The organism is Candidatus Accumulibacter phosphatis, from assembly GCF_012939955.1.
Lineage (GTDB): Bacteria > Pseudomonadota > Gammaproteobacteria > Burkholderiales > Rhodocyclaceae > Accumulibacter > Accumulibacter delftensis.
The window spans coordinates 1-57,671 of the sequence record NZ_SPMY01000053.1 but is presented as its reverse complement, the minus strand read 5'-3'; the positions used below and the strand labels follow the sequence as shown (position 1 = coordinate 57,671).

The 57,671-nt window shown below is 64.8% G+C and carries 41 protein-coding genes and 1 pseudogene (1 of these 42 running past the window's edge); 19 read left to right on the top strand and 23 right to left on the bottom strand.

What is annotated here, in order from left to right; all coding sequences use genetic code 11:
* Positions 1–33, top strand: partial view of a DJ-1/PfpI family protein gene (locus E4Q23_RS17485; protein WP_169067826.1) — the 3' end only. 549 nt of this gene lie to the left of the window's left edge; only the last 33 of its 582 coding nucleotides appear in the window; its start codon lies beyond the left edge, outside the window; the stop codon is at positions 31–33.
* A gap of 153 nt (positions 34–186) precedes the next feature.
* On the opposite strand, the gene E4Q23_RS17480 is transcribed toward E4Q23_RS17485, so the two are convergent.
* The 4 genes from E4Q23_RS17480 to E4Q23_RS17465 all read right to left on the bottom strand — a co-directional run bounded on the left by E4Q23_RS17480 (position 187) and on the right by E4Q23_RS17465 (position 9,470).
* Positions 187–2,157 (bottom strand): tetratricopeptide repeat protein, encoded by a 1,971-nt coding sequence (locus E4Q23_RS17480; protein WP_169067825.1) that lies wholly within the window; start codon positions 2,155–2,157, stop codon positions 187–189.
* A gap of 194 nt (positions 2,158–2,351) precedes the next feature.
* The gene (locus tag E4Q23_RS17475) at positions 2,352–3,011 is read right to left on the bottom strand and encodes a hypothetical protein (protein WP_169067824.1); all 660 of its coding nucleotides are present in this window, start codon (positions 3,009–3,011) and stop codon (positions 2,352–2,354) included.
* A gap of 16 nt (positions 3,012–3,027) precedes the next feature.
* A complete protein-coding gene (locus tag E4Q23_RS17470; protein WP_169067823.1) occupies positions 3,028–8,523 on the bottom strand; it encodes a CHAT domain-containing protein in 5,496 nt (1,831 codons plus the stop codon).
* 104 nt (positions 8,524–8,627) lie between these two features.
* The gene (locus E4Q23_RS17465; RefSeq protein WP_169067822.1) at positions 8,628–9,470 is read right to left on the bottom strand and encodes a caspase family protein; all 843 of its coding nucleotides are present in this window, start codon (positions 9,468–9,470) and stop codon (positions 8,628–8,630) included.
* 334 nt (positions 9,471–9,804) lie between these two features.
* On the opposite strand from E4Q23_RS17465, the gene E4Q23_RS17460 reads away from it, so the two are divergent.
* From E4Q23_RS17460 to E4Q23_RS17430, 8 genes are all read left to right on the top strand, one after another.
* Positions 9,805–10,920, top strand: a complete 1,116-nt coding sequence (locus E4Q23_RS17460; RefSeq protein ID WP_169067821.1) for a patatin-like phospholipase family protein — start codon at positions 9,805–9,807, stop codon at positions 10,918–10,920.
* Between the two features lie 10 nt (positions 10,921–10,930).
* Entirely contained in the window at positions 10,931–13,741 is a 2,811-nt protein-coding gene (locus tag E4Q23_RS17455) for a hypothetical protein (RefSeq protein ID WP_248595545.1), read from the top strand.
* The gene (locus tag E4Q23_RS24125; protein WP_248595544.1) at positions 13,738–13,986 is read left to right on the top strand and encodes a hypothetical protein; all 249 of its coding nucleotides are present in this window, start codon (positions 13,738–13,740) and stop codon (positions 13,984–13,986) included. The genes E4Q23_RS17455 and E4Q23_RS24125 overlap by 4 nt, the downstream gene beginning before the upstream one ends.
* Before the next feature lie 181 nt (positions 13,987–14,167).
* Entirely contained in the window at positions 14,168–15,298 is a 1,131-nt protein-coding gene (locus E4Q23_RS17450) for a ComEC/Rec2 family competence protein (protein WP_169067820.1), read from the top strand.
* Between the two features lie 236 nt (positions 15,299–15,534).
* Entirely contained in the window at positions 15,535–16,854 is a 1,320-nt protein-coding gene (locus tag E4Q23_RS17445) for an HD domain-containing phosphohydrolase (protein WP_169067819.1), read from the top strand.
* Between the two features lie 20 nt (positions 16,855–16,874).
* Positions 16,875–17,441: a response regulator gene (locus E4Q23_RS17440; protein ID WP_169067818.1), complete on the top strand. Its 567-nt coding sequence runs from the start codon at positions 16,875–16,877 to the stop codon at positions 17,439–17,441.
* Between the two features lie 209 nt (positions 17,442–17,650).
* Positions 17,651–18,862 (top strand): sensor histidine kinase, encoded by a 1,212-nt coding sequence (locus E4Q23_RS17435; protein ID WP_169067817.1) that lies wholly within the window; start codon positions 17,651–17,653, stop codon positions 18,860–18,862.
* Positions 18,863–18,900: 38 nt separating this feature from the next.
* A complete protein-coding gene (locus E4Q23_RS17430; RefSeq protein WP_169067816.1) occupies positions 18,901–21,858 on the top strand; it encodes a chemotaxis protein CheB in 2,958 nt (985 codons plus the stop codon).
* Between the two features lie 32 nt (positions 21,859–21,890).
* On the opposite strand, the gene E4Q23_RS17425 is transcribed toward E4Q23_RS17430, so the two are convergent.
* The 4 genes from E4Q23_RS17425 to E4Q23_RS17410 form a co-directional block, all read right to left on the bottom strand.
* Entirely contained in the window at positions 21,891–24,347 is a 2,457-nt protein-coding gene (locus tag E4Q23_RS17425; RefSeq protein ID WP_336511724.1) for an EAL domain-containing protein, read from the bottom strand.
* Between the two features lie 24 nt (positions 24,348–24,371).
* Positions 24,372–25,244: an ATP-binding protein gene (locus E4Q23_RS17420; protein WP_248595543.1), complete on the bottom strand. Its 873-nt coding sequence runs from the start codon at positions 25,242–25,244 to the stop codon at positions 24,372–24,374.
* Between the two features lie 4 nt (positions 25,245–25,248).
* Positions 25,249–25,896: a bacteriohemerythrin gene (locus tag E4Q23_RS17415; RefSeq protein ID WP_169067814.1), complete on the bottom strand. Its 648-nt coding sequence runs from the start codon at positions 25,894–25,896 to the stop codon at positions 25,249–25,251.
* Positions 25,897–25,966: 70 nt separating this feature from the next.
* Positions 25,967–29,887 (bottom strand): PAS domain S-box protein, encoded by a 3,921-nt coding sequence (locus E4Q23_RS17410; protein WP_169067813.1) that lies wholly within the window; start codon positions 29,885–29,887, stop codon positions 25,967–25,969.
* 414 nt (positions 29,888–30,301) lie between these two features.
* Between E4Q23_RS17410 and E4Q23_RS17405 the strand changes: the two genes are divergently transcribed.
* The gene (locus tag E4Q23_RS17405; RefSeq protein WP_169067812.1) at positions 30,302–33,214 is read left to right on the top strand and encodes a PAS domain S-box protein; all 2,913 of its coding nucleotides are present in this window, start codon (positions 30,302–30,304) and stop codon (positions 33,212–33,214) included.
* A gap of 75 nt (positions 33,215–33,289) precedes the next feature.
* On the opposite strand, the gene E4Q23_RS17400 is transcribed toward E4Q23_RS17405, so the two are convergent.
* Positions 33,290–35,083 (bottom strand): GspE/PulE family protein, encoded by a 1,794-nt coding sequence (locus tag E4Q23_RS17400; RefSeq protein WP_169067811.1) that lies wholly within the window; start codon positions 35,081–35,083, stop codon positions 33,290–33,292.
* Between the two features lie 194 nt (positions 35,084–35,277).
* Between E4Q23_RS17400 and E4Q23_RS17395 the strand changes: the two genes are divergently transcribed.
* Positions 35,278–35,838, top strand: coding sequence for a hypothetical protein (locus tag E4Q23_RS17395; protein WP_169067810.1), 561 nt, complete (start codon positions 35,278–35,280; stop codon positions 35,836–35,838).
* Between the two features lie 238 nt (positions 35,839–36,076).
* On the opposite strand, the gene E4Q23_RS17390 is transcribed toward E4Q23_RS17395, so the two are convergent.
* The 4 genes from E4Q23_RS17390 to E4Q23_RS17375 form a co-directional block, all read right to left on the bottom strand.
* On the bottom strand, positions 36,077–36,547 hold the full coding sequence (locus E4Q23_RS17390; protein WP_169067855.1) for a DNA-deoxyinosine glycosylase: 471 nt from the start codon (positions 36,545–36,547) through the stop codon (positions 36,077–36,079).
* 23 nt (positions 36,548–36,570) lie between these two features.
* A complete protein-coding gene (gene htpG, locus E4Q23_RS17385) occupies positions 36,571–38,493 on the bottom strand; it encodes a molecular chaperone HtpG (protein ID WP_169067809.1) in 1,923 nt (640 codons plus the stop codon).
* A gap of 147 nt (positions 38,494–38,640) precedes the next feature.
* Positions 38,641–39,210, bottom strand: coding sequence for a transcription elongation factor GreB (greB, locus tag E4Q23_RS17380; RefSeq protein WP_169067808.1), 570 nt, complete (start codon positions 39,208–39,210; stop codon positions 38,641–38,643).
* Between the two features lie 145 nt (positions 39,211–39,355).
* Positions 39,356–39,676 carry a hypothetical protein gene (locus E4Q23_RS17375; protein WP_169067807.1) on the bottom strand — a complete coding sequence of 107 codons (321 nt, stop codon included), beginning with the start codon at positions 39,674–39,676 and terminating at the stop codon, positions 39,356–39,358.
* Between the two features lie 67 nt (positions 39,677–39,743).
* Between E4Q23_RS17375 and E4Q23_RS17370 the strand changes: the two genes are divergently transcribed.
* From E4Q23_RS17370 to E4Q23_RS17355, 4 genes and pseudogenes are all read left to right on the top strand, one after another.
* Complete coding sequence (locus E4Q23_RS17370) at positions 39,744–40,445, top strand: AzlC family ABC transporter permease (protein WP_169067806.1); 702 nt, start codon at positions 39,744–39,746, stop codon at positions 40,443–40,445.
* A complete protein-coding gene (locus tag E4Q23_RS17365) occupies positions 40,442–40,792 on the top strand; it encodes an AzlD domain-containing protein (RefSeq protein WP_248595542.1) in 351 nt (116 codons plus the stop codon). Before E4Q23_RS17370 ends, E4Q23_RS17365 begins: the two co-directional genes overlap by 4 nt.
* A gap of 56 nt (positions 40,793–40,848) precedes the next feature.
* Positions 40,849–41,059 (top strand): annotated as a pseudogene (locus E4Q23_RS17360) (DUF465 domain-containing protein).
* Positions 41,060–41,152: 93 nt separating this feature from the next.
* Positions 41,153–41,998: an alpha/beta fold hydrolase gene (locus tag E4Q23_RS17355; RefSeq protein ID WP_169067805.1), complete on the top strand. Its 846-nt coding sequence runs from the start codon at positions 41,153–41,155 to the stop codon at positions 41,996–41,998.
* On the opposite strand, the gene E4Q23_RS17350 is transcribed toward E4Q23_RS17355, so the two are convergent.
* Both E4Q23_RS17350 and E4Q23_RS17345 read right to left on the bottom strand, forming a co-directional pair.
* Positions 41,976–42,491, bottom strand: coding sequence for a PEP-CTERM sorting domain-containing protein (locus E4Q23_RS17350; RefSeq protein ID WP_169067804.1), 516 nt, complete (start codon positions 42,489–42,491; stop codon positions 41,976–41,978). The two genes, E4Q23_RS17355 and E4Q23_RS17350, sit on opposite strands and share 23 nt — an antisense overlap.
* A gap of 129 nt (positions 42,492–42,620) precedes the next feature.
* Complete coding sequence (locus E4Q23_RS17345) at positions 42,621–43,514, bottom strand: DMT family transporter (protein ID WP_248595541.1); 894 nt, start codon at positions 43,512–43,514, stop codon at positions 42,621–42,623.
* A gap of 496 nt (positions 43,515–44,010) precedes the next feature.
* On the opposite strand from E4Q23_RS17345, the gene E4Q23_RS17340 reads away from it, so the two are divergent.
* From E4Q23_RS17340 to E4Q23_RS17325, 4 genes are read left to right on the top strand one after another with little or no spacing between them, the layout of a single operon-like run.
* Entirely contained in the window at positions 44,011–45,324 is a 1,314-nt protein-coding gene (locus tag E4Q23_RS17340; RefSeq protein WP_169067803.1) for a toll/interleukin-1 receptor domain-containing protein, read from the top strand.
* Positions 45,325–45,333: 9 nt separating this feature from the next.
* Positions 45,334–46,290 carry an AAA family ATPase gene (locus E4Q23_RS17335; protein WP_169067802.1) on the top strand — a complete coding sequence of 319 codons (957 nt, stop codon included), beginning with the start codon at positions 45,334–45,336 and terminating at the stop codon, positions 46,288–46,290.
* Between the two features lie 4 nt (positions 46,291–46,294).
* Positions 46,295–47,332, top strand: a complete 1,038-nt coding sequence (locus E4Q23_RS17330) for a hypothetical protein (protein ID WP_169067801.1) — start codon at positions 46,295–46,297, stop codon at positions 47,330–47,332.
* On the top strand, positions 47,329–49,755 hold the full coding sequence (locus tag E4Q23_RS17325; RefSeq protein WP_169067800.1) for a formylglycine-generating enzyme family protein: 2,427 nt from the start codon (positions 47,329–47,331) through the stop codon (positions 49,753–49,755). The genes E4Q23_RS17330 and E4Q23_RS17325 overlap by 4 nt, the downstream gene beginning before the upstream one ends.
* A gap of 264 nt (positions 49,756–50,019) precedes the next feature.
* Here the strand turns inward: E4Q23_RS17325 and E4Q23_RS17320 are convergent, their stop codons facing one another.
* The 8 genes from E4Q23_RS17320 to E4Q23_RS17290 form a co-directional block, all read right to left on the bottom strand.
* Positions 50,020–50,781 (bottom strand): SUMF1/EgtB/PvdO family nonheme iron enzyme, encoded by a 762-nt coding sequence (locus E4Q23_RS17320; protein WP_169067799.1) that lies wholly within the window; start codon positions 50,779–50,781, stop codon positions 50,020–50,022.
* Positions 50,778–50,900 carry a hypothetical protein gene (locus tag E4Q23_RS24645; RefSeq protein ID WP_272873701.1) on the bottom strand — a complete coding sequence of 41 codons (123 nt, stop codon included), beginning with the start codon at positions 50,898–50,900 and terminating at the stop codon, positions 50,778–50,780. Before E4Q23_RS24645 ends, E4Q23_RS17320 begins: the two co-directional genes overlap by 4 nt.
* Complete coding sequence (locus E4Q23_RS17315; protein WP_169067798.1) at positions 50,893–51,567, bottom strand: MT-A70 family methyltransferase; 675 nt, start codon at positions 51,565–51,567, stop codon at positions 50,893–50,895. The genes E4Q23_RS24645 and E4Q23_RS17315 overlap by 8 nt, the downstream gene beginning before the upstream one ends.
* A 333-nt stretch (positions 51,568–51,900) precedes the next feature.
* On the bottom strand, positions 51,901–53,127 hold the full coding sequence (locus E4Q23_RS17310) for a Wadjet anti-phage system protein JetD domain-containing protein (protein ID WP_169067797.1): 1,227 nt from the start codon (positions 53,125–53,127) through the stop codon (positions 51,901–51,903).
* Positions 53,124–56,519 carry an ATP-binding protein gene (locus tag E4Q23_RS17305; RefSeq protein WP_169067796.1) on the bottom strand — a complete coding sequence of 1,132 codons (3,396 nt, stop codon included), beginning with the start codon at positions 56,517–56,519 and terminating at the stop codon, positions 53,124–53,126. The genes E4Q23_RS17310 and E4Q23_RS17305 overlap by 4 nt, the downstream gene beginning before the upstream one ends.
* A complete protein-coding gene (locus E4Q23_RS17300) occupies positions 56,512–57,264 on the bottom strand; it encodes a DUF4194 domain-containing protein (protein WP_169067795.1) in 753 nt (250 codons plus the stop codon). The genes E4Q23_RS17305 and E4Q23_RS17300 overlap by 8 nt, the downstream gene beginning before the upstream one ends.
* A gap of 35 nt (positions 57,265–57,299) precedes the next feature.
* Positions 57,300–57,476 carry a hypothetical protein gene (locus E4Q23_RS17295; protein ID WP_169067794.1) on the bottom strand — a complete coding sequence of 59 codons (177 nt, stop codon included), beginning with the start codon at positions 57,474–57,476 and terminating at the stop codon, positions 57,300–57,302.
* Positions 57,473–57,671: hypothetical protein (locus E4Q23_RS17290; protein ID WP_211203817.1), on the bottom strand; the 199-nt coding region annotated here is incomplete at its 5' end. The genes E4Q23_RS17295 and E4Q23_RS17290, both read right to left, overlap by 4 nt.

Sequence of the window (57,671 nt, the reverse complement as noted above, 5' to 3'; positions counted from 1 at the left end):
CTGAAAGTCCTCGGAACGCGCATCGAGCCATGAGGCGCTGACGGTCATGACATGTCGAGACACCCCTGATGATGAAAGTCATGACCGTTTCCCTCTTCCCCTGCCCCTTCTCCCGCGAGGGAGAAGGGAGTTTCGTGAGTCGCTTGCGCGACTTTCACATTAACCCCCCGGCGGGTGAGCCGCGGCTCACCACAGCTTGCGCGTATCGAGCCAGCTCACCCGTCCGGTGCGACGCTTGACTTCGTGGTACATGTGCGCGGTTCCGCCCGGGCCGTCGCCGCCACCGCCATCCCACAGGCAGATGAAACGCACCTTGTCGACCCCCCAGGCCAGGGCGGTGTACAGTAGCCAGAGGTTACAGCGCTCGAAAGCATTCGCCGCTTCGCCGCGCTCGTCCCTTGGCGGCGTACCGAGTTCCGCCGGCATGATCCGCGGCTCCTCGGCAAGCATGCTGGTCAGCGTGAAGTAGCGCTGCCGCCAGTGCTCGCCGTTGCTCGCCGGCAGAACCGAGCGCTCGATGAACTCGGGCTCCTCGAAAGGGAGCATCGCTTGCAGGCGGACGCCGCGCGCCTGACACGCTTCCAGAAACAGCAGGTCGCCGCCACTGGCGGCCTGCGCTAGCGCCAGGTCCCCTGGCCCCGCGGCGAGCTGATCGAGCGCCTCGGCGATCTTCGCTGCCGCCAGCGCCTCCTTCTCGGCAGCAAAACGCGGCGGTTGGCGGCCGGCGGAATCGATCATGTGACCGCTGAAGAGCAGCACCTGGCGGGGCTCGAACGGCGGACTGCTGCGCTCGATCTCGCGTTCGACGATGGCCAGCGCCGCAGCCGTCTCGGCTGGCCGGAAGTCGATATCGCGCAGAAGCTGCAGCGTCTGGCGACTCGAATCGAGCGCGAACCAGTCGCCGTTGGCCGCCGCCACCATGTTCGCGTACTCCTTGCCGATACTCGCCGGCGGATTGACCAGCAAACAGAGTTCGGCGTAGCTGGCGCGCGCCCAGTAGTCCTTGCGATTGCGCTCCTGGGCAGTCAGGCTGGCCCAGAGGACACCACCGATGAGGTTGTCGATCACCGTCTGGCTGGTCTCGCCGCCACAATGCTGGCGCAGAAGTTGCAAGGTCAGCGCGTTGATCCCCGAGTAATGATGCGCCGGGTCGGCGATGAAGGCCTGGTAGTAGGGGTCAATGGCCTCGCCAAGCGCCGCATTCTCATGCTTGGCGGCAGCGTGCATCTCTGCCGGCGTCAGCCCTGGCCGGCGCCAGCGCGCCAGCCAGTTCTCCTTTTCGACGCGCCCGAGCAGTGCCCAGCATTCGGCATCGCGAGGATAGTCACGGGTCAGTTGCCGCACCCATTCGCGCGCCTCCTCGAAGCGGCCCAGGCGACCCAGGCAGACCGCCTTTTTCTCCCGGCTGGCCTTGTCATCAGCGTCGATGGCCAGCGCCAGATCGAACTGCTCGAGCGCCAGCTGATACTGCTTGAGCTTGAGCAAGGCGTTGCCGGCGGTATGCTTGGCTTCACGGTGCAGGGCGCGGATTGGCGTCTCGTCGGCGAGCAGCAGAATATCGCCGGGACGGTTTTTCTGCCGCGCGATCTCCATTCGCCGATCCCAGCTGGCATGGGCGTCGGAAAACTCGTTGTGCTGTTCGAGCAGCAGCTGCCGCCACTGCGGCTGTTCAAGATTGGGAATGCGCTTAAAAACCGGGCTCACCTTGCGCCGCGTCGAGCTGGCCATGCTGGCCAGCGCCATCGCCGTCAAGGCGGCACAGTCAGCCGCCAGAGTGGCCGGGTCAGGGGCACCGTCGCGCAGCGTGTAGCGCAGCTTGCGATCGGTATAGGTGTCGAAGGGCTGGCTGGCCCGTGGCCCCTGCACCAGCACCACGCCACGCGCGCGCAGCGCGTGCCGGACACCGAGCTCATACCAGACATTGGGATTGTCCAGCGTCAGATCGGCGACCACCAGATCGGCGAGCAGCAGTTCCTGGAACATGTCATCCAGGATATCACCGGGACGCTCCTCTTCGTCGGCCTTGAAAACTGCCATCCCGGCCGCCTTCAGCGCTGGCCAGATGTACTCGGCGTAGACCCGATTGAAGTCGATCAGCTGCCCATCGGGCCCGCGCTTGCTGCCGAAGGGCATGACGACGAAAGCGTGTGCCTTCATGCCTGCCTAAGCGTCATGACCTGTGCCGACACGCCAGTCAGCGCGCCGGCACAAGCCGTGAGGAAGCTGACGAGGACAAGGGCTGAGAGGAAAGACCGGAACTTCTGCATCATGGCGATCCTTTCTCAAGGATGGTTGATGGAAAAATGGCTGTGCGCGTCCCCTACCACAAGCGGCGGAGGCGACAAACGCACCTAGCGTTTCCGCGTCGCGCGTTGACGCCCGGCACTGGCCGCTGCCTTCGACGGCAGCGCTTTCGCCAACGCCGCCGCAACCGGCGTCGCACCATGCGGGCGATCGCCGCGCTGGCATGCGCCGGGCCTGAGGCCTTCAGCAAGGGCGATCAGGCGGTCGGCCGCCAACTGCCAGCCGCCCCCGTGACCATGATCGTGAGCGAGGGAGCGAGCGTCACAGAATCGCGACAACAGGCAAATCTGCGCAAGCACCGAGTCGAGTTGCTTCGGCTTGAGGCAAAGAGAGGACAGCGTCTCCTGGTAAGCACGCGTCACTTCGTCGAACGCCAGTTGGCCGACAGCTCCGGACTGCATGAGCCGAGCATCGAGCAGGTGCTCGACGAGCAGCGCCTCAGGCTCGCGCATCGCGTCCCAGAAATCGGCACTGCGGGCGTAAGCGTCGCGGGCCGCGGAACGGCAGTAACGCGCCAGGGCAATGGCCTCGATGTCGGTGTTGGCCGCGTTGCCCTCCCCCTCCCCTTGCCGCTCGCCATCTGCCGGCACCAACAAAGCCTCGATCGCCAGCCGGTTGAGCGCGTTGTAGGATCGGAAAGCCGCATCGCCCGGCCGTCCCTCGCCTTGCCGGTAAAAACCAGCGCTGTCGCGCAAAGCCTGGTCCATCTGCGCCAGCGCGCCCTCACTTCCCAGCTGCCCCCCCTTTGCTGCCCGCTTCGCTCACGCTTCCCGTCGCGGCGTCGGCGGCGAGCGCCCGGCCTGCAAAAACATTGGCCTTGCGCTTGGCAGCACTGCCGCGCAGTGCGCAACGTTCGCTGTTGACCTGACCGCTAGCCGCCTCACCCGCCGCATGCGAGACCAGAGCGTCGAGAGCGCGCAGACGTTCGAGCGCGCTCTCGATCAAGTTCAGTGCGCTGCCGTCCTTATCGTCACCTTCGTCACCTTCATCCTGCTCGCCCATGCGCGCCTCGATATTGGCCAACTGCTCGATGTCGCGTATCGGCACCCGTCCGTCACCATCTTCGGACTGGATCGCGTCGAGGTAAGCCGCCCGCGCCTTGGCGAATTCACCGAGGTCCGCCCACACGCTCGCCAGCGCCGACTGCAGGACCGGTAGGCGTAACCAGCCTGCCGGACAACGCTCCCTGAGCAAAGCCTCGATGCTGCTCACCTGCGCGTCAAGCTCGCGCCGGGTCTGCCGCTCACTGGCACGCGCCAGCGCCGCACGGCGACTGGACAGTTCGTCGAGCAATTCGTCGGGCGAGACATAGGCGACCGCGGCAGCGGCTTTGCCCGACAGGCGCGGCTCGGCCAGCCAACCCGGTTCGCCATAGGCCTGGTAGGCGCCCCAGGTGATGTCTTCGCGATTGGCCTGCCACACCGCCCGCCTGGCTTCGAAAACCGCCTGCCCGAAGGGGCGGCCTTCGAGCAGCAGGCTCTCGTAGAAAGCTTTGCCGAAGATCATCGCACCCTTGTCGTCCACTGCCCAGCCGGCAACGACCACGCAACGCACACCGATATTGATCAACTCGCGCGCGACGCTGGCCGCCAACAGGTTGCCGTCTTGCAGCGTGCGCTCGCCGCTGTTGTCGTTTGCTCCCTTGGCGCTGCCCGTATCGACCTTGCCAAGGTGGCAGCAGCTCAGGAAAACGAGTTCGGGCACGCTTTCCATGGCGCGGATCTCGGCGGCAGTAATCAACAGACCATCGGAAAGAACGACGCCCGAACGGCGGCAGCCATCGACGTGCTGCTGGTCGAAAATACCGTGCGCCGAGATATGCAGCAGCCGATAGGGCTGCTGGTAGAGGCGTGTCAGCACGTCAGATGCGTTGCGGTCGCTGCCGATCTCGGCGACTACCTGGTAGGCAAGGCCCTGCAGGATGGCAGCCACCTGCGTAGCTTCCTCCTCTGCGCCCGGCAGCGGTGGCGGGTCGAGGGCATCTGGCTGCCGCCGATCCGGAAAAGCCGCAACAAAACCGTCAACGGATGGATTGCCAACGACAAAGGCCGTGCGCTCCAGCCCCTGCCGCACCTGGCGACGGAACTGCATGGCCGCAAGCTGCCGTACCACCGGGGTACGCAAGGCCAGTGGCAGCTTTTCCCCCGCACCCCGCTGATCATCGGCAAACATCAATTCCCACGGCAGGTTGGCAGTGTAGTCGTCGACCACCAGGACGATGCTTTCGAGCTGTCGTGCGGCATCCTTGAAGTCGTGCGGCACCATCAACTGGAAGAGCACGCGACCGAAGTCCTCGCGCCACACCGGCCTCTGGATCTGCTGGCGCACGAGTTTTTCGACCAGGCCCGGTTGCCGCTGGAGGACCACCGACTCGGCGCGCGCACGCTGGCCGACGTAGAGAAAGCGTAGCCGTTCGGCGATCGCCGTGCGCTGTCGCGGCGCACCTTGCGAGGCGCCCCCTTGGCCAGTGTCGCCGGCCTTGGCGCCGTCGCACGCCGGCAGGCGAACGGCCAGGCCCTGCTCGTGGCGATCGGCGTCGGTGACGATCAGCCGTGGCCAGTAACTCGGATTGCCGCTGTCGAACAGGCGCCGACGCAGGCCTTCGCCCTGTTCGAGCTCCGGCCAACAGACCAGCGCCACGTCATAGCGCCGGGTCAGTTCGGCGAGCCGGTCGGGCATTCGCCGCAGCGCGTAGACGGCGGTAATCGCCGTATCCTGATAGAGCTCGACGATGTCAAGGCGAGCCACGCGAATATCGAGTCGTGTCGTCTCGTAGAAACGTGCGTTGGCTTCCATGACGCCACGCAACAACGCCTCGACAGACGCCGCGACCGAGAGGTTCGCCGAAGAGTTGTAACCGAGCAACAGCGCCGCCAGCGGCAGTTCGCGTTCGTCCTTGCCCAGGACGTCGATGACCTGCAGCAGGTAGCGCAGGACACCGGCGCGCACCGCCTCGATCAGATCGCCGACACTGAGGTTGCCGTCGTAGGCGCCAAGACCGGTAACAATCGCCCCAGTGAGGCTGCCGCGGCGGCGCTCCTGCTCGTTGGGAACGCGCAGGACGACGCTCGCCGTGCCGCGCGGGCCGGCGTAAAGGCCGAGGTTGTAGCGCTGGGTGAGGTCACCATCGAGTAGTTCGCTGTCGATCAGCGCCTCGGCGCCAGCAATCGGATCCTGCTCGTAGTGACCGAGCAGAACGGGTTGGGCCAGGAAACGCAGGTCCATGGCCTTGACCTTGACCTCCAGGCGGCGCTTCGGCCGCGCCGCGACACGACTGCGCGGCGAACCGCCGAGCAGACCGCGTGCCACGGCCTCGCCGCCGTCGAGCGTCGGCGGCCCGGCATCGTAGGTCAGCGGTAGCGGCTGCTCTTCGCCGCGCACCGCCGGCGGGCTGCTCAGCAGGGCGCTGGTGACGCCGCTGCTCAGCAGTTCGCCAAGCGCCGGAAAGTACGCGCTGGTCGACGGCAGATCGCCATGCTTGGCGGGCAGATAGTAGTGACTGGCGACATTGCCGATGCGCCCGGAAGCCCAGGTGACAGTGCCGTCGCCCTGGCTGGTGCCGACCATTTTCAGGCGCCCTTTCACCTCGCGTATTCCGCACGGGGTATTGCGCGCCACCCCAAAGACATAGACGGCTTTGCTTGCATAGGCCTCGGGGAGCGCCGGCCTTGCCTCGCCGTCCTGTTGCCAAAGCCAGTTCGCCGCGTCGAGCTGTGGCTGGCTCGGTGTCGCCGAATTGCCGTTTCCGAACCAGAAATCGAAGACTTTCTCCTGGTAGTTGACCCAGGTCTTGGCCAGCCAGAAATCCTGCTTGTCGTCGCCACCGTCGGGCTGCCCCTGGAAGGTATCGACGAAGCCGCGCTTGGGCAGCAACTGCAGCGCACCGCGAAAACCGGAGACGATCTGCAGCACTTCCCGCATATCGTGGCGAACGTCGAGACGCACCAGCGAGCGCAGCGTATCACCCTTGCCGAGCAGGTTCTCGACCATCGAGTAGGCGCCCTGATTGGGCGTCCCGAGCATCACCAGGCGCGCACCGTCGCGCGCCATCAGCGCGTCGAGCACTGCACGGCGCTTGTGAATGCTGGCGCGCACCACCAGTCCGCCCATGCTGTGCGCGAGCAGGCGCACCGGCTGCGTGGTCTCGCGCAGCAAGCGATCGAGGAATTCGGCAAAGCGCTCGGCGAGCACATCCAGCGGTTGCCGCCAGTCGTAGGCGAAGGGCTCGACGCGGTGACTGGCCGACAGATACGTGCAGATATCGCCGTAGAACATCTCGAACAGCTTCTCGGCCTCGACGCCCGACTGCTCCCAGGCAATTTTGCTCAGGCCACCGCTGGCGATATCCAGCGGGTCGAACCACACCCGGTCCTGACCATTCACCGACAGGTGCGAACCCATCACCCCGGGCAGCACGACAAGCACCGGCAAATCGGCACGAGGCGTCTCCGGCGAGCGCGATATGGCACGCTCAGCACGCGCAGCACGCCTGCGGCCTGCGCCCGAGCCCTCCTCCACCGCGCTTGCCTCGCCATCCGAGAAGGGACCCGGCAAGGCCTGGAAAGCCGTCAGCGGCAGGACCTCGCCGGCCACCAACCAGTCGCGCAGGGCAAGGCGCGTGTCGATGTTGGTGAAGTAGCGGAAATGCGAGACCTCGGCACCGCGATCGAACAGCGCCCGTGCCCGCGCCTGCGGCGCAATGCCGGCAAACATCGAGTCGCTATCGACCACCAGGTCGTTGTCGACGTTGTCGAAAAGCAGATAGTCGGTGAGCAGGACACCGAGACGTTTGAGCAGGTTGCCGCCTTCGATGTCGCCAGCGATCACCGCCATCTCGATCCCGGCGCGCACCGGTGCGTCGCGCAAGAGGCGCGCCATTGGTGAATCCGGCAACATCGCTTCGATGCCGGGAACCAGATGCGCGTTGGTGCGCTTGTGGGCGATTTCCAGCACCACCCGTTTGAAAGCCGAATAGAAGGGGTTGCCGAAAAAGAACGGCACCTGCCCGATCAGGGTCAGCATCCCGGACAGGAAGAGGTCCAGGTTGCCACTGGCCAGCCGCGTTCCCTGCGCCGGACTGGCCACCCGCACGTAGCGCTGCACGACCAGCTTCCTGTCCGCCAGCACCCTGGCCAGCTGGCGCAGTTGCTCGCGCTGCCCGGCGTGCGCCGAGTCGACGTCGCGACGCACGTCTTGCGCGGCAGCCTCGCTCTCGTAGGCGTCACCAGTGCCCGGCAGATCGGCTTTGTAGAGCTCGATCAGCGGATCGAAATCCTGCAGGCAGAGCAGGTCGGCAACCAGGCCGCCGCGCGAGTGCGAGACCAGGTTGAGCTGCAGGCCGTCAGGCAACACCGCCAGCAGCTCCAGGGCGTTCTCGATCGGGCTCTCGGAGAGCGTGCGGTGCTCGTAGGCGTAGATACCGCCGCTGAAATGGCGCTGCAGGACGCTCCACAGATCGCGCTCGTCGAGCGGCAGGTCGCCAAAACTGCCCACGGTATTGGAACCAGTCCCATGCACGAAAACCAGCACCGGCAGCTTCTCGGCAGCGGCGCGCTGCAGCTCGCGCTGCGCGCGCGCCAGCGCCTTGCTGTCTTGCGCCTCAGTGGCACTGCGTCCGCCGTCCCAGCAGTAAACACCGGTCGGCCGACCCAGCCGCGCCTCGATCGCCCACATCAGCGCCCTGGTACCCAGCCCGCTGACCCCCAGCTCGGCGCCGTCACCGTCACCGCCACCCTTGCCCAGCTCGCCAAGCTTCTTCTTCGCCGCCTCGATGATTTCGTCGCTGGCAGTCCCTACCGCCAGCGCAAAGACCTTGCTGATCAGGCCGCCGACCGCGTCCCCGAGCAGCCCGCGCGTCGCAGCCCCGTCGCCGCTCAGCTGATCGAACAGAATCTCCCCGTCGCTGCCGATCAGCTCGGGTCGGCTGCGCTCCAGCGAAGCCTTGAGCTTGCCGGCCGAGGTGATGAGAACACCGCCGTCGGCGAGTTCGATGACCAGCACCTCATCGCCCTGCGCCGCATACTGCTGGGCACTGACGCTGGCCCCGGCAGCGCGCAGCGCAGCACCGACTTCAAAACTCGCCCGCGTCTTCAGGTAGCCGGCCGGCAGGAAAGGATCCTCCGGCTCACCCGCCGACCGTCGAACGTTCTGCAGCAGTGCCGGCAACTGCTTCTCGTCGCTTTGCCGCCCAGTGAAGTTGAGAGTAGTGGTATCAGCCATCATCGCCTCCATCGAGTTCTTGCCACGCCAGGTCCCGGAGCGCCCTGGGTCGGCTCAGGTCGGCCTGTCACGCCAGGACATCTGGACAGGCTACAGAACCGCCATCAAGTGAAAATCTGGCGCTTGCGCGCATCCTCGCTGCCAAAAATCTGCGGGCTTTGCGGATACGATGCCGACGGCAGGTAGGTCGGGTTGATCGCCGCATGCCACTGCGCGTAAGTAGCGTTGGCCGGCAACTGTTTGAGCGCCTTCAGCGCGTAATAGGTGAAGGCGCCACAGGGGCGGCCCGCGATGCGCGCGTCGTAGCTGAAATTGTTCGGCCCCTCCTTGCAGCCCGCCAGCAGCAGATCGCCCATCATTCGCGACAGCGCGCCGGCAAACGGCGAGCCTCCCGCGGTCACCGGCACCGCCGTCAGCGGCTGGCCGCTGATGCCGTGCGGCAACTTGTTGGCCGCCAGCCAGTTGCCCATCGGCATAAAACGAGGACGCAGCGAATCGTCGGCGTCCGGGTCGGCAGCCGCGGCACGGGTCACGGTACCCGAGTGGCAACTGTCGGAGATCAACAGCAAGCGCACACCGGCCTTGCGCGCCGAAAACAGGGTGTTGATCTCGTCATCGATCAGCGCTCCCCCACCGGTCTGAATGTCGTAGGGGCAAAGCGCCTCGTCGAGGCCGTCAATCTCGTCGCCGTTGGTGTCGGGCACATAGGTCCCGTGTCCGGAATAGGTAATCACCAGCACATCGCCACTGACCCCGCCGGTAATCAGCGACTGGATGGCGTTGAACATCGCCGCCTTGGTGGCCTGGCTGTCGATCAGCTTGCTGACCGCAAAGCCACGCCCGGCGAGCTCGGCAGCCCAATCGTTGGCGTCGTTGACACAACCACTGAGATCCATGTGCGTACCGGGGTAGTTGTTGATCCCCATACAAAGTGCGCGCTTGCTCATAACTGCCTCCTGTCGATTGATCGGTGATGGTTGCTCGTGGACTGCGGACTGCAAACTACGGTCCTCAGTCTAGCAAGCGCACAGGCAATAACAAACCTCGCCGTTGCTCGGTCGGCTTGCCTGGCGTCGATGGCCATTACCGGTGCTGCGTAAACTCGCACCCACGCAGGTTTGACCACACTTGCCGTGAATAAGGATACTCTCCCCACATGCCACGAGATTTCCTATCCTTCAGTGGGTAGCAGCACGCTGCCGGGCAGCACTGAATCAGGTCGGCAAACGCTGCCCGGAAGCCCATCGACCGGGGCTTGCCACAATCTGCAGGAGGACTCCGATGAACACTGACCAACAGCCGACTATCGGCCTGTCCTTGTCCGGCGGCGGATTCCGGGCGACGCTTTTCGGCCTGGGCACTCTCTGGCGGCTCAACGAGGGCGGGCTGCTGCGCCGCCTGACGCGGATCAGCAGCGTTTCCGGCGGCTCGATTGTGGCCGGCGTGCTGGCTCACCGCTGGCGGCAACTCAACTTCGTCGACGATCAGGCCAGCAACTTCGAAGAAGTGGTCGCGCAACCGGTACGCGAGTTCTGCAATCAGACCATCGACGTCAGCACCGCCCTCCGCGGCCACCTGACGCCGTTCCGGTCGTCCGGCGAGATTCTGGCCAGGCGCTACGCCAAAGACCTGTTCGGCGAAACGCTGCTGCGTCAGATCGCAACTCCCGCCGAAAACCACGCGCCACGCTTCATCTTCTACGCCACGAACATGCAGACCGGGCGCAGCTTCCTTTTTCGTCAGGACTACATCGCGGACTGCGTCCTGGGTATTTCGTACAAGACTGAAGTGCCTCTCGCCGCGGCCATCGCCGCATCCAGCGCTGTCCCGCCGATCTTCTCGCCGGTGGTGCTGAAGACGGAAACCGGCGCCTGGGAGGAGCCACAGGGCAAGCTGGCCAATCTCAACCAGTTGCGCCAACGCATCGTGCTTGCCGACGGCCGCATCTCCGACAACATGGGAGTCGAAGCACTGCTCGACAAGCTTGATTTCGTTCTCGTCAGCGACGCCGGAGCACCCTTCGAGATCGACGAGTCGCCCTTCGAGGACGATCTGTTGCAGCTCGGCCGGGTGCGCGACATCCTGATCGAACAGACACGGGCGCTGCGCAGGCGCTCGCTGATTGGCGATTTTGAGAGCGGGGTTCGGCGCGGAGCTTACTGGGGAATCGGCAGTGCGATCGACGCCTACGACGATCATGATGCGCTGGCCAGCGACAACGCCGTCACCGCCGCGCTGCAGAATATCCCGACCCGGCTCAAGGCGTTCACGGCGAAGGAGCAGGGGCAATTGATCAACTGGGGCTACGCCCTCACCGACACCGCACTGCGCACGCGCACGGAGCTAGCGCTCGACGCGCCGCAGGGCTGGCCGGTCGGGGCGTGGCCGCTGCACTGAGAGGCCGACCATGATCATGATCGATCGCCAATATCTCGCCACCTGGAGCCTCGCCGTCGACGACGCGGGCTTTGCACAGGCGCTGGCCGCGCTGGGCGTCTGGCGCGCAGCGTCGCCGCAAGAACTGCTGACCCTCCCGGGCGGTGCCGAAAACTCGGCAAGCGAGGTGGCGGCAGGCATCGGCCGCCTCCTCTACGCTGCCTACGAGGAACAGGACCGCGAAGCGAACCGCGGGCTGCTCGCCTGGCAGCTGCCGACGGCCGACGCGCTCGACGCCTTGCCGCCGGCCAGCGTGCTCGCTGCCGCATGGTTGGAGACCCGCGAGCTCCCCGCCGTATGGTTGGCATTACGTAACGAAGCGTCCACCGGGCCGCGTCTCGCCGTACGCAGCCACGCGCAGAGCTGGAACACCCTGCTGCCGATGCTGCAAACGCTGCAGCACCCTGCGGTCGGCGCCGCGAGCGTCTTCGTCGCCGACGCTTTCGCTGCTGACGGACGCATCGATTGGCAGCTGCCTTTCCAGATCGCAGTGCTGCCTGACGATCGCCTCGCCAGCACATTGGCCAACACGCCTGTACCACGACCGCAACCCTGGCCCTATCGCTTCGGCGTCGCCGGCCGCGCCACGCCACGTCTTGAAGTGCTCGTCTTCAGTGGCTCACTGCGACAAACCGCAGCCCGCTTGCTGAGCCGGCGTTCGCCGAGCCGGGCGGCGCTGGTGCTGATCCTTGGTGGGCTGGACGCTAGCGACGACAGCAAGGCCCTGCTCCGCATTGTCGCCGGCGAGCTGGCGGCCGAGGGAGTGGTCTGCGTCGCGCCTTTCGCTACCGCCGGCGCGCTCGCCGACGCCAGCAGCGGCCCGGCCTTGCCAGCACTGCAACACTTTGCCGACGCCCTGAGCCACAACACAGCGCTGGACATCGCCCTGGCAGAGGCTTTCGGCCAGGGCATCACGGCCGTCCTCGGTGACGACCTGCTGCGCATCAGTACCCTGTCGCATTCTCTCGGCACGCTGACCGCGCGCCTGCGAGCCCTCCCCGCGGATGCCGAACTGGCGGTCAGCGAACACTCGTTGTGGCGCCTCGTCGGCGATCCCGATCGCGTCGCCGCAACGCTGACGCGCGGCACGCGCGGCACCGCGGGCGGGGTTGAAGGCGCTGACCGCGGCCAGCACTCCGGACGCGCGGGACATGCGCTGCCGTCTGCGCGCAGCGTCTCGCCGCATCTGCTGGCCCAAGGCATTGACGAGTCCAGCGCCCGCTACGGCTATGATCACGAGTCCGACGAAGCGGCTGCGCTGGCCGAAATCGCCGACGAGATGCGCGCCAGTGGGGCAGCGGCAGCCGTCGAGCAAGGCGAGCAGCGCTTCATCCAGCACAGCTTCTGGCGCAAGCACACGGAGCAACTGGTCGAAGAACGGCGGCGCCTGCAGGTCGGCGTACCGATCATGCTGCGCCTGCGCATCGGCCCGCCGGACGAACAATGGCACTCCGCCCCGGCAGCCTTTCCGGCACACGAACTTCCGCGCAGTCAGCGGCCGCATCGACTGCAGGTGGTCTTTCACGAGCCGACGCAACTCGACGCGCCGCTGCTCGGACAACTGCTCTTGCCGCGCGTCGGGCCGAGCAGCGTCGCCGAGTTCGTCTTTACGCCGCGCATCGTGGCCGCTTTCGAAGGCCGGGTCAGTGTTCTGCACCGCGGCCGCGTGCTGCAGACAGTGCTCATCCACAGCCGCGTGGCCGCCGCTGATGAAGCCCTTGACGCCAGCAGCGCCGGCGAAGTGATCAGCCAGCAGCTTGAAGCGCGCGTGCGTGAAAACTGGGGCGAACTCGGCTCGCGGCGGCGTTTCGACGCCTCTTTCATCCTCAACCACAGCAATCAGCAGCGGCCGCTACTCACCGGCATTGCCGGCAAGCGCGCCTGGGCCAAGGACCTGAGCGGTATCGACGAGCCGATCGCCAGCATCAACCAGCTCCTCTCCGAGGTCGCGCACAGCGTCGCCGACTACAGCGACGGGCTGACCAGCGGCGACAACCGCAAGCTGTTCATCAAACTGGCGCGTCTCGGCGCCGACCTCTACTCGAGCCTGGTGATCGACAACCTGCAGCCGCTGCAAAGCGAAGGCATGGACGTCGACGAGGCCACGCACATTCAGCTCGTCAGCACCCGCGCCGACGCCGTCGTTCCCTTCGAGTTCATCTACCAGTACCCGCCGCCCGACGACGATGCCGGAGTCGACTTCTGTCCGAACGCCCTGCAGGCACTTGCCGACGGCGCTTGTCCGCAAGCCTGCGCCGGCCAGAAAGAGCCGCGCCGACACGTCTGCCCGATGGGTTTCTGGGGTCTGCGCAAAGTCATCGAAAGGCACGTTTACAACCCCGCGATCGACGTCCCCAACCAGGCCGAGGTGATCGTCCAGGCCGAACCGGTGGGCACACGCGTTCGCCTGCAACTCGACCAGGGCGCGCTGGTCGCTTACAGCCAGGAGGTCAAGGCCGGCGAGGTGGCGCCGCTGCTCGCTGCCTTGCGCCAGCAGTTGCCGCAAGCGGTGCAGGTCGCCGGCAACTGGGATGAATGGAAACAGGCGATCAGCGGCAGCCACCCGAGCCTGCTCGTCGCCTTCCCGCACAATGCCGGCGAACGCCAGGACATCGCGCTGGAGATTGGTGGTATCGCCTTCAAGACCTTGCGCCTGCCGCGCGAATACGTGCATGTCGAGGGCGCTACCCCTTGCTGCTGCTGCTCGGCTGCGACACCGCCAGCAGCGCGCAGCAGTACGCCAACCACATCCGCTATTTCCGCCAGGCAGGCGCAGCAGTGATCGTCTCGACCATCGCCACGGTCTTCGGCCCGCATGCGGTCAGGGTCGGCGAAAAGCTGCTCGAAGTGCTGCTCGCCATCCACCGGCAATCGACCGCCGACGAGCAGTCCGGCACAGCACGCCAGCCGGACGCCGTGCCTTGCCTCGGCGAAGCGCTGCGCGCAGCGAAACGGCAAGCGCTGCTCGACAGCCTGCCAATGGCCTTGTGCGTCGTCGCCTTCGGTGACGCCGACTGGCGGCTCTGACGGTCATGACCGTTCCCCCTCTCACTTGCAGTGCGCATTCCGGCTTGCACGCCGGAATCGTTCGCCGGGCAGGGAGCATGCTCCCTGAATTCCCCGCCTCACCCCTGGCCTTTCTCCCGCGAGGGGAGAAGGGAGGTTCGTGAGTCGCATACGCGACTTTCACATTAACTGGAGATCAATGATGAGCACGCCGAGCGACCTGGGTAAGGACAGCCGCTTTTTTCGCATCGAAATGCTGCCGGCACTGCACGGCGACTGCCTGTTCGTCGAGTACGGCGACAGCTCACGCACGCGCCGGCTGCTCATCGACGGAGGCCCGATTGCCACCTACAAGCATCTCGAGGCACGCCTGGACGCACTGCCGGCCGGCGACCGGCGTTTCGAGCTGGTGGTCATGAGCCACGTTGATACCGATCATGTCGAAGGCATCGTGCGCCTGCTCGCCAATCAGCCGCTGCCGATCCGGGTCATCGACCTGTGGTTCAACGGCTGGAACCATCTGAGCAGCGGCGGACGCGTCCTGGGCGGCAAGCAGGGCGAGTTCCTCAGCGCCCTGATCGTTCGCCGTTTTGAAGACGAGCAATGGAACGGGGCGTTTTCCGGGCAGGCAGTGGTGGTCCCTGACGACGGCCCGCTGCCCGAACGCACGCTGGCCGGCGGCTTGAAGCTGACCCTGCTGTCGCCGACACCGGCGACGCTGGCGCAGATGCGCAAGGCCTGGGAAAAGGACCTTGGCCCGAGCGTCACCCCCGGCGATCTCGACGCCGCCTGGCAACGCCTGGCGCAGCTCAAGGCCTACCTGCCCGGGCAAGGCCTGCTCGGCACCACACCCGAACTCGACAGCCTGCTCGAACGCCAGCTGAAAGTCGACAAATCGGCCGCCAACGGCAGTTCGATCGCCTTCCTGGCCGAATTCGCCGGCAAGTCCTGCCTTTTCCTGGCCGACGCCTACCACGAGGTGATCACCGCCTCGCTAAAACGCCTGCTGCAACAACGCGGCCAGCCCATCCTCAGGGTCGACGCGGTGAAAGTCGCTCACCATGGCAGCGCCGGCAACGTCAGCGACGAGTTGCTGGCGCTGATCGACAGTCCGCGCTTTCTGGTCAGCACCAATGGCAGTCGCTTCCGACACCCCGATGCCGAAGCGATGCAGCGCATCATCGCCCGCTCGCTGCAGCAAGCACCGACGCTGTGCTTCAACTATGCCAGCAAGACGACGCTCGGCTGGGCTGCGCCGGCTCGGCAGGCTGAACTGAGCTATCGTGCCGAGTACAACCCGGTCGCCAATGCGCCGTATCGCATCGAGCTTTGAGACCTCGCGCTCCGGCACCCCGCCTGGCGCGGGGACGCGCCGAGCAAACCACGACTGCGCATACTGCCAGAACGGGTCGACAAGGGATGCAAGGGCCGTGGCGAATGGAGTAAAGTGCAAAACTGACGGGAAAATCACAAGCTGCCGGCGATGCTTCTGCTACTGCTCGGGCAGAGGGATTCCTCCCCCGACGCGGCGCATGCCTGCCGTAATGCCGAAACAACTGATGCGAGAAAATGAGCGAACAGACTTCGCCGCCGGCCCCACCGACGCTGCTCCTGGTAGATGACGAGCCGTCGATCCTTAGCGCCCTGCGCCGACTTTTCCGGCCCTGCGGCTATCGAATTCTGACCGCCGAAGGCGGTGCCGCCGGACTGGATCTGCTGGCCCGGGAAAACGTCGACCTGGTGATTTCCGACATGCGCATGCCGGAGATGGATGGCGCCCAGTTTCTCGAACGGGTGCGTGCCGAATGGCCGCGAGCGGTGCGCATACTGCTCACCGGCTATGCGGACATGACCGCGACCGTCAACGCCATCAACAAGGGCGAGATCTACCGTTACATCGCCAAGCCCTGGGACGACCACGATATCGTGCTGATTGTCCGCGACGCCCTGGAACGGCAACAGCTGCAGGGTGAAAACAGCCGCCTGCTGGCCTTGACCCAAAGCCAGAACGACGAGCTGAAAGCACTCAACAGCGACCTCGAGGCGCGGGTCAGGGCACGTACTGCCGAGATCGAGCAGGTCAATGGCTTCCTCAACATCGCCAACGACACGCTCAAACAGAGTTTTCTGGTCTCGATCAAGATCTTCTCGACTCTGCTGGAGTTACGCGATGGATCGGTCGGTGGGCACGCCCGTCGCGTCGCCGACCTGGCGCGCAAGCTGGCAATCAAGCTGAAGCTAGATGCCAAGACGCAACAGAATATCTTCATCGCCGGCCTGCTCCACGATATCGGCAAGATCGGCTTCCCCGATGCGATGTTTGCCAAGCCGGTGCCGAAGTTGAAAGGCGAGGAATTGGCACGTTACCGCAAGCACAGTCTCGTTGGCGCCAACGCACTGCTGCCGCTGCCCGATCTGAAGCCGGTCGCCGACCTCATCCGGGCGCATCACGAGCACTTCGATGGCCAGGGCTTTCCAGATGGCCTCGCCGGGCTCGCGATCCCGCTGGGCGCGCGCATTCTGGCGGTCGCCAACGACTATGACGGTCTGCAGATCGGCACCCTTTCCGAGAGGCGATTCAACGCCGACGAAGCCAAGAGCCTGCTCGTCAAATCGTGTGGCAAGCGTTACTGCCCGGTGGTCATCGACGCGCTGCTGGATCTCCACAACGCACCGATTGAAGATGGCGAGCACGAGTTGCAGGTGCCGGTAGACAGGCTCCAGGTCGGGATGGTACTGGCCCGCGATTTGATAGCGCGTGACGGCAGCTTGCTGCTCGCCGCCGACTACCTGCTGGACGCCAAGCTGGTACGCGAGATACAGGCCTACGCGAAGCGCGAAGCCTTGTCGCTGGTACTGCACATCCGCCGCGACAGCATGCCGCACTAGCTTCGAGGAGGAGCCCCGAAATGCCCCGTATCCTGATCGTCGATGACGAAGACAGCATTCTCAAATCCTTGCGCAGACTCCTGGCGATGACGCCTTGCGCAAGCGGCGGCAAAGTGTTTCCGCTCACCGTGGACAGCTGCAATGACCCCATGCAGGCCCTGGAGAATGCCTTCGAGACGCCTTACGATCTGGTGCTCTCCGACTACCGCATGCCGGGCATGGACGGCGTCGCCTTTCTCAAGCAGTTTCGTGAGCTGCAACCGAACGCCGCAAGACTGATTCTTTCCGGCTACACCGACCTGAATGGCTTGATCGCGGCGATCAACGAAGCGGGCATCATCCGCTTCATCGCCAAACCGTGGAATGATTACGAGCTCGTGGCGACCATCGGGCAAGCCCTGGCGTTTCAGGAACTGCAGAACGAAACCCAGAAGATCGCCGACCAGGCACGCCTCAAGCAAGGCCTGCTCACTGCCGAAGATTTCGAGCGCAAGCGACTGGAAGCGCTGGAACCTGGCATCACGCACGTACTATGGGGGCCGGACGGCTCGGTAATGCTCGACCCGGACGCGCTGAAGCGCGACTGAAACGCTCGCCTTGCAGCGCAGGCATGACTGGCACGGCAAGACCGGAGCCAAGACCTTCCCCCTGGCTTCATGAAAAGCTGCACACACCCGCACTTAGGGCGTATCGTTCGCCGACACGCTCGTACGCCACCGTCGGGCGACGGCGCGTCTGCTCCACACAACACCGCGAGGGCGCTTTGTCCGCAGCAGCTCCTAACTTCGATCCACATTTGTCCCTGGCTGCCTTGCTGCGGCCGGCGGACATGGATCGCCTGTGCGCATCCTTGAGCCTGCTGCTCGATTCTCCAGTCGCCCTCCAGGACCTGGCTGGCACGGTGATTGGCGGCGCAGCAGCGCTGCCGGCGGACGCGCGGATCGAGATCCTGTGCGAACACGAAGCTGTCGCTTACCTGCAGGCGCCACAGGCTTTGCCCGCCGCGCGCCAGGCAGCGGCGAGGGTGATCGCTGAACTGCTGCTCGGCGCAGCGACCTGCCTGAGGAGCGAATCTGCCACACAGCGGGCCAAACAACAGGCCGAACAGCAGGCCGAACACCGGGCGCACGCCGCAGCGCTGGCGCAACAAAGCGCCGCGCTGGCAGAATCGGAAGCCCGGCAGCAGGCCCTTGCGGAAGACTTTGCGGGCCGCGTCGCCGCGCAGGTGAACCTGCTCGACGAACGCCAGCGCCAGGCCTACCAGGCTGAACGCCTCGCCTCGGTGGGCGCGCTGGCCGCAGGCGTTGCGCACGAGATCAACAATCCCATCGCTTTTGTGCGCAGCAACCTGCGCACGGCCGAAACCTATCTCGGCAAACTTGCCGACCTGGCCGCAGCGCTCAAGAGGCTGGCGGGTGGCAACGCGCTCATCGCCGCAGCCGATGTCGACTTTCTTCTCGAAGACTTTTCCGCGCTGCTGCACGACAGCATCGGCGGCGTCGACAGGGTGGCGCGAATCGTCAGCGACCTCAAGGGTTTTTCCAACATCGACAAACCGGAGGAAGATGTCGTCGACCTCAACCAACTCATCCGTTCCGCGTGCGCGATGGCGGAGAAAAGGCTTCTTCCTGGCGCGGCGCTGGTTTGCGAGCTGGGTGTCGTAAAGCCGCTCCTGTGTTTACCCGGCCATCTGGCGCAGGCCTTGCTGGCAATCCTCAACAACGCGGTTCAGGCTATCGAAGCTCGAGGAGCGACCGGCGAAGTGCGTGTGTGCAGCCGTTTCGACGGTCAACAGGCGCTGATCGAGGTCAGCGACAACGGCGCCGGTATCGAGCCAAGCGCCCTGCCGCGCGTCTTCGATCCTTTCTACACCACCCGGCCGGTCGGCAAGGGAACCGGCCTGGGGCTGACCATGGCGCGCGACATCGTACGCGCACATGGGGGTGAGATCAGCTTTGACAGCATTGTGGATGGCGGCACCACGGTTACCGTCAGCCTGCCGGATTGAAGACCATCCGCGCGACGCTTGAGCAGCAGAGGTACACCATGAGCAAAGACAAAAGCGACACAGCACCGCCCCCGGGGCAAGCGGCAGCAGCCGCGGCAACGGCCACTGAGCACCCAGGGCACGGCGAGCGCACGCACTTTCCGATCGTCGGCATCGGTGCCTCGGCCGGCGGGCTGGAGGCGTTCGAGGAATTCTTTCGCCACCTGCCAGACGACTGCGGCCTGGCTTTCGTGCTGGTGCCGCATCTCGATCCCGGTCATGCCAGCCTGCTCACCGAAATTCTGCAACGGTCGACGGCAATGCCGGTCGTCGAGGCCGAAAATGGCGTGGCGGTGGCCGCCAATCGCGTTTACATCATTCCACCCAACCGTGAGATGGCCATCGTGCACGGCCAGCTGTGTGTTGCCGTGCCGGAGTTGCCACGCGGCCAGCGCATGCCGATCGACGCTTTCCTGCGCTCGCTGGCCGATGACCAGGGTGACCAGGCGATCGGCGTCATTCTCTCGGGCACCGGCAGCGACGGCACCCTGGGGATGCGCGCCATCCACGGCGCCGGCGGCATCACGCTGGTCCAGGAGCCGAGCTCGGCGAAGTTCCCTGGCATGCCGGGAAGTGTCATTCACGCCGCTTATGCGACCCATGTCCTGCCGGCTGCCGACATGCCGACAGTGCTGCTGGCTACTGCGCGCCAGCTCAGCAACAACGTTCATCCGTCGCCGCAGGCGAACGAGGCGACTGCAGTCGATATCGACGCCGTGCTGACCGTGTTGCACGCCAGCACCGGCCACGATTTTTCACACTACAAGAAGGGTACCATCGGCCGGCGCATCGCGCGGCGAGTGCTGCAGCACCGGCTGCGCAGTATCGACGACTACCGCGCCTATGTCGCGGCCCATCCGGAAGAAGGGCGAGCGCTATTCAAGGACCTGCTCATCAATGTCACCCGTTTCTTCCGCGACCCCGAAGCCTTCAAGGTACTGAAACAGGAGATCCTGCCGCAGCTGTTCGCCGACAAACCCGCCGACTACGTGTTCCGCATCTGGGTAGCCGGCTGCGCCTCCGGAGAAGAGGCCTACTCGGTGGCCATCCTGGTGCGCGAATTCATGAGCGAAACGCAGAAAGCATTCAAGGTCCAGATTTACGGCACCGATCTCGACGAGGAGTCGATCGCCAGCGCCCGCGCCGGCTTCTATCTGCCCAACATCGCCGCCGATCTGACGCCCGCCCAGCTACACACTTTCTTCCTCCACGAGGATGCCGGCTACCGCGTCAGGAAGGAGATTCGCGAAATGCTGGTGTTCGCCGTCCAGAACGTCATCAAGGATCCGCCGTTCAGCCAGCTCGACCTGATCTGCTGCCGCAACGTGATGATCTACCTCGAGCCGGAGTTGCAGAACCAACTGATTCGCTCGCTGCACTACGCCTTGCGAACGAACGGGGTGCTCTTCCTGTCACCGGCCGAGAGTATCGGCATGCATGCCGAACTGTTTACGGCGGTCAACCGCAAATGGAAGTTCTACAGGGCAATTGGCGCCAGCAGGCCGAACAGCACCATGCTCCTCGGTGACCTCTCGTGGCAGACGGCAAACCCTGGCCGCGCCACACACCAGGTGGCCGGCAAGCTCGCGCCGGTAAATCTCGCTGAACTCACGCGGCGCGCGCTCCTGCAATTGTTCGCGCCGGCCTCGGTGGTCACCGACGCAGCGGGCAATATCGTCTTCGTGCACGGCGACACCGACAGGTTCCTGCGCCCGGCACCAGGCCAGGCGACACTCAGCGTCGTCGACATGGCGCTCGATAGTCTGCGCGCCGAACTGCGCTCCGCCCTGCACCGGGCGACCGAAGAACGCACGACGACCCGCGGACGCCAGGTCGTGGTGAAGATCGATGGTGAGTTGCGGAACGTCAGATTGAGCGTGCACCCGCTGGCCGACGCGGACGGCCATCAATTGCTGCTGGTGAGTTTTCAGGAGGAGACCCCGACAGCGGCAAGGGATGCGTCCACTGCCCCACCCGATGCGAGCTCACCCGAGATGCGGCGCATCGAGGAGCTCGAGAGCGAACTCGCGCATACCTGGGAAGCGCTGCAGTCGACCATCGAGAGGCAGCAAGTGGCCAACGAAGAGCTGATGTCAAGCAACGAGGAATTGCAATCGACCAATGAGGAACTGCAGTCCACCATCGAGGAACTGGAAACATCGAAGGAGGAACTGCAGTCGATCAACGAAGAACTGGTGACGGTGAACGGCGAGCTGCAAGCCAACACCGCTCATCTGACGAAGACACAGAACGACCTCAAGAACCTGCTCGACAACATTAGCGGCGGTATCATTTTCCTCGACCAGCAGCTGTGCATCCAGCGCTTCACCAGCGAAGCAGTGGATTTTTATCATCTGCAGGCAGCCGACGTCGGCCGGCCGCTGGCCGATATCAAGTCCACTATCGAAGCGCGTGACTTGCTGATCGATGCCCAGGCGGTGCTCGACAGCCAGCTGCCGGGCGAGCAGGAAGTACGTACCATCACCGGCAGCTACTATCAGGTACGCCTGAAGCCTTATCGCACGCTCGACGACGACATCGACGGCGTGGTCATGACCTTCGCCGATATCACTGCCCGCATCGACGCCAATTCGCGTGCCAGCGCAGCGCAGCTGTTTTCGGAGAGCATCGTCGATACGGTGCGCGAACCCTTGCTGGTGCTTGACGGCGAGCTGCAGGTGATTGCCGCCAGCCGCGCCTTCTACCAGCGCTTCCAGGTCGCGAAGGAAGAAACCATCGGCCGGCAGTTAGGCGATCTTGCCAACCGGCAGTGGGACCTGCCGGCCTTTCGCGAGCTACTGCTGAACATCCTGCCACGCGACGAGGCCGTCGAGGACTTCCCGGTCGAGGTCGACATCCACGGCAGCGGGCGAGTGCAAATGATGCTCAACGCCCGTCGCCTCGCCGGCACACAGCCACTGATCCTGCTTGCCATGGGAGAAGTCCATAGCCCCTGAAGCCATCGCGGCGGTATTTGATCAGTCGCCGATCAGTCGCCGTCCCTGCCAAAGCGTTCCCTCCAGGTGCGAAAGGCGTCGCGGATCTCGCTCTTCAGGTGCTCATCGTCCCAGGGCTTGCTGAGGTATTTGTGAATCGAGCCCTTGTTGATGGCGTCAGTGACCGCGCTAATCTCCGAGTAGCCGGAAAGGACCATGCGCACCGTCTGCGGATAGAGTGTCTTGACGCGGGCGAGAAGCTCGGTGCCGGTCATTACCGGCATGCGCTGGTCGGACAGGATCACCGCCACCGACTCGCGCGCCAGGACCGCGAAGGCGGCTTCGGCGCTACCGGCGACGAGAACCCGATAGCCCTCACGCCGCAGCAGGCGATTGAGTGCCGAAAGAATGCTCGGCTCATCGTCCACCAGCAGAACCGTCGGCGGCGCAGCATCCGCATTGCTTCCTAAAGCGAGCCGCTTGCCGGCGCTGCGCAAGGCAGACACCTGCTCCGCGGGCAGGGGGCGCGAGAAGAAATAGCCCTGCATCTCGTCGCAGTCGCAGCGACGCAGATAGTGCATCTGTTCCTCGGTCTCGACGCCTTCGGCAAGCGCAATCTTGCCGAGCTTGTGCGACATGGCGATGATCGCCTGCACGATCGCGGCGCTGGCCGGATTGCTGGTGATATCGCGAACAAATGACTGGTCGATCTTGACGACATCGATCGGGAAACGCGAGAGGTAGGCAAGCGACGAATAGCCGGTACCGAAGTCGTCGAGCGAAAGCCGTACGCCGAGACCCTTGAGCCCTTCGCTGGTCCGCGTGGAAGTCGCGACATCGAGCATCATCGCCCCTTCGGTGATCTCCAGTTCGAGCGTCTGCGGATCGATCTGGTACCTGGCCAGTGCCTCGCCAACGCTCTGGCAGAGGTTGGCAACGCGGAAATGCCGCGCCGACAGATTGACCGCCACCTTGATCGGCGGCAGCCCGGCGTCGAGCCATTCGCGCATCTGACGGCAGGCCTCGCCGAGCACCCATTCGCCGATGGCGATGATCAAGCCGCTTTCTTCGGCCCAGGGAATGAATCGACCTGGCGGGATCATCCCCTTCTCCGGATGCTGCCAGCGGAGCAAAGCCTCCATACCGATCAGCGCACCGGTCTGCAGATTCAACTGCGGCTGATAATGCAACAGCAGTTGCCGCTTCTCGATGACCTGGCGCAATTCGACGAGCAGTTGGCGACGCTCGGAATCTTCCGTATTCAGCTGCCCGTCGAAACGGGCAGCACTATTGCCGCCATCGCGCTTGGCAACTCGCGTCGCGCTTGCGGCACCCGCCAGCAGTTCGCCGGGCTCCTTGCCGTCGGCAGGGAAGCAGGCGAAGCCGAGCGACGAGCTCACCTCGAACGTTTGCTCGCCGATGACGAAGGCTGGCCGCAGCGCCGCCAGCAGAAGGCTCGACAGTTCGTCATAGCTGTCGCCCGAGTTCTCCTCCGGAACGCTAAGCAGCAAGCCGAACTCGTCGTTGCCGAGACGAGCGACGGCGTCCGCTTCGGGCACGCTGTCGGCGAGCCGCCTGCCGAACTCGACCAGCAGGCGATCGCCCGTTTCGTGCCCGAAAGTGCGATTGATGCTCTCGAAATCATCGATATCGATATGGACCACGGCGATGCGCGTAGCGGCCGCGGTGGCGACGGCTGGGCATCGCGTCAGTCGTGCCAGTTCGTTGACAAAACCGACGCGGTTGTGCAGCCCGGTCAGCGCATCGCTGCGGGTCACCAGCGCCAGCCGAGTCTCGAGTTCGCGTTGTCGCGATGAATCCTCTCCGATCGCGAAGTAGAAGCGCAGCTGTCCATCGTGATCGTCGATCGGCGAAATGGAAAGTCGCTCGGTGAACACCTGGCCGTCCTTGCGCCGATTGATCAGCTCACCGCTCCAGCTGACACCGCTGCCATGAGCGGCCCACATCGCGTTATAGGTCTCGTCCGGGGTCAGCCCCGAGCGAAACATCCGAGGTTGGCGACCAACCACTTCCTCGGCGCTATAGCCGCTCATCGCCAGAGCGGCGGGATTGGCGAAGAGGATCTTCCGCCGCGCGTCGGTGATGAGGATCGAGAGCGGGCTGTTCTGCGCGATATCGCGAAACAGCAATGCCGATTCCAGGCTTTCGTGCATGCGCGTGACATCGGTTCCGACCAGAAAGATCGGCGCCAGGATGGTATCGGCGCCGACACGCTGTTCAATCGACCACGAGATCCACAGCCGCCTCCCGTCACCGGCCGTCAGCGGCGTTTCCACCTGGCGAACTCCACCGTGCGCGCCGATGTCGCGCAGCTCGGCGAGGAATTCGGGCGGGCGTTGCGTATCCGCGCCGAGCAACTCGGTCAATGGCCACCGGAAAACCTGCCCGAGCCGGCTGTGACCGAGCAGACGCAAGCCGAAGCTATTGACGTACCAGACCTTGAGTTGGGCATCGACACGGATGACGATCAGCCCGAGTGCATCGTAGATCGACGCCTGGGGGGGGGTCGGGAATCAAGCGCTCACCTCCTGCTCGGGCTGCGGACCGGCAAGCGGCAAGCGGATGCGGAAGCACGTCCCTCGCCCTGGTTCGCTGTTGACGCTGATCGTGCCCGCGTGGCGCTGGACGATTTCCCAGGAAATCGGCAAACCGAGACCGGTCCCCTTGCCGACCGGTTTGGTGGTGAAGAAGGGCTCGAATATCCGTTTCACGACTTCCGGCGGCATGCCGCCACCGCTGTCCTCGATTTCGACCCAGGCGTGCTCGGCTTCGAAGCCGCTACGCAGGCTGATCGTTCCAGCACTCTCGATCGCCTGCCCGGCATTGATCAGCAGATTCATGAAAACCTGGTTGAGCTGCGCAGGAATGCAGCGCACCAGCGGCAGCTCGCCGAGGTCACGGACGATCGTTACCTTGTACTTGAGTTCGTTCCAGACCACGTTCAAGGTGCTCTCCAGCCCACGGTTGAGGTCGGCGTCCTGCCATTCGGCTTCCTGGACATGCGAAAAATCCTTCAGGTCGGCGACGATCCTGCGCACCCGTTCCAGCCCCTCGGCGGACTCGGCGAGCAGCGCCGGGATGTCCTCGCGCAGGAAGTCCACTTCCGCCGTCCGCCAGGCCTGTTCGACCGCCAATCGCGCCGGATGATCGGCAGCGAGCGCAGCAACTGCCGGCACGGCAAGGTCGACGACTGCGAACAGGCGCGCGACGTAGTTCTTCAGCGAACCGAGATTGGAACTGACGAAGCCGACCGGATTGTTGATCTCGTGCGCAACGCCGGCCGCAAGCTGGCCGACAGCGGCCATTTTCTCGGACTGCAGCAACTGAGCTTGCGTCCGCTCGATGGCTTCCATGGCCTTGAGCAGTTCGGCCTGCTCGCGCAGCAACTCGTCATTGCTGGTCGTCAGTGCGCAGGTTCGTTCCGCAATCTTTTTTTTCGAGACTGGCGTTGACTCCGACCAGGGTGCTCCGCGCCGCCTGCAGTTCTTCGTTGACCTGAAGCAGCGAGCGGTTACGCGCTGAAACGACGCCGAAAAGGTCAATCAGCGCTTCGCTGAGCACCGCCTGCGCAGAATCTACCTTTGCTTCCCCTGCCCGCGTCGCGGCTTCGCAAGCCGAGAAACCGCTGGCAATCAGCCGCAGTTGCGTGGCCATCAGTTGATCGTCGACCAGGATGTGAAAGATCAACCAATTGCCCAGAAAGCGCAGCAACAGGCCGCCATCGATTTGGCCATTGGCATCGACCGCGCGGCGCATGATGCCGATTTCCTCGACGAAGCCGCGATGTGCTGTGACGTGCCGGCCGATACTCGCGGCACCCATTCCCGCCGCGCCCATCAACTGCTCCTCATCGCGAAAATGCGTCACCGCGTACGCTGCGAGACGATCGAGCAGGATTTCGACCTCATCGGCCAGGACCGGCTCCTGGCGCGCCAGCAGCGGTGCGACAGCGTTGATCAGGTCGACCAGGCCATGATGCTGGCGATCAACGAGCTCGATGCCGGTGACGAAGTGCGGACTCCAGTTGATGAATGTCATTGACGCTCTACTTTCTCGATGATCGGCTCGCGGCGACGGGAAACTCCGGCCGGCGGGAAGCCACGCGGACTCAAGCTCCTGTTCCCACGCCGGCCTGGCTGGCGTCGATCGGCAGGGTGATGCGAAAAGTCGTACCGCGACCAGGTTCCGAACGGAATTCGATACGACCATTGTGCTTGGCGACGATCCCGAATGCAATCGAGAGGCCCAGCCCGGTCCCTTTGCCGACCGGCTTGGTGGTGTAGAAAGGCTCGAACAAGCGTTTCTGGACCTCCGGCGACATGCCGCGCCCGCTGTCCTCGACTTCCACCCAGACCGAGCCGGCAGCAGCGGCGGCATCCGCCGAAGCGGCGTCTGTACCGGTGCGAATGACGATCTTGCCGCTCGTTTCGATGGCCTGTGCGGCGTTGACCAGCAGGTTCATGAACACCTGGTTGAGCTGCGAAGCCAGGCAGCGCACCGGCGGCAGCGAGGTGTACTGGCGCTCGACGTCGGCCTTGTACTTGAGTTCGTTCCAGACGATGTTGATCGTGCTCTCCAGGCCTTTCTCGAGATCGGTCCACTGCCAGTCGCTTTCGCCGACACGCGAGAAGTCGCGCAGATCGAGGACGATCTTGTGCACCCGTTCGAGGCCCTCCTTGCTCTCCTGGATCAGCTTCGGCAGATCTTCGACGAGATAGGGATGGTCGCTCGCTCCCTTCAGCCGGCGGACTTCGTCGAGGACGCCGGGACCTGCCAGTGCGGGCAACTGTTCCTCGACACGGCCATAGGCAGCATCGATGGCCAGCAGATCTTTGACGTACTCGGCAAGAGTACCGAGATTGGAATAGACGAAGCCGATCGGGTTGTTGAGCTCGTGCGCAACACCCGCCGCGAGCTGGCCGATCGCCGACATCTTTTCCGACTGCAGGAGCTGCAGATGAGCGTCTTCGAGCTTGCCGTTGAGTTCGGTCACTTCGGCGAGGCGGCGGGCCAGCGCGGCCTCTGCCCGTGCCCGCTGGACGACGCTCCAGACTGCGTTGGCGACCATTTGCACCGTCTCGACATCCAGGTCGTCGTAGGCAGCAATCCTGTTGCCTACGCCAACGATCATGCGCACTGCGCCGTGCTCGATGACCGGCACCGCGATCAGCCGCTGCAGCGGCGAATGCCCGTCCGGCAAGCCGCGCTTGGCCGCGTACGCGGCGTAATCGTTGAAGCACAGCGCACGCTTCTCGCGGCAACAATCGGCCCAGATTCCGGCCTCGCTGATCGGGTAGTGTCTGGCAAACATTGCGCGGCAGCCCTTGAGCGCGCCGGCGGTCCACGTCGACAGCTCGATAGTCTCCTGATCGTCGTTTACGAAGTGCAGGAAGCCGATGTCGCTGGCGGTCAGTTTTTCGATGCTCTCGATTCCGTAAGCGAGAAACTCCTTCTCCGGCAGCGTGCCGGCATGTTTGTTGATATCGAGCAGTGCCTGCGTCCGCTGTTCCAGGCGGCAGCGACGCGTCACATCGAGCGCAATGCCGCCAAGCAGCTCGGGGCCGTCGTCCTGCAGGATAGTGAACCTTGTCGTCTGATAGATCCGCCCAGCGTAAGCCAGCTCCGCAACTTCGGTCTCGCCGGAAGCCAGGACACGCTGATCGAGGCGGTCTATCGTCTCGCCAAGTTCGCCGGAAAAAAGCTCGCGGTTGCTACGGCCGACGATCTCCTCGCCGTAGAGGTTCAGTGCCGCCTGAAGGCCGCGGTTGGCGAACAGGATACGTCGTTCCTGATCCTTGATGGCGGCCAGGCCGGGCAGGTGGTCGAGGAAACTCTTCAACATCCCACGCACGCTGCGAGAATCCTGCTCGGCATTCTTGCGCGCATCAATGTCTTCGATAATCGACACGAAGTGCCTTGGCGAACCGTCGTCATTGCTGACCAACGAAACGCTCAAATTGATCCAGATACAACGACCATCCTTGCGAAGGTAGCGCTTTTCCAGGGTATAGCTGTCGATTTCCCCGCGCAGCAGGCGCGCGAGCTGTTCCAGATCCAGTGCCAGGTCGTCCGGGTGGGTAATATCCTGGAAACACAGGGTGAGGAGCTCCGTCTGCGAGTAGCCGACCAGCTGACACAGGCGCTCATTGACCCGCAGCCAGCGACCGTCGGGCGCGACGAAGGCAATGCCGGCAGCGGCCTGGTCTACGGCAGCACTCAGCGCGGCTTCGCTGGCGCGCAGCTTTTCCTCAATGCGCTTGCGGGGGGTGATGTTCTGCACCAGGGCAACAAAGTGGTCGATCGAGTGATCGGACCGGCGAATGGCCCGCACCGCAATGTAGGCATCGACGATCTCACCGCTCTTGCGAATGAAGCGCTTGTCTAGGTCGTAGGCATCGATTTCGCCGGTCAGCACGCGGTTGAAGTACGCGACGTCAACTGCCAAGTCGTCCGGGTGCGTGAGCTCTGCCCAGGTCATGCGTTGCAGTTCGTCGTGCTCATAGCCAAGAATATCGCACAGCGTTTGATTGATCCCCAGCCAGCCTTTTTCCGGCGATGTGGTGGCCATGCCGATCATCGCGTTCTCGAAAACACCGCGGAACAGTTGTTCGCTGGTCGCCAGCGCCTCCTCGTCAAGCTTCTGGCTGGTGATGTCGAGAACCGCGCCGGTAACCGTCTGCCTGGCAGCATCCGGCGCACTGAGCAGATGGGCGACGCTTTTCACCCAGCGCACACTGCCGTCGGCAGGCCGGACGATCCGGTACTCGACAGCAGGAACCTCGCGCTCACCACGCATGATGCCGCGGAACGCGAAATCCAGTGCCTGGCGGTCATCCGGGTGGACCAGCGCCAGCCAGCCCGGCCAAGTGTGCGGATATTCGCTGTTGGTACCGGCGATACTGTACAGGGCATCGCTGACGGCAAAGCGCTGGCTGGAAAGATCGTAGGAAAAAAGCGCCAGGCCGCCGACCTGCTGCGCCTGGCGAACCCATTCATCGCGTTCGAGCAGACTCGCCGTCATCGCCGACTGCTGCTTCCAGCTGCGGCTGAGCAGCCCGCCGAGGAGCGTACTCAGCAAGGCGAACAGAGCCATGGCGACGGAGCCCACGACGACTTTCCGCCACCAATCTGCCAGCGGAACGGCGGCCGGCTGACAGACGACCGCGGTGAAGCCATAGGTCGCGCTGCGTGCGTAGGCGAAAAGCTGCTCGCTACCGTCCTCACTCTTGACGAGGACAGTACCCGCCGGCGACAGCGCCAGGGCGTCACGCAATGCGCCGCTGGTCAGCGGTGCTCCGAGCCGCGCCGCGGCCGGCAAGGCGGGGGCCGCCGCGACCCAGCGTAGTTCCGAGTCCAGGAGCCAGACGCTACTGTCCGGTTCGGAAAACAGGCCGAAAAGCGTACTGCTGAGGTAGTCGACGGGAACCGACGCCACGGCGACACCGCTGAAGGGCGCGTCCTTTGCGCTCAGTCGCCGCGCCATCGCCAGCACCGTCTCCCCGGAGATGCGACCCGTCAGCGGCGGCGAGATCTGCAGGCCGAGCTGCGCATTGTCACGCAGGCGGATGAAATACTCGCGATCCGAGATGTTGACGCGGCCTGATGCACTGGCGTCAGGCGAGCGGATGATCTGGCCGTCGGCATCACTGATCGAGATGAAGCCTACCACCGGATGCCGGTCGCCGACACGCTCGAGCCAGCGGTCGAACTGCTGACGACCATGGGCCAGCTGCCCGGCAAACTCCTCGGCAACGACCCGCAGACTGAGATCGATTCCGCTGTACTGCCTCTCGACATCCTTGCTGATCAAGCGAACGACGGTCATCGCCTGGGACCGGAATTCCAGCTCCTCGCTGCGCCGCCAGTCTGCCAAGACATAGACCAGCGCGGCAGCCACCAGAACATTGATGCCCATGATGCCGACGACGAGGTAACGGATGAAACGCGGATCAGGCTGCCAGCCACGCCGCCACGCACCAGGAGCTGGGACGGGTTGGGAGGCCGCGGTGGAAGCGCTGCGTTGAGTCATCTTTCTGCCGTTATTTCCCGGTCTGGACTTGCGCCCGACGGAACCAGCCGCTGCCGGGGACGGCGACCGGAACGTCTCTCTCTAGGCGAGCTTGTTAGCTGTAGAGGGCTAGCATACGGCCAGCGAATCAAAAAGACCATCCCGGAGCACAGCGACGCTGTCCTGCCTTTAGCCACCGTCCTCCGCGCTGCCGCTGAGCGGTCGCGGCGCTGGCCGCGAACGCGGCGGTGACCAGCGCCACGCTCTCTGATAGAGTGCAGGACCAACATGGCGATGACCGAAAGAGCGCAGAAAGATGCTGAACACAGGTGCAATGGCGGGGCCGCGGATACGCGCCGGGATGGCCCCGAAAAGCGGGCGGCGAGCGCCGCTTCTGTCGCCGCGGCAAGCCAGGCCCTCCTTGTCGCCACAGCAATGAAGCTAAGTATCCGCCAGGGCCTGCTGCTGCTCATCGTGCTTGCCAGCCTGACGCTGGCCGCTGTCACCGGCGTCGGCATGTGGGGCACCTGGCGCGGTCAGGAAAGCTTGCGCCGCGTGCTGTTCGAAGAAGTCGAGCCGACGCAGCGCCTGATCGAGATCGACAAGCTGCTTAGCGGCCTGCCGGCGCGCTTTTATGGCGTACTCAACAACGATTTTGGCGTCCACGGGGTTCGCACCAGCCTGCTCGAGGCACAAAAGGAAGCTCCGCTGGCCTGGCAGCGCTACCTTCAAACGATGGCCGCGGTGGCCAGCATCGATGAGCAGAACCTGATCGATACCATCGACGGCGGCATGGCTGAACTGCCGGCAATGCTCGATCACTTCGAGCGTCTTCTCGCCGTCAACGACATGGCGGCAATCGCCCACCTCCTGAAAGAAGACTGGTGGGCCATACACCTGCAAGTCGTGACCCCGGTCCGGCAACTGATTGCACGGCAGCAAGAGCATGTCGCCGAGACCTACGCTACCGCCCAGGACGTCTACCGGCAAACGCTGCTCGGCACCGCGCTGTTGGTGACGATCGGCCTGGCGCTGTTCCTGCTGTTCGCGCGCCAGCTCTTCCGTTACGTGAACCACAAGCTCGGCGTGATCGAAGAGGCGCTGGGGCACATCGCCAAGGGCGATCTCGAAACACGGATCGGCGGCAGCCATCGCGGCGAGTTCGGGCGCATCGTGGTGGCGCTGAACCGCACCGCCGAGACCTTGCGCGAGGATCGCGCGGCCATCGCAATCCTGCAGCAGCGCCAGGCATCGATCCTGGAGTCGATGGCCGATGGGCTTTACGGTACCGACGCCAGCGGCCGCATCACCTACCTCAATGCCGCCGCCGAACGCCTGCTTGGCTGGAGCGCCGCCGAGGCCCTCGGCAAAGCGTCGCACCACCTATTCCACCACTCGCGGTCGGACGGAACGCCATATCCGGGCGAACAATGCCCACTCTACGCGACGCTGATTCGCCAGGAAGTGTGCTCTTCGGCCGAGGAGACGTTCTGGCGCAAGGACGGCAGCAGCTTTCCGGTCGAGTTCGCTGGCTCACCAATCGTTGCCGACGGACAGACCGTCGGCACGGTGGTCATTTTTCGCGACATCGGCCAACGCCGTGCAGCTGAACTTGCCCGGCGGCAACTGATCGCAGAACAGCAACAGCGCAACCAGCAGCTGAATACCCTCAAGGACGAACTGGCGCGCAAAGAGGAGGAACTGCGGCTGGTCCTCGAAAACCTGCGCGACGGCGTCATCACCATCGACGCCAGCGGTGTGATTCGCTCCGCCAACCCGGCGATCGGCGCCATCTTCCAGCAGCCGGCAAGCGCGCTGCAAAATGAAGATCTGCGGCTGCTGATTCCGCCCGACTACCGCGCAGCGCATGCCCGCGGGCTGGCCCGCCATGTGGCGACCGGTGAAGCGCACCTGCTCGGCCGACCAGTCGAACTCGAAGGACTGCGCGGCGACGGTTCGCGCTTTCCGATCGAGCTGTCGATCAACGCCTACAGCGTGCGCGGCGAGCGCTTCTATAGTGGCATCGTGCGCGACATCAGCGAACGCAAGCAGGCGGAAACCGCCCTGCGCAACGCCCTCGAGCAGGCACAGGAATACCTCGACGTGGCCCTGGCGGTAATGGTCGTCATCGACAGCGATCTTTGCGTTCGCCTGATCAACCGCCAAGGCTGTGCGCTGCTCGGCCTGAGCGAAGCTGAAATCGTCGGCAGCAACTGGTTCGATCGTTTCATCCCCGCGCCGGATCGCGAGTCCTTGCGCGGCAGTTTCGCAAACTGGCTGGCTGGCACGCCAAGCGGCGTGATCGCCGCGTACAATCACAACGACATTCTCACCGTCGACGGGAGGATTCGGCGCATGGCCTGGAGCAACGCGCTGCTGCGCGATGCTTCCGGCAGGGTGAGCGGCAACCTCAGTTCGGGCATCGACGTGACCGAGCAACACGCTGCCGAGTTGCAGCTGCATGCCACCATCGAGCGCCTGACCGAGATCAACTGCAAGCTCGAGGACGCGCAAAACCAGTTGCTGGAATCCGAAAAGATGGCCTCTATCGGTCAGCTGGCGGCGGGTGTGGCGCACGAGATCAACAACCCGGTAGGTTTCGTCAACTCCAACCTCGGCAGCCTCAAGAACGAAGTCCGTGACCTGCTGCGCGTGATCGACGCCTATGCGGCAGCGGACCCGATTCTCGCCGAGCATCCGGCGGTGATGGAGGCCATCAGCAAAGCCCGGGACGCGGCCGACCTCGACTACCTGCGCGACGATATCGGCACCCTGATCGACGAGTCGCTTGACGGCCTGCAGCGGGTGCGCAGGATCGTCCAGGATCTCAAGGACTTCTCACGCGTGGACAGCACGGAGTGGCAGTTCGCCGACCTCGAGGCCGGCCTGGAAAGCACCTTGAACATCGTCTGGAACGAGATCAAGTACAAGGCCGAGGTGCGCAAGGAATACGCCGGCCTTCCCGAAGTCGAGTGCATCGCGGCGCAGGTCAATCAGATCTTGCTGAACCTGCTGGTCAACGCGGCGCACGCCATCGAAGGACGAGGAACGATCACCCTGCGCAGCGGTAGTGACGCGCAGGCGGCATGGATCGAGGTCGAGGACAGCGGCGTGGGCATCGCACCGAAAAACCTCAAGCGCATCTTCGAGCCCTTCTTCACCACCAAGCCAGTCGGCCAGGGCACCGGCCTCGGCCTCTCGCTGGCCTACAGCATCGCCCAACGCCACGGCGGGCGGCTCGAAGCCAGCAGCCAGATCGGCGTCGGATCGAAATTTCGCCTGACGCTGCCGATACGGCGGGCGCCGACCGAGGCACCGGCAAGCGCCGACTCCAGCCAGACGGCCTAGTCGCAAGCGAAGGCAAACGGCCGGCCAGGAACAGGCCGGGAGCGAAGTGATCGCGGTCGCTGGCGGCCACCGTGATCAGGCGTGCTCGATCGGCGGCGCGACCTTGAAAACCTCGGCCAGGGTGCTTACGCCGGCAGCGACTTTCATCGCCCCCGCGATGCGCAAGGGCTTCATGCCTTCGCGGAAAGCGAGCTCGCGGATCTTGGCAATATCCTTGTTTTCACTGATGGCCAGCTTGACGTCCGGCGAGAGCGTGAGAATCTCGTACAGGCCGACACGCCCGAGGAAGCCGGTCATGCGGCATTCGAGGCAGCCCACCGAGCGGTGGAAACGCGCCGGACGATTGGCTTTCCACGGCGCGACCAGCTGATCCCACATCGTCTCCTCGAGCGCATTCGCCTCATGCTCCTGCTTGCAGTGTGGGCAGAGAATGCGCACCAGGCGCTGCGCCATCACGCCAAGCACGGTGGCGCTGAGCAGGTAGGACGGGATGCCGAGGTCGAGCATGCGGGTAAGCGCCGCCGGAGCGTCGTTGGTGTGCAGTGTGGACAGCACCAGGTGGCCGGTAAGCGCCGCCTGAATCGCCACTTCGGCGGTTTCGAGGTCGCGAATTTCGCCGATCATGATGATGTCCGGGTCCTGGCGCATCAGCGCCCGCACGCCCTGCGCAAAACCGAGGTCGATGACGGTCTGCACCTGCAGCTGGTTGAACGCCGGCTCGACCATCTCGATCGGGTCTTCAATGGTGCACACGTTGACCGCCGGCGTCGCCAGTTGCTTGAGCGTCGAGTAAAGCGTCGTCGTCTTTCCCGAACCGGTCGGCCCGGTGACCAGAATGATGCCGTTCGGCCGTTCCGACATCGTTTTCCAGCGCGCCTGGTCGTCGTCGGTGAAGCCGAGTTCGGTGAAGTCGCGGACCAGCACTTCCGGGTCGAAAATACGCATCACCAGCTTCTCGCCGAAAGCGGTCGGCAGGGTCGACAGACGCAGTTCGGCTTCCTGGCCTTCCGCGGTGCGCGTCTTGATGCGGCCATCCTGCGGCCGGCGCTTCTCGACGACGTCCATGCGCCCGAGAATCTTGACGCGATTGACCATCGCCGCCATGACGCTCATCGGGATCTGGTACACCTGATGCAGCATGCCGTCGATGCGGAAGCGGACGATACCGATTTCACGCCGCGGTTCGATGTGGATGTCGCTGGCGCGCTGTTCGAAAGCGTACTGCCAGAGCCAGTCGACAATATTGACGATGTGCTGGTCGTTGGCATCGAACTGGCGATTGGTGCGGCCGAGTTCGACGAGCTGCTCGAAGGACGACAGATTGCCGCTCGGACCACCCAGCTGTGCGGCCTTCTTGACCGAGCGTGCCAGATTGTAGAACTCGATCAGATAGCGTGCGACATCGACCGGATTGGCGAACACGCGACGGATGTCTTTCTTGACAATCGCGCGGATCTCCTTTTCCCAGTCGCGCAGAAAGGGCTGCGTCGTCGCCACCAGCACTTCGCGCGTCGTCACCTTCACCGGCAGGATGCCAAAACGCGTTGCGTAGGCACTCGACATGACTTCGGTAACCGCCGTGAAATCGACTTTCAGCGGATCGATATGGTGGTATTCGAGCCCGACTCTGGCGGCCAGCCAGCCACCCAGCACTTCGAGATTCAAGGGTCGCGGCGGCTCCTGCAGGGATTTCCATTTCTGGTCGGAAATGATCACCAGGGGATGCGCGGTGAGGCGATTGAGGCGACTGTCCCTGAGCAGCAGATCGGCGTCCGGCGGCTTGACCAGGCCGTCATCAACCAGCCAGCCGAGGAGCTCGGCGAGCGTCAGGCGATGATCGTAAACGGTACTGACGGTGGCTTCCGGCATGACGACTGTTCCTGGGCGATGATCGGCAACTATACCGGACAAGCTCGACGACAACCAATGGATGCCACAAGAGCGGGTAAGATACCAGCGCTGCCCTCGCGGGCCGCGGCGCCGCTGGCGAACGCCCCCTTTTCCAGTCTTCCCACCTGCCGGCGGAGCGAAAACTCCCACCGCCATTCCCCCAGGAGAACAACATGCAGAGGGCTTTACCGATCGTCACAACACTCGTCACCGCACTTGCCGCCAGCCTGTTCGCCATGCCGGCCATCGCCCAGGCGGGCTCCGGCAAGGACACGACGACGACCATGGATGGAACCAGCGCCGCCATGCAGGGTGCCGGCTATCGGCGGGGAATGCTTGGCACGCGCGGCCCATCCGACTGCAGCCTGACCAAGGATCCCGAACAGTGCGCCGCGCGCCGGGCCGCTCATCGCCAGGTTTACGAGGCCTGCCGCGACAAGGCGGGCAGCGAGCGCGAGCAGTGCCTGCACCGGCAGGCAGAGCAGATCGATTGCACGCAGGCGCGCATCCCGGCGCAATGCGCGCAACGCAAGATCGCCTACGCGCTGTGCAAGGGAAAAACCGGACCACAGTTCAGGAACTGCGTACTCCAGGAGACCCTGCCAGCAGACTGCAGCAGGGCCAGCGACGCCGCGGTTTGCCAGCGACAGGACAAGGCCCGCAAGCTGTGCGCTGCCAAAAGCGGTTCGCAACACAGACAGTGCGTACTCGACGTTCTCGGCATGGGGCAGTGAAGCCTTCTGGTTTGGCCTCGGCGCGCCCGTGTCCTGCGACATGCTTGACGAAGCCTTCGGCGACAGCTGCACGCAGCGCAAAAACCCTGTGGTGGGCGGAGTTCGCATGCGCCGTGCCGAGGCGCTCGTCGCCACAGCCGGCGCTCACGCCCAGCCACCGTCATTGCGAGGAGGCGCAGCCGACGCGGCAATCCAGTGCCATCCTCTCAATTGACGACCACGCCGCCGCCACGCAGCGCTACAGTAGCGCCGCGCGCCAGCGTTCGAGCTTGCTGGCGAAAGCCAGGGTGTAGGCCGGGCTGCTCGACGGCAGCAGCCGCGTTGCGTAGCCACGCGCCTGAAACCAGGCGGCAAGCTTGCCGGCCGTCTGGCCATTGAAACAGACCCGCTGCAGCTTCGGCGCGTCGGTCAGCAGCCGTGAAAAATCGTTGATTGCGGGCGACTGAATCGCCGAGTCGAGCGCCCCCTGGCGCTGGCAGCGCTGATAGACGTCCCAGACGCCGAAACCATGGCGCAACAGACATGACTGCCGCTCCGGGTAGTCGAGTTCGGCCAGGGGCTCGTCGAGAATGGAGGCGAGCAAACGCCAGAACTGGTTCTGGCGATGCCCGTAGTAACGCTGTGCGGCCAGCGATGCCGGCGACGGAAAACTGCCGAGGATCAGGGTCCTGACCCCGGCGTCGAGAATCGGTGGCAGGCCGTGCAGGATCGCTGCCGGCCTGCCGTCGGCGCTCACTTGCCGGCGCTACCCAGCGACAGGGCCAGCATCAGATCGTTGATGCGCTTGACGAAACCGGCCGGATCTTCGAGTACGCCGCCTTCAGCCAGGATCGCCTGCTCGAGCAGCAGATTGGCCCAGTCGTCGAAACGCGTTTCCTCGTACTTGAGACGCTGCACCGCCGGGTGCTGCGGGTTGATTTCGAGGATCGGCTTGCTGGCTGGCGCCTGCTGGCCGGCGGCCTTGAGGATGCGCTGCAGGTTGCCGCCGAGGTCGTACTCGTCGGCGACCAGGCAGGACGGCGAATCGGTCAGCCGGTGCGTGACGCGAACATCCTTGACCTTCTCGCCGAGCGTCGTCTTGACCTTTTCGATCAAGTCCTTGTACTCGTCGGCCGCTTTCTCGGCTTCTTCCTTCTCGGCCGCGTCCTCGAGCGTGCCGAGGTCGAGCCCACCCTTGGCCACCGACTGCAATTGCTTGCCGTCGAATTCGGTGAGGTGACTGGTCACCCATTCGTCCACGCGGTCGGAGAGCAGCAACACTTCGATGCCCTTCTTGCGGAAGATCTCGAGATGCGGGCTGTTCTTGGCAGCGGTAAACGTCTCGGCGGTGACGTAGTAGATCTTCTCCTGGCCCTCTTTCATGCGCGACACGTAATCGGCCAGCGAGACGCTTTCCTCGGTAGTGTCGGCCTGTGTCGACGCAAAACGCAGCAGCTTGCCGATGCGCTCCTTGTTGGCGAAGTCCTCGCCGACGCCTTCCTTGAGCACGCGGCCGAATTCCTTCCAGAAGGTGGTGTACTTCGCCTTTTCGGCGTCCTCATCGCTATCGGCCAGGCCTTCGAGCAGACCGAGAATGCGCTTCACGCAACCGCCGCGGATGGCTTCGATATCGCGCGACTGCTGCAGGATCTCGCGCGAGACGTTGAGCGGCAGATCGTTGGAATCGACCACTCCGCGCACGAAGCGCAGGTAGAGCGGCATTAGCTGCTCGGCGTCGTCCATGATGAACACCCGGCGCACGTAGAGCTTGATGCCGTGACGGGCACCGCGGTCGAGCATGTCGAAAGGCGCTTTCGACGGGATGTAGAGCAGCTGCGTGTATTCCTGCTTGCCCTCGACGCGCGCATGCACATGCGCCAGCGGATCTTCGAAATCGTGCGCCACGTGCTTGTAGAACTCGTTGTACTGCTCGTCGGAGATTTCCGACTTCGGACGCGACCACAGCGCCGAGGCCTGGTTGACCGTCTCGTCTTCGTCGGTGACCACCTGCGCCTTCTTCTCCTCGTCCCAGCTCTCCTTCTTCATCAGGATCGGCAGGGTGATGTGGTCGGAGTACTTGCGAATCGTCTCGCGCACTTTCCAGCTCGAGAGGAACTCGTCCTCGCCTGCGCGCAGATGCAGGACCACTTCGGTGCCGCGCTGCTCGCGATCAACCATCTCGATCGTGAAGTCGCCCTCACCGGCGGATTCCCAACGCACGGCCTGGTTGGCTTCGAGACCGGCACGACGCGAGGTGACGGTGACCTTGTCGGCGACGATGTACGAGGAATAGAAGCCAACACCGAACTGGCCAATGAGGTGCGCATCCTTGGCCTGATCACCGGTCAATGCCGAGAAGAATTCGCGGGTGCCGGACTTGGCGATCGTTCCCAGGTGTTCGACCGCCTCGTCCCGCGACAGGCCGATGCCGTTGTCGGCGATGGTGATGGTGCGTGCTTCCTTGTCGAAGGAGACCCGAATCCTGAGTTCGCTGTCGTCGCCGTAGAGGCCGGCATTGTTCAGCGCCTCGAAGCGCAGCCGGTCGCAGGCATCCGAGGCGTTGGAGATCAACTCGCGCAGGAAAATTTCCTTGTTGCTGTACAGCGAGTGGATCATCAAGTTCAGCAGCTGTTTGACTTCTGCCTGAAAACCAAGTGTTTCCTTCTGTTCACCCATTTAAAACTCCGTGAAAAATGTGGATTGAAAGTGCCGCGGCGACCCAAGCAGAGCCGTGCCGGCGCGCAATGGACCATCACGTGGGGGCAGTCGCCGCGATTTCAAGCCCTGCCGGCGCTGCCTGCCTGCGCGGCCGCTGCAGCCGGTTTACTCTTCGATGGCCACGTAGGCCACCGCCAGCACCTCGACCTCGCGTATTCCGGCAGGACTCTGAAAGCGCACCGTGTCGCCCTCGCGCGCCTTGAGCAGCGCCCGCGCCAGCGGCGACACCCAGCTGATCCGCCCGCGTGCGAAGTCGGTTTCGTCGACGCCGACGATCTGATAGGTCTGCTCCTGCCCTTCCTCGTCGGCAATGCTCACCGTGGCCCCAAAGAAAACCTGCTCGGTGCCCTGCCGCCCGGCCGGATCGACAACTTCGGCCAGATCCAGGCGCTTGGTCAGGAAACGAATCCGCCGATCGATTTCGCGCAGCCGTCGCTTGCCGTAGATGTAGTCGGCGTTCTCCGAACGGTCGCCATTCGACGCCGCCCACTGCACAACGCCGACCAGCTGCGGCCGCTCGATACGCAGCAAATGGTCAACTTCGGCGAGAATGCGTGCGTGCCCACCCGGGGTGATGTAGTTGCGCGTTCCCGGCGGCAGCCGGAACGAGGGATCGAGGCCCTGTTCCTGCTCCGCTTCTTCGCCGTCTGCCTCTTTGGTGAATGCCTTGTTCATGCTTCGTTTGAATGGTCCCGGGGCTGAGAACTCGCTGCACCGGCCTGGCCGTACGCCAGACGGTGCGTAAAAAAGAAAACGGCGCAGGTCCGCAAACCTGCGCCGCAATGACTGACTGCCGAGCGCTCGAGCGCCGGCAGCCGAATCAGTAGCCGATATTGAACGCCACCACGTCGATGCGCACGGTGTCGCGCCCGAGGGCCAGGGCCGTGTAGCGTGCGAAGCGCGTCGCCCAGTCCTTGCGATCGATGAAGCGCTGCTCGCCGCCGTAACGAGCCACATTGAGAATCTTGTCGATGATCAAGACCTTGCCCATTGGGTTGCTGGGTTCGCATTCGAGATCCGCGAACTCCTTGTCAAACCAGCGGCGCGCTTCTTCGGGAGACCCTGTAGCGAGTTCGGTATGAGGGAACTTGAACTCGTATTCCCTCTCCCGCCCAAACGAAACGATTATGTGATAGACCATCTGCCTCCTCCCGGGGGTACACCAAGGTTACAATTTGACCCTCTATTCTATTCGCAAAAAGCGCCACATGCCGCAAGTCCCCAGCGCTCGCGCCGAGTTTATCGTCGGCATGCGCGCCTTCGCGCCGCTGAGCATGAGTATCATTCCCTTCGGTGTGGTTTGTGGCGCCGCCGCCAGTACGGCAGGCATGACGCCGCTACAGGCGTCGGCGATGAGCTGGGTGATCTTCGCCGGATCGGCCCAGATTGCCGCCACGCAACTGTTCGCCAGCGGCGCGCCACTGCTGGTCATTGTGGCGACGGCGACGATCGTCAACCTGCGCTTCCTGATGTACGCCACGTCGCTGGCGACGCTCTTCCGCAGTCAGAACCGGCGCTGGCAAGCGCTGATCGCCTATCTGCTGACCGACCAGGCCTTCGGGCTGACCATCGTGCACCACACCCGGCACCCCGACCGGCAAGCGGACCTGCGCTGGTTCTACCTCGGCGTCGCCGGCGCGACCTGGTTGTCGTGGCAGCTGGCAACGATTGCCGGCATCCTCCTCGGCAGCCTGGTACCGCCGAGCTGGTCGCTGGATTTCATCGTGCCGCTGACCTTCATCGCCATGGTCGTGCCGCTGCTCGGCGACCGCGCGATGCAGCTGGCCGCTGCCGCCGGCGCTCTGGCATCGGTGCTGCTGGTCCTGCCACTGAAACTCAATCTGATCGGCGCCGCGCTGATCGGCGTCGCCGTCGGCGTCGCCGCCGAAAGACTATGGGTCAGGGCATGAGCAGCGTCAGCGGCGAACTCGCCGGCGAGCTGTTCGTGTGGTCGATGATCATCGGCATTGGCGTCGCCACCTTCCTGATCCGCTTCGCTCCCATCGCCCTCCTCGCCCGTCTCGAACTACCGGCTTGGCTGACCCGGGCCTTGCGCTACGTGCCGCCAGCGGTGATGGCGGCGATCATCGCTCCGCCGTTGTTTTTTGCCGATGGCGCGCCTACCATTGACGCCAACCTGCCGCGCGTCATCGCCGCCACCCTGGCAGCCGTGGTCGCCTGGCGAACGCACAGTACCTTGTGGACCATCGTTCTCGGCATGCTCGCCCTGTGGGGGCTGCAAGCCCTGCTCGGCTAAACAACCCGGACCCGCCTACCCTTACCCCTGACCCCTACCAGTAAAGAAAGCCCACCATGCTCAGCGAAGAACAGACGACAGAAGCACGCGCCACCCTCGAAGAACTGCACGTCGAGCATCGCGACCTCGACCTGGTGATTGATCACCTGCTGCTCAGCCCGCCTCCCGACGAGCTACTGGTGCGCCGCCTCAAAAAAACGCAAGCTGCTGCTCAAGGATCGCATCAACCAGCTCGAAAGCGCGCTGGAGCCGGATGTTCAGGCCTGAGCAGGAAAACAGTTCAAAGTGCGAGGTGTAGAAACGTAGATACGTAGATACGTACCTACGTAGATACAGAAATGGCGGAGTAAGAGACAAAACATGCAATTGAACATCGCCGGGAAGCGCTGCCATGTTGGCACCGGGGGAAAACCCTTCGACCCTGCCGCCTCGCCATACCCACCGCTGCTGCTGATCCACGGCGCCGCCAACGACCGTGACTGCTGGCGTATCGTCGCCGGCGGGCTCAGCGCCGCCGGCTGCGCGCTACTGGTCCCTGACCTGCCGGGACATGGCCAGTCGGCTGGTCCGCCCCTGCGCAGTATCGAGGAACTCGCCGACTGGCTGCCAGCCCTGCTCGACGCCGCTGGCGTTGATCGCGCGCTGCTGGTCGGACACTCGATGGGCTCGCTCGTCACCCTCGAGTGCGCCGCGCGCCATCCGCAAAGCGTCAGCAGCCTGGCGCTGCTCGGCTCGTCGGCGCCGATGCCGGTCGCCGACGCCCTGCTCAAGCGCGCCGAAACGCATCCCGACAGCGTCCTTCGACTGATGACCGAATACTCGCACACGCTGCCGTTCCTGCTCACCGGCGGCGGCGGACACGGCATCTGGGGACCCGGCGCGACCCTGGCCATCATGCGCCGCAGCCCGCCGGGCGTCCTGGCCATCGATCTCGCCAACTGCAACAACTATCTGCACGGTCTGGAAGCCGCGGCGCAGGTCGCCTGCCCGACCCTGCTGCTGGTCGGCCGCCGCGACCGCATGACGCCGCGCCGCAATCTGCCGCTGCTGCAATCCGCACTGCGCCAGGTGGTTCGCACCGAAATCGAGAACTGTGGACACGCGATGATGAACGAGCAGCCGCAGGCGGTCATCGAAGCGCTGTTGAAGTTTGTCGGCAGCACAGCGACGAAGGCGACGGCAATCAGACCTTGCGACCGCGCATGACGCCAAGCCCCGCCAGACCGCCAGCCAGAAGCAGGAGCGTGGCCGGTTCTGGAACCGGGCTCAGATCCACGCGCAGCGCGGCACCACCACCGCCAAACGGACTTGCCGTGACAAGACCGTTGATCGAGTAGCTACCCGCTCCCAGAAGATACGATCCGCTGCTCCAGAGCGCATCAGCGAACGCCGCGTCGTAGTCGCTGAAGATGTCGTCGCCTACAGATCCCGGCGCCGAAGTCAGTCCGAGCGATAAAATGCCGTCAAAGATCTCGAAGCGATCGCCGGACAGAAAGGCATCGGTCACTTTCAGAACGCCTGCCGAGGCCAGCGCAAACGTGAAGGCTTGGTCGACAAAGCTCGACCCGACACCGCCGAAGGTGAATGGCACCCAGCCGCCATCGACGGTGACAGGTACCGCCTTTGCCGACGTGGCGGCGCTCAAGCCCGCAGCAAATGCGAGCGCACATAACAATTTTCCTGGATTTCTCGATTTCATGATTTTTCCTTCGAGTTAGGAGGCACGATTGAGAACTAGAAACTGTGACACTGTGTTGAGCTGGCTAACGGTCATGACAGTCGAGATACCCCGGCTGATGAAAGTCATGACCGTTAGTCCGACAGGCTGCTAGCTTCGCCCGTCGCCCGAACGCGCCAGCAGGATCACCGCGCCGAGAACGATCGCCCCGCCGACAATCTGCCACCGACCCAGCGCCTCGTCGAGAAACATCGCCGCCAGGACAATGCTCACCACCGGTTCGAGCGTCGACAGCGTCGCCGCGTCGGCGGCACCGAGGCGCGCCATGCCGGCAAAAAAAGTGATCACCGCCACCGCCGTCGACAGGGTCGCGATACTGACCACCGCTGCCCAGCCCAGCGCCGAGCCTGGCAAAGCCGGCCCACGCACGAGAACCACCAGCCCGCAGACCAGCGCCGCAGCGAGCATGATCACCGTCGCCGACGCCATCGCCCCGCTCACCGGCGTCACCCGCTCGCCGACCAGGATGTACACCGAGTAGATCAGCGCCGCGGTGGCACCGAGCAGAATGCCGAGCGTGCTGCCGGCGAGGCTGCCGCCGACCGCCAGCCCGGTGCCGAACAGCGTCGCCAGCACCGCCAGCATGCGCATCGCCGACAACCGTCGCCGCGCCAACACGGCCGACAAGACGGTGACGATCGCCGGATAGAGGTAGAGCAGCAGCGCCGTCAGCCCGGCGCTGGCGTACTGCAGAGCGGCGAAATAGCAGAAGGACTGCCCGACATAGCCCAGCCCACCCATGGCCACCAGCAGCAGCAAATTGCGCCCGCGCGGCCAGGCCATGCCACGCATCCGCATCACCACCACCATCAGCGCACCGGCCAGTCCGAAGCGCAGAAACAGCAGGCTCGGCACATCGACCCCGTCGGCATAGGCCAGCTTGCCGAAAATCGGCATCGCCCCGAAAGCCGTCGCCGAAGCGACGATGCAGGCAACGCCTGCCAGGCGAACGGCTGGCGCGGGGGCAAGGATGGCAGCAGTCAAGATCGACGACTCGGAGAGGGCGTAGCGGTAGCGCCGGGAGGACAAGAAGCGCCGGACGGCCCTGGTCGGGCTCTCCGGCGCTGCGGAGTTTGCTACGCGGCGATTATAGGACGCTTCGCAGTGACGCCGTGATCGGCGCTATTCTTGCCATTTCCGCATCGATCCAGACCTCCCGGAATCACCGGCGAACGTGTGGTCGAATTTTGGACAGTAGGTCGGCGAAGGCCGTCTCATGGCGGAGACTGGCCGACCTCGATGCGCAGCCATTTTCCGCCGGGGATCCTGGCGCCAAGGCCAGTGAGCTTACGGCACAGCTGTTCTTGGGCATAACGGCGGGCGTGTTGCTGTAGCGGCTCCAGCAAGCCTGTGTAGCTTGGGCTGAGGAACGAAGCCCAACGAACCAAGCTACGACAGCTTGCGATGCGCGATGCGTGGTAGGCTCTTGGAGAAACAAGGCACGCCCGACCACGCAGCGAACCCCGCACGAGAATCCGACATGGCGGCTCTCAAACTTTTCATCAGCCACAGTTCCCGACTGCGCCCCGCCAGTGCGGATGACGCCGAGGCGCAGGCCAACTGGCAACTGCTGCAGGACACCTGCAAGGCGCTGAAGGCCGAGTACTCCGACAAGATCGAGATTCTGGTCGACTACGAGGGTCTGCATCCCGGCGACGACTGGGAGCGGCGGCTCAACGAATGGCTGGCCGAGTGTCACGCGGCGATCATCCTCTTCTCCCGACGAGCGATCAAGGAGTCGAACTGGGTCAGGAAGGAAGCGGCGATTCTTAGTTGGCGCGCCGAACTCGAACCCGAGTTCAAGCTCTTCCCTGTCCTGCTCGACCAGCAGGCCACGCCGGAAGATCTCGAAAAGGACTTCCTGGGCACGCTGCGCATCACCCGCACGCAGTGCGTTGCCCAGGTCAGCACCGCAGAGCAGATTCTCGGCGGCATCAGGCTGAAGATGGGCGATCATCCCGAGCTGCTGCGGGGGACCGTCACGACACCCTTCGAACGGCTTCTGGAAGCCGTCGAGAGCGTCCTTGTCGAGCAGGTGAAGTTGAGCAATCTGGAGCGGCTGTGGCAGAAACTCTTCCCTGACACGCCACGGCCATCGACGCGCGGCGCCTACGCCAGGGCGCTGGCGCGCCACCTGCTGAACGACGGCCAGAAGTCCCTCGAACGCTTCCAGGAGGTGCTCAACGACACGCTGCCACACCCGAGCCGAGAACGTGCGGAAGAGCTGTTGAAGTTCGTCCGCGCGCTGTGGGTGGGTGCCGGCGAGGCGGGTCAGATTCCGGCCGCCCGATCGCACGGAAAATGCCTGGCGCTCAACGGCCAGTGCCTGGAGCTCAGCCAGCCCGAACTCGGCACGCGGCATTTCACGCTCGATCGCTATCTCGAACGCGCCTGGCCTGGGACAGCCCAGATCCGGGTAATCCCCATATCGGACGTGAGCAGCCAGGACGCGATCCAGGGAGAAATCCGCAAGGTTTACGCGCGCGGCCTGGCGCATCTCACGAATGAACAGATCGACCAGCGTGTTCGCAATGACAAGTGGCATGTGGTGGTCTTCGTTCCAGCAACCAACTGGGCCGGAGAAGCCCCCGATGCGCGGCTGGTCGATGGTCTGCAGAAACTGCAGCAACTCTATCGCACCCCGGTCTTCGTCTTCGGTGTCGGCGCGCAACTGCGAGACGATCTGCCAGACGCGGTCGAATCCCTTCTCCCGGAACTGTCGCTGGAAACGGAGTCGGCACAACTGCTCGCAGAACTCGACGCACGCGAGCTGCTCAACAACATCTACGGATAGGGTAACCCGATGGCCAGCTACCGCCCCAGGAACTTCAAACTCGCCGACGACTACTCCTTTCCGGGGGATCCCGCCCTGGAAATCAAGCCCTACATCTTTCCCGAAACAGCGGTCATCGCCGTCGATGTGGCGCTGGCCACCAGCCGGCCGCTGCTCATCGCCGGCCCGCCGGGCTGCGGCAAGAGCCGCCTCGCTGAAGCGATGGCGGCGGTGCTCGGCTGGAACTTCCTCAGCAAGACGATCACCTCGCGCACCCGGCTCGAAGAACTGACCGTCGAGGTTGATCACCTGCGCCGCCTGCACGACGCGCACCGCGCGGCACGACCGGACGCCGTAGACCTCAAGCCGGATCAGGCGTATCACAACCCGGGAGTCTTCTGGTGGGCTTTCGACCGGGAGTCGGCCGCACGCCGTGGACTCAGCGCTGCCGACGCCGCCGGATACGACGCCACCCTGCCCTTTCCCGGTAGCGAGGGAGCCTCCGCCGGTGGACACCACCACACCGTCCTGCTCATCGACGAAATCGACAAGGCAGAGCCAGACGTACCGAACGATCTGCTCGAACCGCTCGACCGGCGCAGTTTCTCTCTGCCCGACGGGGCGACGCAGCAGGCCGACCCGAAGCAGAAGCTACTCACGATCATCACCACCAATCGCGAGCGCGAGCTGCCACAAGCGTTTCTACGCCGCTGTGTGAGCCTGGTTCTCGGCGAACTGGACCGCGACACCCTGCTCGGCATCGCCCACGCGCACTATCCGGCCACCGACAGCCGGCGGACCGAAGCGATCGTCGACAAGCTGATCGGAATCCGTGCGGCCTCTACGACCAGCGGTCGCCGTCCGCCCGGCACCAGCGAATTCCTCGACGCCATCCAGGCCTGCGAGAAACTGGAGATAGATGTCGCCGACGACAACCCGCTCTGGAGCCAGATCGAGAGGGCAGTTCTGACCAAGCCTACGGAGTGAGCGGATGGCGACGTCCCGCAGGAAGAACGACACGATGCAACGCGGCGAGATTCATCTCGGCGACCTGATCCGCGCGCTCGGCACGCTGCACGGTCAGGAAGACGAGCACGCACAGGCGATTGCCGGTTGCCTCGGTTTCGGGCTGGCGGCGCCCGAGGTGCAGCCTGCCCGGCCGACGCCGACGGTCTATGACCGCAGCCGCCTGTCGGCGCAAGCGAAAAGCGAAGCTCCTGCCACGCCGCGTCAAGCGGGGCTCGCCGCACCGCCGACACGCGCGCCGCAAATCGATCTGCCCGCGCAGACGCTGAAATCGACGCTCAACGCCGTCGCAGCGCCGCCCGCGATCGATACCGCCGAAGCCCCGAGCTGGCTCACGGGCGACTACCAGCGTCTCGAACCCGCACCGGGCGTTTCGCCGCCGCGCCGGACGCTGATCGCCGCCGAGACCGCCCGCGGCGTGTTCACCGCCGCCCTGGCGACGCTGCGCCAGGGTGACCGGCTCGACATCGATCAACTCGTCCGCCGCGTCGTCGCGGGACGCCTGCCGCCGCGGCTGCCGCGCCAGCACTCGGCAACGCTCGCCCGCGGCTGCCAGCTCCTGCTCGACTTCAGCGACAGCATGCTGCCGTGGTGGGAAGATCTGCGCGACCTGGCCAGGCAGCTCGTCGGCGTGCTCGGCGAAGATCGCGTCGCGGTCTTCGACTTCGACTCGACTCCAGAGCAGGCTGGCCGCTGGCTGCCCGGCAAGGACGCAGAACAAGACTGGCAGCCCTGGCAACCGGAGCCCGGTCGACCGATCCTCGCCGCCACCGACTTCGGCATTCAGGGATTACCGCCGCGTAGCCGGCCCGACGCCGGCTGGCAAAAGCTGATCAAGGACTGCCGTGCGCCAGGCTGCCCGCTGATCGTCCTCGTCCCCTGGTCGCCGGAATACTGGCCGACCACCCTTGGTCCCGACGCCGAACTGGTGCACTGGCATCCGCGCACCAGCGCCGCGATGCTCAGCCGGCAGTTCGGCGGCAGGCAGCGACCGACACGATGAGCTGGCTGCAGCCGACACCCTTCGAGCAGGACCTGGTCAGCGACGTTCGCCGGCGCTGGCCGGAAATCGTCCCGCTGGCACGTCTGCTGTCGCTCGCCACGCGCATCGAGCCGCTGCTGCTGCGCAATGCGCGGCTGCAGTTCATCCCGGGCAGCGCCACGGAGATCGAGTCGCAGCTCTGGTTCAGCCCGCTGATCGGCGCGCGCAGCAGCGGCGAAGTGATCCTGCATGCGGGCGTGGCGCGCCTTCTCGCCAACGAACTGCGCGCCGCCGATCAGCCGCCGTTCGACCAGGTGAGCGACTTCACCCGGCGCCACAGCCGCCACTGGTCGCCCGAAGACCGTCTCGAACAGGATCTGCGTCTGGCCGCCCTGCTCGACGATCAGCCGGCCATCGAGCAGGGTCTGCAGGACATGCTCAAGCGCATTCACGACGAAGCCGACGAGGAACAACGCATCCGGCTCGCGCGCTGGAGCCGGCGCAGCCTGGCAAGCGTCGCCGGCGCCGGGAGCACGCTGGCGGAAGCCAGACTGCTCACCCAGTACGCGAGTTGCAGTCTCGGCGCCAGCAGCAGCCTGGCCGCCGGCAACGCAGCAGCACCGGCAACGCTGCCTGGCTGGCTCAACGGCAAGCTGCCCAAGCCTTTCCGGCCGGCACGGCTGGCGGTCAGCCTGCACTGGGACGCCGACAGCCGGCGGCTGGTTCTGCACTGCCGGGCCGCCAGCGCAGGCGAGCCGGCCATCGAGCTACCGACACCGCTGCCGGTGAACCTGCACGTGCAGAGCGAAGGCGCGCCGAGCGGCACCTGGCAGGTCGTCGGCGCCGATACACGCGTCGCACTGCCGCTGATCGCCGAGCGCATTCTGCTGACGACCAGCGACGGCCGCCGCTACGAACTGCACGCCGAATTGCCCACCGAGGTCGTTCCCGGCGCCCCGCCATCGACAACGACAGCGCTGTACCTCAGCCATCTAGCTGCCGACCGCGAACAGGCCAGCCGTATCGCCGACTGGCTGGCAAGGCAAGGGATACGGCTGCAACTGATCGAAGAGGAGTCGCTCAGCACCGCCGCTGCCACTGAGGGAGACCAGGACGGGCCAATTCGCTTGCTGCGCCTGTGGACCCGCGCGGCGCAGGCTTACTGGGCCGAAAAGACCGGCAGCGACGCCCTGCCCGGCCCACGCGCGGCCCTGCTGCGCACGGAAGCGCTCGCTGCGCCGCCGCCCGGCCAGGGCGCCGAGCGACTGCTCGACCTCCTCGACTGGCAGCAGCCGGAGAAGTCGGAAGAGGCCAGGAACTTCCTCGGACAGCTGCGCGCCTGGCTGGCCGACGAGCAGCCGCCGCCAGCACCAGACGTAGACAAGCTCGGCGAACGCAGCGAAGGCGGCGAAGGCGGCGAAGGCGGCGGCGAGGCCGAGGCCCTGCTCGCCGAACTCGCCGACCCGAAGACGCCGCCGCCGCGCCGCCTCGAAATCGGCGACCGCCTGGACGAAATCGGCGACCCGCGGCGGGGCGTCGGCGTACGTGAATTCGTGCTGGCCGATGCGGCGCCGCGCCCAGCAGAGCCGGCGGCAGAAACGCTGCCGCCCGAAGTCCACCAACTCCTCGACGAACTCGAACGAATCGAGACCATCCCGCCACGGCGTCTGGCGATTGGCGATCGCCTGGCCGAAATCGGCGACCCGAGGGCAGGCGTCGGCCTCGACGAGCGCGGCCTGCCGGCGCTCGACTGGGTCGACATCCCTGGCGGGGAGTTCATCTATCAGAACGGAGAGAAGCGCAGGCTGCCGACCTTCCGCATGGCGCGATACCCGATTACCAATGTGCAGTACCAGGCCTTCATCGACGCTGGCGGCTACAACGGCAAGGGCACAAGCGCCTGGTGGCGGGACCTCAAGCAAGCAAAGGCGGAGCAGTCGTCATGGTCGCAGGCCAACCGGCCGCGCAGCGATGTCAACTGGTACGAGGCAGTGGCTTTCAGCCGCTGGCTCAGCGCGCAGCTCGGTTACGAAGTCCGCTTGCCGAGCGAGGAAGAATGGGAGCGTGCGACGCGCGGACGCGATGGTCGCGAGTACCCCTGGGGCAAGGACTACCGGACCGGCTACAGCAATATCAACGAGAAAGAACTCAAAGCCGGCGAATGGTCCCTGCAGCAGACGACAGCGGTCGGCGTCTATCCACAGGGCGCGTCGACCGAAGGGGTTCTCGATCTGGCCGGCAACGTCTGGGAATGGTGCCTTGACAAGTATGGTAGCCCCGGAAAGGTTGAAGCCGATACCAGCGACGACAGTCGCGTGGCGCGCGGTGGTTCGTGGGGCTACGGCCCGGGCGACGCGCGCGGCTCGCGGCGCAGCGGGCTCTTGCCTGACTTCCACCTCAACGACAGGGGGTTTCGCCTGGTTTCGTCTGCCCCCATTGCTTGACCGCTGTTCGCTGCCGACCGCAGTGGCCTCAATCCCTATCTGCATGATGTTGGGCTTCGTTCCTCAGCCCAACCTACCGCCTACTACCCCTTGTAGGGGCCTCCCCGCGCCAGGAGCGGCAAGATGGTTCAGGCCGCGCGCCCACTCGGCGAGCGTTATCGGGAGAGGCAACAGGGCTGGATCAAGCACGTAAGTTACGCTGACTCTTGGCGACTGAACCAGCACGCGCTGCCACGTTACGGGTTCTTGAATTCGCAACTGCGGTCAAGCAACTGGGACCGACGAAACCAGCCGAAACCCGTAATCAAAGTAACGGTCGCTAGGGGCAAAGGTGAAGCGCTGTGAGCCGCGCGCGTAGCTAGGCGGGTTGAGCCATGATCCGCCACGTAGTACACGCCAGTCGCCACTGGTATCGGCTGCGAGCTCATCGGGGCGATCATATTTGTTGAGACACCATTCCCAGACGTTGCCGGAGAGATCGAGAACCCCTTCAGCTGAAGACGCGTGCCCATAGACACCGACCGCTGTCGTCTGCCCCAGGTACCACTCGCCGGCTTTGGTGTCCTTTTCGTCGATATTGGCGTAACCCGTCTGGTACCGCGCGCCCCAGGGATACTGGTGACCATCGTGTCCGCGTGCCGCACGCTCCCATTCTTCCTCGGTCGGCAGCCGGACTTCGTAGCCCAGCTGCTCGCTCAACCAGCGGCTGAACGCCACTGCCTCGTACCAGTCGACGTTCGTTCGCGGCCGGTTGGCCTGGGGAAAGCGCGATTCTTCCGGCTCAGGTCGCACCAGATCCCGCCACCAGCGCTCATCCCGATACCCACCGGCATCGATGAAGGTCCGGTAGTGCGCATTGGTGACCGGATAGCGCGCCATGTAGAAAGTCGGCAGCGAGCGCCGCTCGCCTTCCTGAAAGACGAAATCGCCGCCGGGGATCTCGACCCAGTCGATGTCGGGCAGGAGAATCATCCGCTGCGCCTGCACCGCATCGATCCCCAGGTCCGCCGCGGCAACGCGTTTCACAGTTCCCGCTCGACAATCAGCGGCGCATGATCCGCGCCGCGCGCCGACGCCAGGCCACCGGGAACGGCCATGGCGAGGACATCAAAGCCACGCACTTCGATACAGAGCCAGTTACGCATGATCACCTTCCTTCGCCAGCAGGCAGTCGGCATCGACTTCCGCCTGCGAGTGGTTGGCATAGGTCGGCCAGTCGGGGAAATACTCGTCGGCCTGGTTTCCCCAGCTGGTCCAGCCGTCGCGCGGGCCGCGGGCGAACATTTCCAGATAGGGGCCGGGCGAGCAGGATTCGATCAGCCCGTAGGCTTCGTCGGGCTTGCGCGAATGCTCCCGCTTGCGGCTCTTGATGATATTGACCTGGCGGCGACCAGGAGCCAGCGTGCGGGCATTCTTGCCGCGGACGCCGAAAAGGATCAGTTCGGTGGTGTTGCGAAAGTAGAAGCCGACGCCGCGCCCATCCGGGCCGCCGTCCTTGCGGATCTTGTGCCAGACGATGTTGCTCTTGTACTGGAAACCCCAGGCGACCAGGACCCGAAGGCCCTCGGGAAGCAGCGCATTCGGCACCCACAGGTAGAGGTGCGCCGTGTCGCCGACGATGCTGGCCACCGGCAGGGCGAGAATGTCGTCCAGGGTCATCGTCGCGTAGCGGTTCAGCCGCTTGTGTTCCGGCGCCATCTTGCCGGTGCGGTTCTGGAACTGCCACGGCGGATCGGCGAGCACGGTGTGAAAGCGGCGATCGCCGACGCGGTGGAGCAGCTCGCCAGCTGCCTCGGGGAAATGTTTCGTCATCTTGCTCAATCGGTCAGGAGCCCGGTCGTCAGCATACCCTGTTGGCAAACACCGGGGGTGGCATCCGCCTTTGTCCACCGGGGGACGAAGCACAACGGCGCTCGTGCTTCCACCAAGGCACTCGCCCGCCCGCACGTCATTGCGAGGAGGCGCAGCCGACGCGGCAATCCAGAGGTTTGGCTCTGTGCGTTGTCGGCGCGGCGGAGAAGCAGTGAGAGGATGGAACTGGATTGCCGCGTCGGCTTCGCCTCCTCGCAATGACGGGGAGTCGGTTGCCTGCTGTAGTTTCCACGCGCGCATGGCGACCCCTCCATTTTTCTGACTGGACAGACCCTATTCCAGCGTGCCCGGGGACGCAAGCGGCGTCGCAACCGGCACAATCCCGTCAATCACCTCCTCCACCCAGCCGAACCCGATCCTCTCCTGCTCCAGCCGCAGATTCTTGCCCAAGCGGTTGTCGCGCAGGTCATCGTAAAGCGCACGCTCTTCCTCATTCAGCCGCGGCAGATCGCGTAGCGTCTGCTTGTCTTCCTCGCCCCACTGCGTTGCAAAAGCCTGCAGCGTCGCGCGGTCCATGAGGAAGGAATCGACATGCGCAAAGTGCGCGCGCAGCTGGTCGAGGATGGCGAAGCCATGCGTGTCGATGTCGCCCCAGTAGTGGATGCGGCAGCGCGATAGCCATTGCGCCTGCGCCAGCATCTCGAAGCCGTAGCCGGCGCCGAAAATGATCAGGCTGTCGCGCACGGCCGGGAAGGCCAGGAAGTTGATTTCGTTCTCGGTGATGAAGACGCGGGCGACGCCGGGGTCGAGTTGGGCGAAGCTGGCGGCGTCGAGAGTGATGTCGTCGCCGAAGGTGCTTGGCAGGCGCGAGTGCGCCGGGTCGAGGATCCGCAGACGGATGCGCACCGGTTTGTCACGAAAACCGTAGCGCCGGGCGAAGCCGCTCACGCCCGTGGCCGCGGTGTCGATCGCCGCGGGCGACAGAACGAGATCCAGCCACTCGGCGAGAACGCCGCGATGCGCTTCGATGAACTTGCTATGCACGCCGGGAATGTCCACCTGGCGCAGATAGACGCTCTGCCTGGGCGCCTGCTGCGCACGCGCCTCCACCCAGGCGACGATGGCCAGCAGACGGCTCCATTCGCCGGCCAGTTCGAGCGCGCGTAGCGGGCGCTTTGCCAACCAGGCCAGCAGTTGCGGCTGGCGCTGCCGGGTCAGTTCGAGCAGGGCATTGAAGCGCGTCAGCTCACGGCGCTTGCCGAGCAGCGCCAGCGCGTCGTCGAGACTGTCCACCCACGCCTCGTGCGGCACGGCGTTGGCGCCGAAGACGCGATGGCGGAATTCGCGCATCTCGATGCGGCAGTGGGGCATGGCGCGCAGTTCGGCGACCCAGGCGCGCACGGCGTCGAAGCGCTCGGCCATCTCGGCCGAGGTCGGGCCCTTGAGGAGCAGCCGGCGCGGAAACAGCGGCTCGCCGCTGACCAGACTGGCGAGCACGTCGCCGCGGTCCCAGAGTTTCTGCACCTGCGCGCGCAGCCCGGCCGGCCGCGTCCAGCTCACGCGGTCGCCCTCGCCTTCTCTGCGCGGTATTCCTCGATCGACAGGTTGCGCAGTTTCGAGGTGCGTCCTTCTTCGTTATGCACGAAGCCGACGCTGGCAACGAAGGGCTCGATGATGTGGATTTTCTGCAGCGGGGTGACGATCAGCAGTTGCAGGTTGAGCTGCGCGAAGAGGCGCAGGCCGTATTGGGCGGATTCGTCCGAGCCGCGCCCGAAAGCTTCGTCGATGACCACGAAGCGGAAAGTGCGCGAGCGCACGGCGCCCCATTCGAGGCCGAACTGGTAGGCCAGGCTGGCGGCGAGGATGGTGTAGGCCAGTTTCTCCTTCTGGCCGCCCGACTTGCCGCCGGAATCCGAGTAGTGCTCGTGCTCGCTGTCGTCCTCGCGCCAGCGCTCGCTGGCGGCGAAGACGAACCAGTAGCGGACGTCGGTGACCTTGGCCGTCCAGCGGCGATCCTGCTCGGAAAGGCCCTCGCGACCGCGCAGGCGCTCGATGATGTGCTTGACCTGCAGGAACTTGGCTTCCGAATACTGGGCGTCGTCCGAGCCGGTGATGCTGCCTTCGGTGCAGGCGCGCAGCTCGCTCTGGAAATCGCGGATGTCGGCGTCGGGCGTGGCCTGCGCTTCGAGGGCGATGTAGCGGCCGGTGTTGTAGTCGATCTGCGTCAGCGAGCCGTTGATGCGCGTGATGCGCTCCCTGATCGTCTCGCGCCACATCGCCAGCTGGGCGTTGAAGTTGGCCACTTCGCGGATGGTGTTCTCGTTGAGCAGTTCCTTGAAGCGCAGCTCGAAGCGCGGCAGGTCATCGGCCTGCAGCTTGTCGAGCATCAGGCGGTATTCGCCGACGGCCTCGATGGCGACATCGACTTCCTGGGTATCGAGCGGAAATGCGCTGCAGTAGGCACGCATGGCGTCGATGATCTTGTCGCGCAGCCGCTTCAGCTTGCCGTCCTCGTTTTCGATGCGGCCCTGCAGCCATTGGCGCACATCGTGTTCGCGATTCTCGCAGGACTCGACGCTCAGCTGGTGTTCGCCGAGCGCTTCGCTGCGTATCGCATCGAGACGCTCGAAGTAGGTACTTGGCGGCGGCTGCGCCGCCGTGTCCTTGGCGATCACCGCCAGGGTGTCGCTACGCAAGGCCTCGGCGGCTTCGCGCTTGGCCTGCGTGGCGCCCAGCTCGCGCGTCCTGGCGGCCAGGGCGGCCTCGCTGTCGGCAAGCACGCCCTGCAGTTGCTGCAGGCGTGCGGTCAGGTTCTGCAGGACGTCCGAGGTCGTTTCCAGCAAGCGCTTCTCGTCCTGCAGGCGTGCCACTTCGGTGGCCGACGATTGCCAGTCGAGTTCGCTGAATTCGCTGAAGTCGCCGTACTCGCCGAGTTTCGAGAGCGCCGTCAGGCGCTCCTTGAGCGCCTTCTGCTCGCCCATGATCCTGCCGATGCGGCTGCCGAGCTCGCCGAGCCGCGTTTCGAGTTGCCGGGCATTGGCTTCGAGGGCGCTGATCTTGGCGGCATTGCTCCAGCCGAGGACGTAGCGACTGCGGTCGTCGAGGCGGTGGCGGTCGTCTTTCTCGTGGCGCTCGCCGGGCGCCTTGATCTGGCCGGCACGGGTGATCGCTTTCGTCTCGCGGCGGAACTGCTCGTGGGTGGCGCAGCAGGCGACGTCGAAACGGTGCGCCAGCTCGCGTTCCAACCAGTCGTAGTACGGCGAGTCGGGCTTGACCGCCAGCTTGCGCACCAGTGAGTCGCGATGCAGGCCGGGCAGGTCGCCGGGCGTAGTCTTGGTCTTGCGCACGCGGAAATAGACCAGCCGCCCGCGCAGATGGGTGCGATCGACCCACTCGGCGACCGGCGTGTAATCCTCGTCGGGAATCAGCAGCGACAGGCCGAAGTTGTGCAGCAGGCGTTCGCCGGCCCCTTCCCAGTCGCGCTCGTCGTCGCGCACCTGCAGCAGCTCCCCGGCAAAAGGCATGGTCTCTTCGGCGAAGCCAAGCGCCTGGCACAGCGCGCTGCGCATCGCCACCTGCGCGGCCGGGACGTTGCTGCGCCGGGCCTTGAGGCTGTTGATCTCGGCCATCAGCTCATCGTGCTCCTGCTTGCCCTGGCGCAAGCTGACACTCAACTCGGTGAGCTCGTTCTGCAAGCCTGCATCGCGCTCGCGCGCGGCTTCGGCCAGCACGGCGAAGCGCTGGCACTGGTCGAGAAAACCGGCTTCGTCAGACGCGGCCTGCTCGCCAATGGCGCCGAGCAGCTCGCCGTAGCGCTGTGCCTTGCGCGCTCGCGCCTGGCGCTCCAGTTCGAGGCGATGAATGTCGGCCGCCAGGCGCTCGAGCCGATCGCCGCCGTTCTCGGCGATGCTGCGCTTGAGCTCGCCCTCCTCGGCGCGCTGCGCCAGGCGTTGCTCGTCGATGCGCCTGAGCTGCGCGTCCTGCCGCCGCCAGTCTTCAGCCAGGCCGGCCAGCCGCTTGTCGAGAAGGCCGAGCTTGAGGCCGGCGAAATAGGCTTTGAGCGCTTCGCGACAGGCGCGCATGTCCTCGATCTGCGCCGCCAGCAGCGCATGCCGCCCGCCGTCGGCCACCAGCGGCGCGAGCAGCGCCACCTGCCGCTTCGCCTTGAGGACTGCTTCATGGGCGCGGTTGAGGTCGTCGAAGTGGCCGATCAAGGCCGTGATTCGTGGCGCGACATCGAAAGGCTCGAGCATGTGGCTGCGCACGAAGTCGGTCAGGTTGCCGACCGATTTCATCGACACCGTCTGGTGGAAGAGGTCCAGCGCCTGCTCGTTGTCGATGCCGAAACGGCGCCGGAACCAGGCGCCGTAGGGCGGAAAGCTGTCGAAGACTTCGGCCAGCGGCTTCCGCAGCCGCTTGCGCAGCGCGGCGATGTCCGAGCCGAAGTTCGCAAAATCGCCGGCAATCGACAGCTCGCGTTCGGCGGCGACGAAGAAGCGTGCCGGCTGCCCCTGCGCATCCTTGATCCAGAACACCTGCGCCAGCGTCACCGTCTGGTCGTAGCCGGCGTTATGAAACACGCCGAGGATCACCGAGTAGTTGTTGTGGTCGCGCAGCGCCACCGGTCGCGCCGTGCCGCTGACCTCGTTGCGCTCGGACTTGTAGTGGCCGAGGACGTAGGAGCGCAGCGTCCGCTCGCGACTGTCGGCACCCGCCGCCTTGTTGTAGGCGATGCGCTGCGCCGGCACCAGCAGGGTGGTCACCGCATCGACCAGCGTCGACTTGCCCGACCCGATGTCGCCGGTAAGCAGCGCGTTCTGGCCGCCCGGGTTGAGCGTCCACACGCGCGCCTCGAAAGTGCCCCAGTTGAAGACTTCCAGGCGCTGCAGGCGAAAACCCGAAAGCGTGTCGTCGGCGACGAAATCGAGCCCGAGGCTCTGCGGCTCATTCATCGGTGGCGGCCTTGGTATTCCTACTCGGCGTACTCGGCGTACTCGGCGTACTCTTCGTGCTCTTCGTGCTCTTCACTGCGCCGCCACTCTCCCCCGCCAACAGCGAGCGGTAAGCGGCCAGGCGCTGATCGAATTCGGCCAGCCACTGCGCGTCGACGAAGGACTTGAGGATTCGCCGCACCTCGAAAGTCGCCGTCTGGCCGCTTTGCACTTTCAGGCGGCGGACGAAGCCGAGCTCGACGACCTTGCCGAGATAGAAGTCGATCTGGTCGATCAGGCGCGCTTCGTTACTGCCTTCGTGCAGGAAAACGCGCAGCAGCTCGACGACCTCGTCGCGCGAGAACACCAGCCGCGTGTCGCCGCCGCCAGCATCGAACTCGGCCAGCTTCTTGCGCAGCAGCGCCAGCAGCAGGCTGACCGGAAACGACAGCGGACGCCGCGCAACCAACCGCGGCAGCCGGACCCCCTCGCCATCCTCGGGCTGCGGACGCGAGCGCAGGAAGGCATAGCCCTCGGCCTCGTCGAGCACCAGTTCGAGGTCGAGCACGGCCACGTAATCACGCACCCGCGGCTGTAGATTGAGCAGCGCATTCCACAAGGCCGCGTCCGCCTCCTGATAGAGCACGCCCTTGAGCAGGGGAATGACCAGAGCGGAGAGGTCGGGGCTCTCCGGGGTGGACGTCGCTGCGACCGAGCCATCTAGGTCGAGCTGTGCTTCCAGGTCGTCTTCCGCTGCTGCCACCATGCTTCCCTCACCAACATCACCGGCGACAGCCGCGCCTACTTCTCGTTTACTTCTCGTGCACTTTTTGATTGCCTCGCGACACCATCACTGGCGACTTGCAGGCTTGCCACCCGCTCCACCTGCTCATCGAGGTAAACCGGCAAGCGGACAACCGCATCGGAAGCGTAGAACTTGCCACGCACGCCCTTGCTGAAATCGTAATGATCTTTCATCCGGCCAGCTCCGCTAAAACCCCTTTGGCAGGGCTGAGGATACCACGCGCCAGCACGCTCCCGTCGCCCGGCGGCAAGGCGTTAATGTGAAAGTCGCGCAAGCGACTCACGAACCTCCCTTCTCCCTTGCGGGAGAAGGGGCAGGGGAAGAGGGTAACGGTCATGACTTTCATGATTCGGGGTGTCTCCACGTGT

Coding starts and splice junctions, on each gene's coding strand:
- E4Q23_RS17480 (WP_169067825.1), bottom strand. CDS start 2,157: ATGAAGGCACACGCTTTCGTCGTCATGCCCTTCGGCAGCAAGCGCGGG.
- E4Q23_RS17475 (WP_169067824.1), bottom strand. CDS start 3,011: ATGGACCAGGCTTTGCGCGACAGCGCTGGTTTTTACCGGCAAGGCGAG.
- E4Q23_RS17470 (WP_169067823.1), bottom strand. CDS start 8,523: ATGGCTGATACCACTACTCTCAACTTCACTGGGCGGCAAAGCGACGAG.
- E4Q23_RS17465 (WP_169067822.1), bottom strand. CDS start 9,470: ATGAGCAAGCGCGCACTTTGTATGGGGATCAACAACTACCCCGGTACG.
- E4Q23_RS17460 (WP_169067821.1), top strand. CDS start 9,805: ATGAACACTGACCAACAGCCGACTATCGGCCTGTCCTTGTCCGGCGGC.
- E4Q23_RS17455 (WP_248595545.1), top strand. CDS start 10,931: ATGATCATGATCGATCGCCAATATCTCGCCACCTGGAGCCTCGCCGTC.
- E4Q23_RS17450 (WP_169067820.1), top strand. CDS start 14,168: ATGAGCACGCCGAGCGACCTGGGTAAGGACAGCCGCTTTTTTCGCATC.
- E4Q23_RS17445 (WP_169067819.1), top strand. CDS start 15,535: ATGAGCGAACAGACTTCGCCGCCGGCCCCACCGACGCTGCTCCTGGTA.
- E4Q23_RS17440 (WP_169067818.1), top strand. CDS start 16,875: ATGCCCCGTATCCTGATCGTCGATGACGAAGACAGCATTCTCAAATCC.
- E4Q23_RS17430 (WP_169067816.1), top strand. CDS start 18,901: ATGAGCAAAGACAAAAGCGACACAGCACCGCCCCCGGGGCAAGCGGCA.
- E4Q23_RS17415 (WP_169067814.1), bottom strand. CDS start 25,896: ATGACATTCATCAACTGGAGTCCGCACTTCGTCACCGGCATCGAGCTC.
- E4Q23_RS17410 (WP_169067813.1), bottom strand. CDS start 29,887: ATGACTCAACGCAGCGCTTCCACCGCGGCCTCCCAACCCGTCCCAGCT.
- E4Q23_RS17405 (WP_169067812.1), top strand. CDS start 30,302: ATGAAGCTAAGTATCCGCCAGGGCCTGCTGCTGCTCATCGTGCTTGCC.
- E4Q23_RS17400 (WP_169067811.1), bottom strand. CDS start 35,083: ATGCCGGAAGCCACCGTCAGTACCGTTTACGATCATCGCCTGACGCTC.
- E4Q23_RS17395 (WP_169067810.1), top strand. CDS start 35,278: ATGCAGAGGGCTTTACCGATCGTCACAACACTCGTCACCGCACTTGCC.
- htpG (WP_169067809.1), bottom strand. CDS start 38,493: ATGGGTGAACAGAAGGAAACACTTGGTTTTCAGGCAGAAGTCAAACAG.
- greB (WP_169067808.1), bottom strand. CDS start 39,210: ATGAACAAGGCATTCACCAAAGAGGCAGACGGCGAAGAAGCGGAGCAG.
- E4Q23_RS17375 (WP_169067807.1), bottom strand. CDS start 39,676: ATGGTCTATCACATAATCGTTTCGTTTGGGCGGGAGAGGGAATACGAG.
- E4Q23_RS17370 (WP_169067806.1), top strand. CDS start 39,744: ATGCCGCAAGTCCCCAGCGCTCGCGCCGAGTTTATCGTCGGCATGCGC.
- E4Q23_RS17365 (WP_248595542.1), top strand. CDS start 40,442: ATGAGCAGCGTCAGCGGCGAACTCGCCGGCGAGCTGTTCGTGTGGTCG.
- E4Q23_RS17355 (WP_169067805.1), top strand. CDS start 41,153: ATGCAATTGAACATCGCCGGGAAGCGCTGCCATGTTGGCACCGGGGGA.
- E4Q23_RS17350 (WP_169067804.1), bottom strand. CDS start 42,491: ATGAAATCGAGAAATCCAGGAAAATTGTTATGTGCGCTCGCATTTGCT.
- E4Q23_RS17340 (WP_169067803.1), top strand. CDS start 44,011: ATGGCGGCTCTCAAACTTTTCATCAGCCACAGTTCCCGACTGCGCCCC.
- E4Q23_RS17335 (WP_169067802.1), top strand. CDS start 45,334: ATGGCCAGCTACCGCCCCAGGAACTTCAAACTCGCCGACGACTACTCC.
- E4Q23_RS17330 (WP_169067801.1), top strand. CDS start 46,295: ATGGCGACGTCCCGCAGGAAGAACGACACGATGCAACGCGGCGAGATT.
- E4Q23_RS17325 (WP_169067800.1), top strand. CDS start 47,329: ATGAGCTGGCTGCAGCCGACACCCTTCGAGCAGGACCTGGTCAGCGAC.
- E4Q23_RS24645 (WP_272873701.1), bottom strand. CDS start 50,900: ATGCGTAACTGGCTCTGTATCGAAGTGCGTGGCTTTGATGTCCTCGCC.
- E4Q23_RS17315 (WP_169067798.1), bottom strand. CDS start 51,567: ATGACGAAACATTTCCCCGAGGCAGCTGGCGAGCTGCTCCACCGCGTC.
- E4Q23_RS17305 (WP_169067796.1), bottom strand. CDS start 56,519: ATGAATGAGCCGCAGAGCCTCGGGCTCGATTTCGTCGCCGACGACACG.
- E4Q23_RS17300 (WP_169067795.1), bottom strand. CDS start 57,264: ATGGTGGCAGCAGCGGAAGACGACCTGGAAGCACAGCTCGACCTAGAT.
- E4Q23_RS17295 (WP_169067794.1), bottom strand. CDS start 57,476: ATGAAAGATCATTACGATTTCAGCAAGGGCGTGCGTGGCAAGTTCTAC.